The 54,747-nt window shown below is 72.1% G+C and carries 59 protein-coding genes, 2 tRNA genes and 1 pseudogene (1 of these 62 cut by a window edge); 26 read left to right on the top strand and 36 right to left on the bottom strand.

Features of this window, described 5'->3' with window-relative positions; genetic code table 11:
* A protein-coding gene (locus tag H293_RS0104410; RefSeq protein ID WP_020116666.1) for an NUDIX domain-containing protein crosses the window boundary here: on the bottom strand, nucleotides 1–602 show its 5' portion. 61 nt of this gene lie to the left of the window's left edge; 602 of the gene's 663 nt are visible here — the first part of the coding sequence; its start codon is at nucleotides 600–602; its stop codon lies beyond the left edge, outside the window.
* A gap of 453 nt (nucleotides 603–1,055) precedes the next feature.
* Nucleotides 1,056–1,129: transfer RNA gene (locus tag H293_RS0104405), tRNA-Pro, on the bottom strand.
* Nucleotides 1,130–1,229: 100 nt separating this feature from the next.
* On the opposite strand from H293_RS0104405, the gene H293_RS61320 reads away from it, so the two are divergent.
* Both H293_RS61320 and cobF read left to right on the top strand, forming a co-directional pair.
* Nucleotides 1,230–1,748 carry a DUF309 domain-containing protein gene (locus H293_RS61320; protein ID WP_028807543.1) on the top strand — a complete coding sequence of 173 codons (519 nt, stop codon included), beginning with the start codon at nucleotides 1,230–1,232 and terminating at the stop codon, nucleotides 1,746–1,748.
* A gap of 127 nt (nucleotides 1,749–1,875) precedes the next feature.
* The gene (gene cobF, locus H293_RS0104395; protein WP_028807542.1) at nucleotides 1,876–2,649 is read left to right on the top strand and encodes a precorrin-6A synthase (deacetylating); all 774 of its coding nucleotides are present in this window, start codon (nucleotides 1,876–1,878) and stop codon (nucleotides 2,647–2,649) included.
* Between the two features lie 383 nt (nucleotides 2,650–3,032).
* Here the strand turns inward: cobF and H293_RS0104390 are convergent, their stop codons facing one another.
* On the bottom strand, nucleotides 3,033–3,779 hold the full coding sequence (locus H293_RS0104390; protein WP_020116663.1) for a cobalt-precorrin-6A reductase: 747 nt from the start codon (nucleotides 3,777–3,779) through the stop codon (nucleotides 3,033–3,035).
* Between the two features lie 137 nt (nucleotides 3,780–3,916).
* On the opposite strand from H293_RS0104390, the gene H293_RS0104385 reads away from it, so the two are divergent.
* Nucleotides 3,917–4,711 (top strand): HAD-IIA family hydrolase, encoded by a 795-nt coding sequence (locus H293_RS0104385; protein ID WP_020116662.1) that lies wholly within the window; start codon nucleotides 3,917–3,919, stop codon nucleotides 4,709–4,711.
* On the opposite strand, the gene H293_RS0104380 is transcribed toward H293_RS0104385, so the two are convergent.
* Nucleotides 4,697–5,470 (bottom strand): sulfite exporter TauE/SafE family protein, encoded by a 774-nt coding sequence (locus H293_RS0104380; protein ID WP_020116661.1) that lies wholly within the window; start codon nucleotides 5,468–5,470, stop codon nucleotides 4,697–4,699. The two genes, H293_RS0104385 and H293_RS0104380, sit on opposite strands and share 15 nt — an antisense overlap.
* A gap of 77 nt (nucleotides 5,471–5,547) precedes the next feature.
* The gene (locus H293_RS0104375) at nucleotides 5,548–6,735 is read right to left on the bottom strand and encodes a thiolase family protein (protein ID WP_020116660.1); all 1,188 of its coding nucleotides are present in this window, start codon (nucleotides 6,733–6,735) and stop codon (nucleotides 5,548–5,550) included.
* An 83-nt stretch (nucleotides 6,736–6,818) separates the two neighbouring features.
* Between H293_RS0104375 and H293_RS0104370 the strand changes: the two genes are divergently transcribed.
* The 6 genes from H293_RS0104370 to H293_RS0104345 are packed head-to-tail and all read left to right on the top strand — an operon-like array spanning nucleotide 6,819 to nucleotide 10,246.
* Entirely contained in the window at nucleotides 6,819–7,619 is an 801-nt protein-coding gene (locus tag H293_RS0104370) for an alpha/beta hydrolase (RefSeq protein ID WP_020116659.1), read from the top strand.
* A 44-nt stretch (nucleotides 7,620–7,663) separates the two neighbouring features.
* The gene (locus H293_RS0104365) at nucleotides 7,664–7,921 is read left to right on the top strand and encodes a WhiB family transcriptional regulator (protein ID WP_028807541.1); all 258 of its coding nucleotides are present in this window, start codon (nucleotides 7,664–7,666) and stop codon (nucleotides 7,919–7,921) included.
* Nucleotides 7,918–8,397, top strand: coding sequence for a Dps family protein (locus H293_RS0104360; protein ID WP_020116657.1), 480 nt, complete (start codon nucleotides 7,918–7,920; stop codon nucleotides 8,395–8,397). Before H293_RS0104365 ends, H293_RS0104360 begins: the two co-directional genes overlap by 4 nt.
* Before the next feature lie 33 nt (nucleotides 8,398–8,430).
* Nucleotides 8,431–8,763, top strand: coding sequence for a DUF3140 domain-containing protein (locus H293_RS0104355; RefSeq protein ID WP_020116656.1), 333 nt, complete (start codon nucleotides 8,431–8,433; stop codon nucleotides 8,761–8,763).
* Nucleotides 8,760–9,407 carry an HhH-GDP family DNA glycosylase gene (locus tag H293_RS0104350; RefSeq protein WP_020116655.1) on the top strand — a complete coding sequence of 216 codons (648 nt, stop codon included), beginning with the start codon at nucleotides 8,760–8,762 and terminating at the stop codon, nucleotides 9,405–9,407. The genes H293_RS0104355 and H293_RS0104350 overlap by 4 nt, the downstream gene beginning before the upstream one ends.
* Before the next feature lie 44 nt (nucleotides 9,408–9,451).
* Nucleotides 9,452–10,246 carry an SAM-dependent methyltransferase gene (locus tag H293_RS0104345; protein WP_020116654.1) on the top strand — a complete coding sequence of 265 codons (795 nt, stop codon included), beginning with the start codon at nucleotides 9,452–9,454 and terminating at the stop codon, nucleotides 10,244–10,246.
* A 16-nt stretch (nucleotides 10,247–10,262) separates the two neighbouring features.
* On the opposite strand, the gene H293_RS0104340 is transcribed toward H293_RS0104345, so the two are convergent.
* From H293_RS0104340 to H293_RS0104305, 8 genes are all read right to left on the bottom strand, one after another.
* Nucleotides 10,263–10,952: an SDR family NAD(P)-dependent oxidoreductase gene (locus H293_RS0104340; RefSeq protein WP_020116653.1), complete on the bottom strand. Its 690-nt coding sequence runs from the start codon at nucleotides 10,950–10,952 to the stop codon at nucleotides 10,263–10,265.
* Entirely contained in the window at nucleotides 10,949–11,821 is an 873-nt protein-coding gene (locus tag H293_RS0104335; protein WP_020116652.1) for a cupin domain-containing protein, read from the bottom strand. Before H293_RS0104335 ends, H293_RS0104340 begins: the two co-directional genes overlap by 4 nt.
* The gene (locus H293_RS0104330) at nucleotides 11,818–13,170 is read right to left on the bottom strand and encodes an amidohydrolase family protein (RefSeq protein ID WP_020116651.1); all 1,353 of its coding nucleotides are present in this window, start codon (nucleotides 13,168–13,170) and stop codon (nucleotides 11,818–11,820) included. Before H293_RS0104330 ends, H293_RS0104335 begins: the two co-directional genes overlap by 4 nt.
* Before the next feature lie 22 nt (nucleotides 13,171–13,192).
* Entirely contained in the window at nucleotides 13,193–14,173 is a 981-nt protein-coding gene (locus H293_RS0104325) for an alpha-ketoacid dehydrogenase subunit beta (RefSeq protein ID WP_020116650.1), read from the bottom strand.
* On the bottom strand, nucleotides 14,161–15,138 hold the full coding sequence (locus tag H293_RS0104320) for a thiamine pyrophosphate-dependent dehydrogenase E1 component subunit alpha (protein WP_020116649.1): 978 nt from the start codon (nucleotides 15,136–15,138) through the stop codon (nucleotides 14,161–14,163). The genes H293_RS0104325 and H293_RS0104320 overlap by 13 nt, the downstream gene beginning before the upstream one ends.
* Nucleotides 15,138–16,463, bottom strand: coding sequence for a M24 family metallopeptidase (locus tag H293_RS0104315; RefSeq protein WP_033415255.1), 1,326 nt, complete (start codon nucleotides 16,461–16,463; stop codon nucleotides 15,138–15,140). The genes H293_RS0104320 and H293_RS0104315 overlap by 1 nt, the downstream gene beginning before the upstream one ends.
* A gap of 71 nt (nucleotides 16,464–16,534) precedes the next feature.
* Complete coding sequence (locus H293_RS0104310) at nucleotides 16,535–17,167, bottom strand: helix-turn-helix domain-containing protein (protein WP_028807540.1); 633 nt, start codon at nucleotides 17,165–17,167, stop codon at nucleotides 16,535–16,537.
* Nucleotides 17,168–17,599: 432 nt separating this feature from the next.
* Entirely contained in the window at nucleotides 17,600–18,043 is a 444-nt protein-coding gene (locus H293_RS0104305; protein ID WP_020116646.1) for a potassium channel family protein, read from the bottom strand.
* 183 nt (nucleotides 18,044–18,226) lie between these two features.
* On the opposite strand from H293_RS0104305, the gene H293_RS0104300 reads away from it, so the two are divergent.
* The 4 genes and pseudogenes from H293_RS0104300 to H293_RS0104285 all read left to right on the top strand — a co-directional run bounded on the left by H293_RS0104300 (nucleotide 18,227) and on the right by H293_RS0104285 (nucleotide 22,197).
* Nucleotides 18,227–19,039 (top strand): SAM-dependent methyltransferase, encoded by an 813-nt coding sequence (locus H293_RS0104300; protein ID WP_020116645.1) that lies wholly within the window; start codon nucleotides 18,227–18,229, stop codon nucleotides 19,037–19,039.
* A 38-nt stretch (nucleotides 19,040–19,077) separates the two neighbouring features.
* Complete coding sequence (locus H293_RS0104295; RefSeq protein ID WP_020116644.1) at nucleotides 19,078–20,481, top strand: type I glutamate--ammonia ligase; 1,404 nt, start codon at nucleotides 19,078–19,080, stop codon at nucleotides 20,479–20,481.
* 2 nt (nucleotides 20,482–20,483) lie between these two features.
* Nucleotides 20,484–21,658: pseudogene (locus H293_RS52535) on the top strand (amidohydrolase family protein).
* Nucleotides 21,659–21,660: 2 nt separating this feature from the next.
* The gene (locus H293_RS0104285; protein WP_020116643.1) at nucleotides 21,661–22,197 is read left to right on the top strand and encodes an NUDIX hydrolase family protein; all 537 of its coding nucleotides are present in this window, start codon (nucleotides 21,661–21,663) and stop codon (nucleotides 22,195–22,197) included.
* A gap of 9 nt (nucleotides 22,198–22,206) precedes the next feature.
* Here H293_RS0104285 and H293_RS0104280 read toward each other — a convergent pair whose 3' ends face one another.
* The 3 genes from H293_RS0104280 to H293_RS0104270 form a co-directional block, all read right to left on the bottom strand.
* The gene (locus tag H293_RS0104280) at nucleotides 22,207–22,536 is read right to left on the bottom strand and encodes a DUF2218 domain-containing protein (protein WP_020116642.1); all 330 of its coding nucleotides are present in this window, start codon (nucleotides 22,534–22,536) and stop codon (nucleotides 22,207–22,209) included.
* Between the two features lie 108 nt (nucleotides 22,537–22,644).
* Complete coding sequence (locus H293_RS0104275) at nucleotides 22,645–23,583, bottom strand: carbohydrate kinase family protein (protein WP_020116641.1); 939 nt, start codon at nucleotides 23,581–23,583, stop codon at nucleotides 22,645–22,647.
* Nucleotides 23,580–24,275, bottom strand: a complete 696-nt coding sequence (locus H293_RS0104270; protein WP_020116640.1) for a class II aldolase/adducin family protein — start codon at nucleotides 24,273–24,275, stop codon at nucleotides 23,580–23,582. Before H293_RS0104270 ends, H293_RS0104275 begins: the two co-directional genes overlap by 4 nt.
* 93 nt (nucleotides 24,276–24,368) lie before the next feature.
* On the opposite strand from H293_RS0104270, the gene H293_RS0104265 reads away from it, so the two are divergent.
* The 3 genes from H293_RS0104265 (at nucleotide 24,369) to H293_RS0104255 (ending at nucleotide 26,496) form a co-directional block, all read left to right on the top strand.
* Complete coding sequence (locus H293_RS0104265) at nucleotides 24,369–25,028, top strand: TetR/AcrR family transcriptional regulator (RefSeq protein ID WP_020116639.1); 660 nt, start codon at nucleotides 24,369–24,371, stop codon at nucleotides 25,026–25,028.
* A 24-nt stretch (nucleotides 25,029–25,052) separates the two neighbouring features.
* Entirely contained in the window at nucleotides 25,053–25,340 is a 288-nt protein-coding gene (locus H293_RS0104260) for a DUF1905 domain-containing protein (protein ID WP_020116638.1), read from the top strand.
* 115 nt (nucleotides 25,341–25,455) lie between these two features.
* On the top strand, nucleotides 25,456–26,496 hold the full coding sequence (locus H293_RS0104255) for a glycoside hydrolase family 43 protein (protein ID WP_020116637.1): 1,041 nt from the start codon (nucleotides 25,456–25,458) through the stop codon (nucleotides 26,494–26,496).
* 29 nt (nucleotides 26,497–26,525) lie between these two features.
* Here the strand turns inward: H293_RS0104255 and H293_RS0104250 are convergent, their stop codons facing one another.
* A complete protein-coding gene (locus tag H293_RS0104250; RefSeq protein ID WP_020116636.1) occupies nucleotides 26,526–27,185 on the bottom strand; it encodes a GntR family transcriptional regulator in 660 nt (219 codons plus the stop codon).
* 95 nt (nucleotides 27,186–27,280) lie between these two features.
* Between H293_RS0104250 and glyA the strand changes: the two genes are divergently transcribed.
* From glyA to H293_RS0104225, 5 genes are read left to right on the top strand one after another with little or no spacing between them, the layout of a single operon-like run.
* The gene (gene glyA, locus H293_RS0104245; RefSeq protein WP_020116635.1) at nucleotides 27,281–28,576 is read left to right on the top strand and encodes a serine hydroxymethyltransferase; all 1,296 of its coding nucleotides are present in this window, start codon (nucleotides 27,281–27,283) and stop codon (nucleotides 28,574–28,576) included.
* Nucleotides 28,573–29,793 (top strand): sarcosine oxidase subunit beta family protein, encoded by a 1,221-nt coding sequence (locus H293_RS0104240; protein ID WP_020116634.1) that lies wholly within the window; start codon nucleotides 28,573–28,575, stop codon nucleotides 29,791–29,793. The genes glyA and H293_RS0104240 overlap by 4 nt, the downstream gene beginning before the upstream one ends.
* A 26-nt stretch (nucleotides 29,794–29,819) precedes the next feature.
* Entirely contained in the window at nucleotides 29,820–30,101 is a 282-nt protein-coding gene (locus H293_RS0104235; protein WP_007386205.1) for a sarcosine oxidase subunit delta, read from the top strand.
* Nucleotides 30,098–32,923, top strand: coding sequence for a sarcosine oxidase subunit alpha family protein (locus tag H293_RS0104230; protein ID WP_020116633.1), 2,826 nt, complete (start codon nucleotides 30,098–30,100; stop codon nucleotides 32,921–32,923). The genes H293_RS0104235 and H293_RS0104230 overlap by 4 nt, the downstream gene beginning before the upstream one ends.
* Nucleotides 32,916–33,527, top strand: a complete 612-nt coding sequence (locus H293_RS0104225) for a sarcosine oxidase subunit gamma (protein WP_020116632.1) — start codon at nucleotides 32,916–32,918, stop codon at nucleotides 33,525–33,527. The genes H293_RS0104230 and H293_RS0104225 overlap by 8 nt, the downstream gene beginning before the upstream one ends.
* A 44-nt stretch (nucleotides 33,528–33,571) precedes the next feature.
* Here the strand turns inward: H293_RS0104225 and H293_RS0104220 are convergent.
* The 10 genes from H293_RS0104220 to H293_RS0104175 form a co-directional block, all read right to left on the bottom strand.
* Nucleotides 33,572–33,645 (bottom strand) — tRNA-Pro (locus H293_RS0104220).
* 170 nt (nucleotides 33,646–33,815) lie between these two features.
* On the bottom strand, nucleotides 33,816–34,172 hold the full coding sequence (locus H293_RS0104215) for an MmcQ/YjbR family DNA-binding protein (RefSeq protein ID WP_020116631.1): 357 nt from the start codon (nucleotides 34,170–34,172) through the stop codon (nucleotides 33,816–33,818).
* A gap of 30 nt (nucleotides 34,173–34,202) precedes the next feature.
* Entirely contained in the window at nucleotides 34,203–34,736 is a 534-nt protein-coding gene (locus tag H293_RS0104210; protein WP_020116630.1) for a GNAT family N-acetyltransferase, read from the bottom strand.
* Nucleotides 34,733–35,317: a helix-turn-helix domain-containing protein gene (locus tag H293_RS0104205; RefSeq protein ID WP_020116629.1), complete on the bottom strand. Its 585-nt coding sequence runs from the start codon at nucleotides 35,315–35,317 to the stop codon at nucleotides 34,733–34,735. The genes H293_RS0104210 and H293_RS0104205 overlap by 4 nt, the downstream gene beginning before the upstream one ends.
* A gap of 84 nt (nucleotides 35,318–35,401) precedes the next feature.
* Complete coding sequence (locus H293_RS0104200; RefSeq protein ID WP_020116628.1) at nucleotides 35,402–36,304, bottom strand: LysR family transcriptional regulator; 903 nt, start codon at nucleotides 36,302–36,304, stop codon at nucleotides 35,402–35,404.
* A 27-nt stretch (nucleotides 36,305–36,331) separates the two neighbouring features.
* A complete protein-coding gene (locus tag H293_RS0104195) occupies nucleotides 36,332–37,525 on the bottom strand; it encodes a glycine C-acetyltransferase (RefSeq protein WP_020116627.1) in 1,194 nt (397 codons plus the stop codon).
* A 14-nt stretch (nucleotides 37,526–37,539) separates the two neighbouring features.
* Nucleotides 37,540–38,568, bottom strand: a complete 1,029-nt coding sequence (gene tdh / locus H293_RS0104190; protein WP_020116626.1) for an L-threonine 3-dehydrogenase — start codon at nucleotides 38,566–38,568, stop codon at nucleotides 37,540–37,542.
* A gap of 160 nt (nucleotides 38,569–38,728) precedes the next feature.
* Entirely contained in the window at nucleotides 38,729–39,100 is a 372-nt protein-coding gene (locus H293_RS0104185) for a YybH family protein (protein ID WP_020116625.1), read from the bottom strand.
* Between the two features lie 32 nt (nucleotides 39,101–39,132).
* Nucleotides 39,133–39,846, bottom strand: a complete 714-nt coding sequence (locus tag H293_RS0104180; protein ID WP_028807538.1) for an SDR family NAD(P)-dependent oxidoreductase — start codon at nucleotides 39,844–39,846, stop codon at nucleotides 39,133–39,135.
* 127 nt (nucleotides 39,847–39,973) lie between these two features.
* On the bottom strand, nucleotides 39,974–40,912 hold the full coding sequence (locus H293_RS0104175; protein WP_020116623.1) for a LysR family transcriptional regulator: 939 nt from the start codon (nucleotides 40,910–40,912) through the stop codon (nucleotides 39,974–39,976).
* Between the two features lie 110 nt (nucleotides 40,913–41,022).
* Between H293_RS0104175 and H293_RS0104170 the strand changes: the two genes are divergently transcribed.
* Genes H293_RS0104170 through H293_RS0104160 form a run of 3 tightly spaced genes read left to right on the top strand, consistent with a single transcriptional unit; the run spans nucleotide 41,023 to nucleotide 43,159 of the window.
* Nucleotides 41,023–41,313 (top strand): muconolactone Delta-isomerase family protein, encoded by a 291-nt coding sequence (locus tag H293_RS0104170; protein ID WP_020116622.1) that lies wholly within the window; start codon nucleotides 41,023–41,025, stop codon nucleotides 41,311–41,313.
* A 56-nt stretch (nucleotides 41,314–41,369) separates the two neighbouring features.
* The gene (locus H293_RS0104165; RefSeq protein ID WP_078612539.1) at nucleotides 41,370–42,524 is read left to right on the top strand and encodes a YbfB/YjiJ family MFS transporter; all 1,155 of its coding nucleotides are present in this window, start codon (nucleotides 41,370–41,372) and stop codon (nucleotides 42,522–42,524) included.
* Nucleotides 42,525–42,565: 41 nt separating this feature from the next.
* Nucleotides 42,566–43,159 carry a GOLPH3/VPS74 family protein gene (locus H293_RS0104160; protein ID WP_020116620.1) on the top strand — a complete coding sequence of 198 codons (594 nt, stop codon included), beginning with the start codon at nucleotides 42,566–42,568 and terminating at the stop codon, nucleotides 43,157–43,159.
* On the opposite strand, the gene H293_RS0104155 is transcribed toward H293_RS0104160, so the two are convergent.
* The 7 genes from H293_RS0104155 to H293_RS0104125 all read right to left on the bottom strand — a co-directional run bounded on the left by H293_RS0104155 (nucleotide 43,156) and on the right by H293_RS0104125 (nucleotide 50,862).
* On the bottom strand, nucleotides 43,156–43,755 hold the full coding sequence (locus H293_RS0104155; RefSeq protein ID WP_020116619.1) for a TetR/AcrR family transcriptional regulator: 600 nt from the start codon (nucleotides 43,753–43,755) through the stop codon (nucleotides 43,156–43,158). The genes H293_RS0104160 and H293_RS0104155 overlap by 4 nt on opposite strands.
* Before the next feature lie 57 nt (nucleotides 43,756–43,812).
* A complete protein-coding gene (locus H293_RS0104150; RefSeq protein WP_020116618.1) occupies nucleotides 43,813–44,391 on the bottom strand; it encodes a GAF domain-containing protein in 579 nt (192 codons plus the stop codon).
* A gap of 58 nt (nucleotides 44,392–44,449) precedes the next feature.
* Nucleotides 44,450–45,049 (bottom strand): GTP-binding protein, encoded by a 600-nt coding sequence (locus H293_RS0104145; protein WP_007386183.1) that lies wholly within the window; start codon nucleotides 45,047–45,049, stop codon nucleotides 44,450–44,452.
* Complete coding sequence (locus H293_RS0104140; protein ID WP_007386182.1) at nucleotides 45,027–45,398, bottom strand: DUF742 domain-containing protein; 372 nt, start codon at nucleotides 45,396–45,398, stop codon at nucleotides 45,027–45,029. Before H293_RS0104140 ends, H293_RS0104145 begins: the two co-directional genes overlap by 23 nt.
* A 2-nt stretch (nucleotides 45,399–45,400) precedes the next feature.
* Nucleotides 45,401–45,835 carry a roadblock/LC7 domain-containing protein gene (locus H293_RS0104135; RefSeq protein WP_020116617.1) on the bottom strand — a complete coding sequence of 145 codons (435 nt, stop codon included), beginning with the start codon at nucleotides 45,833–45,835 and terminating at the stop codon, nucleotides 45,401–45,403.
* Between the two features lie 68 nt (nucleotides 45,836–45,903).
* Nucleotides 45,904–48,630: a sensor histidine kinase gene (locus H293_RS0104130; RefSeq protein WP_020116616.1), complete on the bottom strand. Its 2,727-nt coding sequence runs from the start codon at nucleotides 48,628–48,630 to the stop codon at nucleotides 45,904–45,906.
* Between the two features lie 1,053 nt (nucleotides 48,631–49,683).
* Nucleotides 49,684–50,862 (bottom strand): MBL fold metallo-hydrolase, encoded by a 1,179-nt coding sequence (locus H293_RS0104125; RefSeq protein WP_020116615.1) that lies wholly within the window; start codon nucleotides 50,860–50,862, stop codon nucleotides 49,684–49,686.
* Between the two features lie 174 nt (nucleotides 50,863–51,036).
* Between H293_RS0104125 and H293_RS0104120 the strand changes: the two genes are divergently transcribed.
* Both H293_RS0104120 and H293_RS0104115 read left to right on the top strand, forming a co-directional pair.
* Nucleotides 51,037–52,215: a Glu/Leu/Phe/Val dehydrogenase dimerization domain-containing protein gene (locus H293_RS0104120; RefSeq protein ID WP_020116614.1), complete on the top strand. Its 1,179-nt coding sequence runs from the start codon at nucleotides 51,037–51,039 to the stop codon at nucleotides 52,213–52,215.
* Nucleotides 52,216–52,264: 49 nt separating this feature from the next.
* Nucleotides 52,265–52,873, top strand: coding sequence for a TetR/AcrR family transcriptional regulator (locus H293_RS0104115; RefSeq protein WP_199790131.1), 609 nt, complete (start codon nucleotides 52,265–52,267; stop codon nucleotides 52,871–52,873).
* Between the two features lie 100 nt (nucleotides 52,874–52,973).
* Here the strand turns inward: H293_RS0104115 and H293_RS0104110 are convergent, their stop codons facing one another.
* Together H293_RS0104110 and H293_RS0104105 are read right to left on the bottom strand one after the other, a co-directional pair.
* Entirely contained in the window at nucleotides 52,974–53,759 is a 786-nt protein-coding gene (locus H293_RS0104110; protein WP_020116612.1) for an SGNH/GDSL hydrolase family protein, read from the bottom strand.
* Nucleotides 53,760–53,904: 145 nt separating this feature from the next.
* A complete protein-coding gene (locus tag H293_RS0104105) occupies nucleotides 53,905–54,621 on the bottom strand; it encodes a DUF6250 domain-containing protein (protein WP_020116611.1) in 717 nt (238 codons plus the stop codon).
* Nucleotides 54,622–54,747 lie beyond the last annotated feature (126 nt).

Here is a 54,747-nt window from a genome sequence, read left to right as displayed (position 1 = left end):
GCGATCTCCCCGGTACGGATCATCTCCAGGGCCCTGCGGAAGGGCAGTTCGAGGATCTCGATGTCCTCGCCCTCCTCGTCGAGACCGCCTCCCTCGTGGGTGCGGGTCGAGGACGCGTACTCGGCGGCGTAGAAACTGACGCGCTCGGTGACCGAACCAGGGCTCATGTAGACGTCGAAGACGTGGCGGACCTCGCCGATGGTGTGCCCGGTCTCCTCGACCACCTCGCGCCGTACCGCGATCTCGGGGTGCTCGTCATCGTCGTCGAGCAGACCGCCCGGGGTCTCGATCAGCAGCCCGTCGGGGTGCCCGTTGACGTACACCGGGTAGCGGAACTGGCGGGTGAGCAGGACGGTTTGGCGTTCCGTGTCGTACAGCAGCATGGTGGCGCCGTTGCCGCGGTCGTGGGTCTCGCGCTGCTGGGTGCTCCAAGTGCCGTCGGCGCGCCGGATGTCGAAGGTCGTGGCCCGCTCGACGTACCAGTGGCTGGACAGCAGTTTCACCTCCCGGACCCTGACACGCGGGTTGCCGGTCAGGTCCAGGCCGGTGCGGTCGAGTCCGGTGCGGCCCCGGCGGTCGGGGATGTCGACGCCCTCGGTCATCGGGCACCCGCCGGACGGGAGGAGAAGGGGGAGAAGCGGGAGGAACAGTGGTGGTGCGAGTTGGTCATGCCCGCTTCTACCATTCCACGCCAGGCCGCGTCGCGTACGGCATCCCTTCCCGGCGGGCCCCACGCTGCCTGGCATGCACCTATGGATCATCAGCCGGGGCCTCGGCTTCGGCCCTGGCGCCGCAGGACCGGGCGCCGAACCCGGGCTCCAGGGCACGGAGAGGTGGCCGGCCATCGTCCGGTACCTCGCCGATCTGCTGGGCCGCTCCGGCGAACTCGGCTACCGCCCCGCGGCATCCACCGCCCCGTACCTGCCCGACAGGGGATCGGGGGGCCGGCGTGAGCCGACAGGCGTGGCGAGGGACAAAGGCTCAGGCGTCGCCAGTCGCCGTACGACACGAAAAGGGCCCCCGCGGGCTCTCGCCCGCGAAGACCCTTCGCACCGTCGGGACGACAGGATTTGAACCTGCGACCCCTTGACCCCCAGTCAAGTGCGCTACCAAGCTGCGCCACGTCCCGGTGCGCTGCCCCGCGGTGCACCGCGGGAACGCGCGTACAGAACTTTACCCCACGTCGGGGGCCGGACCGAAGCCCGCACCGGGCGCGGGACAATCGACGTATGGCCAGTACATCCTCAGGACGGCAGACGGGCGCGCGGGACCGCGACAGCGAGGGGCGGGCGCGCAACGCCCGGCCTCGGGACGGGCTCGGGCGGCCGCTTCCGTACGGTGCCGACGGCGTCGCGCGGCAACCGGAGGGCGTGGTGCGCACTCCGCGGGAGACCGTGGCCGAGGCTCAAGAACTGCTGGACGCGGGGCGTCCGTTCCACGCGCACGAGGTCTTCGAGGACGCCTGGAAGGCGGGACCCGACGAGGAGCGGGCCCTGTGGCGGGGGCTCGCCCAGCTCGCGGTGGGGCTGACCCACGCGGCCCGGGGGAACGTCACGGGTGGCGCGAGGCTGCTGCGGCGCGGCGCCGGGGCCGTGGAGGAGTGGGCCGCGTCGGCTGCGGGGCGGGGGCGGCCGTACGGGATGGATCTGGCCGGGCTCGCCGGGTGGGCACGGCAGCTGGCGGAGGAGGTGGAGCGGGACGGCTCGGCGGTGGACGCACAGGTCCGCAGTCCTCGGCTGCGGGGGTGAGGCGGGGCGGGTGAGGCGGGGCGACGTGAGTGTCCGCACAGCGGTTCCGCGGCCGTGCACCACCGCCACCGGCGCGATCCCCGGACGCGGTGCCGTCGCTGTCGGTGGCGTGCGGCAGACTCGGGGTGTGCGAAAGATTCATGTCATCGGTATCGGCGCGGGCGACCCCGAGCAGCTCACCCTCCAGGCGGTCAGGGCGCTGCGGAGCACGGACGTGTTCTTCGTCCTGGACAAGGGCGAGGTGAAGAGCGACCTCACCCAGCTGCGCCGGGACCTGCTGGACGCGCACATACCGGAGGAGTCGTACCGGCTGGTGGAGGCCCGGGACCCGGAGCGGGACCGCGGTGCGGGCGGCTCCGCCTACTCCCCCGCCGTCGGCGACTGGCGCAGCGCCCGCGCCGACATCTACGAGCGGCTGATCACCGAGGAGCTGGGCGAGGAGGAGAGCGGCGCGTTCCTGGTGTGGGGGGATCCGGCGCTGTACGACAGCACGCTCGGCATCCTGGAGGAGATCCTGGAGCGCGGCTCGGTGTCCTTCGAGTACGACGTCGTGCCCGGCATCAGCAGTGTGTCGGCGCTGGTGGCACGGCATCGCACCGGGCTGAACCGGGTCGCGCGGCCCGTGCAGATCACCACCGGGCGGCGCCTCGCCGAGGGGTTCCCGGAGGGTGTGGACGACGTGGTGGTGATGCTCGACGCCCACCAGGCCTTCCGGGCGTACACCGACCAGGACATCGACATCTACTGGGGCGCCTACATCGGCACGCCGGACGAGATCCTCGCCTCCGGTCCGATCGCCGAGGCCGCGCCCCGGATCGAGCGGTTGCGGGCCGAGGCCAGGGAGCGCAAGGGCTGGATCATGGACACGTATCTGCTGCGCCGCCGTCCGAAGCAGCGGTAGGCACCTGGGGGCACGGCAGGCACCCGGGTGCACGGGGCGGCGCACCCGGTAACACGGCAGGCGCCCGGGCGGACCGCCCCGCACGCACGGATGGCCCGGCGGTGTGATCGGACCCGTGACAGTCGCCGAGGAATCCGCGGAAACCGCCCCGCCCGCCGCCGCCCCGCCACCCGTACTGGACGCGCGCCGCCTCAACGTCGTGGGCCTGCAACCTCGCCCACCTGGACCTGATCAGACGGTTCGTGGCCGCCTCCTTGCGGAAGAGGGCGCCGTGGCACGAGCACGGCCGGAAGATGACCTGCGTCGCGCGGCTGGCCGCCCGGGTCACTCGCGCCAAGAACCTTGACGAGGTGCTCCGCGCGATCGACCGCATGCGGGACCCGTCATCGCGGGTTGACGTCCAGCCACCTCAGCACTCCCGCCACGTCCGGCACCGCCGTCACCCCGTCCGGGAGGGCCGGTCGGCGTACGACCACCACGGGCAGGGACAGTTCGCGGGCTGCCGTGAGTTTGGCGGACGTGGCCGCTCCCCCGCTGTCCTTGGTGACCAGGACGTCGATGCAGTGGTCGTGGAGGAGGGCCGACTCGTCGGCCACCGTGAACGGGCCGCGGGCCAGGAGGACTTCGGTGCGCGGGGGCATGGGCGGCTCGGGCAGTTCCACCGACCGTACGACGAAGTGCAGTGCGGTGAGGTGGGCGAAGGCGGCGAGCTCCATCCGGCCGGTGGTCAGGAACACCCGTCGGCCGAGGCTCGGCAGCAACCGGGCGGCCTCGTCCAGGGAGTCGACCGGATGCCGGCGGTCCCCCGGTACGGGCCGCCAGCCCGGGCGGCGCAGCACCACGGAGGGCACGCCGGTCGCCGCGGCCGCCCGGGCCGCGTGGGCGGTGATGGCGCGTGCGAAGGGATGCGTGGCGTCGATCAGTGCGTCGACCTGCTCCTCCCGCAGCCAGCCGGCCAGCCCCTCCACCCCGCCGAACCCCCCGATCCGTACCTCCCCCGCGACCGTTCCCGGCCGGGTCACCCGCCCCGCGAGAGAGGTGGTGACGCGCCACCCCTGCCGCGACGCGAGCGCGGCGGCCAGTTCGCGGGCCTCGGTGGTGCCGCCGAGGATCAGGATGTGCGGGGACATGGCGGGAAGCGTACGAGGTCGAGGGCGTGCGGCGGCATGGCGGGTGCGCGACTGCGGCCGCCCCCCTCCTCCGGCCGGCAGGACATCCGGGCGCACGACAACGGGCGTTCCCGCCCGTCCGTGGTTATGGTCCCGGCATGGCATCCGTGCGTGCGGTCCTGATCGACATCGACGGAGTTCTCACCGTGTCGTGGGAGCCGCTGCCGGGGGCGGTGGCGGCCTTGCGCGAGGTCCGGGAGGCCGGTTTCGGGGTCGCGCTGGTGACGAACACGACCTCGCGGACCCGGGCGTCGATCGCCGCGGTGCTGGAGGGGGCGGGCTTTCCGGTGCGGGCGGAGGACATTCTCACCGCGCCCGCGGTCACCGCCTCGTATCTGGCCGAACACTTTCCCGGCGCCCGCTGCACACTGCTGAACAGCGGGGACATCGCCGAGGATCTCGCGGGCGTCACGCTGGTCGGCGGCGAGGCCGAGGATGTCGAGGTCGTCGTCCTCGGAGGTGCCGGGCCCGAGTTCGGTTACAGTGCGCTCAACCACGCCTTCGGGCACCTCCAGCGCGGGGCCCGGCTGGTGGCGATGCACCGCAATCTGTACTGGCGTACCGAAGACGGGCTCCAGCTCGACGCCGGGGCCTTCCTGGCCGGCCTGGAGCGGGCCGCCAGGACCGAGGCCGAGGTCACCGGCAAGCCGTCGCCCGCGTTCTTCGAGGCGGCGCTCGACCGGCTCGGGGCCGGGGCGGACGAGGCGCTGATGGTGGGGGACGACATCGAGTCGGACGTGCTGGCGGCCCAGCGCGCCGGGCTCACCGGGGTGCTGGTGAAGACCGGGAAGTACCTCCCGGAGACGCACCGCTCCGCCAGTGGCACGCCCGACCACGTGATCGAGTCCTTCGCGGACCTGCCGGCGCTGCTCGCCGCGTCAGCGGAGGAGTAGCTGTACGCCGCCCACGACCGTCGCCGCGATCACCAGCCGTTCGAAGAGCCGCTGGTTGATCCGGTGCACCGCCCATTTGCCGAGGAACGCGCCGGGGAGGACGAACGCCACGAGGGCCAGGTCGAGCAGCAGCGAGTGGCCGTCGATCAGGCCGAGGCCGACGCTGAAGGGCACCTTGGAGACGTTGACGATCAGGAAGAAGAAGGCCGAGGTGCCGAGGAAGCCGAGTTTGCGGAAGCCCGCCGACAGCAGGTACATCGACATCACCGGGCCGCCGGCGTTGGCGACCATGGTGGTGAAGCCGCCGAGGACGCCGTAGGAGCGGGCCTTGATCCTGCCGGTCCGGGTGGCGACGGAGTCGGGTTCCTCCTCCGTGTCGGCCGTGCGGCGGCGCCAGACCGTCACCGCGGCCATGAAGAGGAGGATCGCGCCGATCGACGTGCGGACGATCCCGTCGTCCGCCCACTGCAGGAACAGCGTGCCGGCGACCACGCCGACCGCGACCGCCGGGAACAGCCGCCAGAGAGTGGGCCAGTGGGCGTGCCGTCGGTAGGTGAGCACCGCGAGCACGTCCCCGGCGATCAGGATCGGCAGCAGCGCGCCGGTGGAGGCGCGGGCGGGCAGCACCGCGGCGAAGATCGCGAGGCTGACCGTGTTGGCCCCGCTCACGGCCGTCTTGGAGAAGCCGACGAGCAGGGCCGCGGCGGCGAGCGCGGCGAACTCCCAGACGGAAAGGTGCCAGAGCGTCATCGTGTCCATGCGGAGACCGATGCTAGGTGCAGGTAAGAGATCTTGTAAGTGCCGTCTCGCCGTGTGGTCCTGTTGGCATGCTCGGGCTAGTGCCGCTCCACCAGGACGGCGCTCCCCTGCCCGACGCCCACGCACATCGTGGCAAGACCGCGGGCCGCCCCCGTCCGGCGCATCCGGTGCAGCAGGGTCGTGAGGATGCGGGCGCCCGAGCAGCCGAGCGGGTGGCCCAGCGCGATCGCGCCGCCGGTCGGGTTGACGCGCTCGGGGTCGATGCCGAGCTCGTCGACGCAGGCGAGGGCCTGGGCGGCGAAGGCCTCGTTGAACTCGGCCTCCTCGATGTCTCCGATGCTCCAGTCCACGCGGGCGAGCGCCTTGCGGGTGGCGGGGACGGGGCCGATGCCCATCACGTCGGGGTGGACGCCGGCCGAGGCACCGGCGACGTAGCGGCCCAGGGACTCGAGCCCCAGGTCGTTCAGGGCCTCTTCGCTGACCAGAAGGAGTCCTGCCGCGCCGTCGTTCATGGGGGAGGCGTTGCCCGCCGTGACCGTGCCGCCGGCCCGGAAGACGGGCTTGAGGCGGGCCAGTTTGTCGTAGGAGGTGTCCTCGCGGATGCACTCGTCGCTGTCGACGAGCACGCCGTCGGGGCGCTCCACCGGGAGGATTTCGTCGTCGAAGTGGCCGTTCTTGCGGGCCTCGGCGGCGAGGCGGTGGCTGCGCAGGGCGAACTCGTCCTGGCGTTCGCGCGAGATGCCGTAGCGCGCGGCGACCTCCTCGGCGGTCTCGCCCATGGGCAGCAGTCCGTGGAGTTCCTTCATGGCCGGGTTGACCAGGCGCCAGCCGAGCCGGGTGTCGTGGGTCTCGATCCGGTGCGGGAGGGCCTCGTCGGGGCGGGGCAGCACGAAGGGGGCGCGGCTCATCGACTCGGAGCCGCCCGCGAGCACGATGTCGGCCTCGTCGGCGGCGATGGTGCGGGCCGCGGTCGTCACGGCCTCCAGGCCGGAGGCGCACAGCCGGTTGACGGTGGCGCCGGGTACGGTCTCGGGCAGTCCGGCGAGCAGCGCGGCCATGCGGGCCACGTTGCGGTTGTCCTCGCCGGCCTGGTTGGCGGCGCCCCAGTAGACGTCGTCGACCCGCGCCGGGTCGAGCGCGGGCACGTCGGCGACCAGGGCGCGGATCACGGTCGCGGCGAGGTCGTCGGGGCGTACGGCGGACAGGGCGCCGCGGAGTCTGCCGATGGGGGTGCGGCGGGCGGCCGCGAAGTGGACGGGGCGCACGACTTGACTCCTGACCGTCATGGTCCGGGGGACCTAGAGAATTTAATTAGCACCGCTAGTTTCGGACTATAGCTGGAGGAGACATGGCCGAGCACGTCCTCGCCGGAATTCACGGCACCCTCACCGTCCGCGAGTGGCCGCACCACCGGCCCCGATACGCGGCGCTGCTGGTGCACGGCTATGGCGAGCACATCGGCCGGTACGAGGAACTCGCCGAGGTCCTCGTGGCCCACGGGGCGGCCGTGTTCGGGCCGGATCATGTCGGGCACGGGAGGTCGGCGGGCGAGCGGGTGCTCATCGAGGACTTCGAGGGCGTGGTCACGGAAGTGCACGCGGTGGCGGACCTGGCCCGAGCCACCTGCCCCGGCGTCCCCCTCGTCATGGTCGGGCACTCCATGGGCGGTCTGATCTCCGCCCGCTTCGCCCAGCGGTACGGCACCGAGCTCGCCGCGCTCGTGCTGTCGGGGCCGGTGATCGGCGCCTGGGAGCTGCCCGGGGCGCTGCTCGCCCTGGACGAGATCCCGGACACGCCCATCAGCCCGGCCTCGCTCTCCCGGGACCCCGAGGTGGGCGCCGCGTACCGGGCGGACCCCGTTGTCTGGCACGGGCCGATGAAGCGGCCGACGGTGGAGGCGTTCGCCCGCACCCTGGAGACCGTGTCGCGGGGCGGTGACGTCGGGCCGCTCCCGCTGCTGTGGCTGCACGGCGAGGACGACCGGCTGGTCCCGCTCGCCGGGAGCCGCGTCGGTGTCGAGGGGATCAGGGGCGGGACGTTCACCGAGCGGACCTACGCCGGAGCCCGGCACGAGGTGTTCCACGAGACGAACAAGGCGGAGGTCTTCGCGGACGTGACGGACTTCCTCGACGGGGTGCTCACCGGCTGAGACACCACTGTTTGCACGAGTACGCCCGGGGCACCCGCGCCCCCATGGAGTGGTTGCGTCGAGCGGCCTGTGTGGGCGAGGACCCCGAGTTGTTCTTTCCCGTGGGCACGCAAGGACCCGCGCTGAGGGACACCGCGGCGGCGAAGCGCGTGTGCGCCCGCTGCCCGGTCGCCCCCGAGTGCCTCGATCTGGCGCTCAGCGGTGGGCAGACCTCGGGCGTGTGGGGCGGAACCTGCGAGCAGGAACGCGACGCACTGCTCCGTACCGGCATGGACCATGCCAGAAGGAGGAACACGGTATGACTGTGGTCAGGAGCACCCTGTCCGACTCGGCCCGCGAGACGGCCGGGGAGGCCCTGCAGAGCACCCTGGTGGATCTGATCGGCCTGTCGTTGATCGGAAAGCAGGCGCACTGGAACATCGTGGGCCCGCGTTTCCGGTCCATCCACCTCCAGTTGGACGAGGTGGTGTCGACGGCCCGCTCGTTCTCCGACACGGTGGCGGAGCGCGCCGCGGCCCTGGGAGTGGCGCCCGACGGCCGGCCCGAGACGATCGCGGCCGCCTACACGCTGCCCGGCTCGAAGAGCGGCTGGATCCGGGACGACGAGGTCGTCCGGCTGATCGTGGAGACGCTGGAGGCGGCCATCGGCCGGCTGCGCGAGCGCATCGAGGCCACCGAGAAGGCCGACCCGGTCACTCAGGACCTGCTGATCGGCGTCACCGCCGAGCTGGAGAAGCAGCGCTGGATGTTCGAGGCCGAGAACTGGCCCCGGGACTGACCGGCCGGAAACACCCACGGAAAGGCGCATGCGATGACCGACGCCCTCGAACTCGACGCGCTGTGGGAGGACTTCCACCGCGCGGTGAACATGACCTCACAGGAACTGGCCGCGTGGCTGCGGGTCAGCGACGCCGACGAGTCCTCGGAGCCGCTGCCGGAGCACGCGGGTGAGCCGACCGGGCAGCATGTCCTCGCCATCCTCCAGAAGCGGCGCACGGACCTGACCGACGAGGACATCGACGTCATGTACGAGGTCGTGGACACCGTCGCCGCGGAGGCCGACGTGGAGAAGGAACCCGAGGCCGAGGAGACTCTGCGCAGGCATCGCCTGATGTCCGTCGGACACGACCCGCTCAGGCGGTGACCAGGGCCGAGCGCGTCGTGCGGGAACTCGTCGGCGCGCATGGAAGGACGTACGCCGCGGAGGCGGGCATCACGCTGAAGGACACCCCGCAGCCCCTGTACCGGCTGCTGGTGCTGTCCCTTCTGCTCAGTGCCCGCATCCGCGGCTCCGTCGCGGTCGCCACCGCCCGCCAACTGCACAGGGCGGGACTGCGCGACCCCCGCCGCATGGCCCGGGCCACCTGGCAGGAGCGGGTGGACGCACTGGGCCGCGGCGGTTACCGGCGCTACGACGAACGTACGGCGACCCAACTGGGCGAAGGCGCCGCGCTGTTGACCGAGCGATGGGGCGGCGATCTGCGCCGGCTGCGCGCGGAGGCGGACGGCCGGGTCGCCGAACTGCGGCGCCTGCTCCAGGAGTTCCCCGGTATCGGGCCCGCCGGCGCCGACATCTTCCTGCGCGAGGTGCAGGGTGTCTGGCCGGAGGTCGCGCCCTACCTGGACGGCAGGACACTGGCGGGCGCGCAGCGGCTCGGTCTGCCGAAGGACCCCGACGGGCTGCTGTCCCTCGCCGGCGACGCCCATCCGGACGTCCTGGCCGCCGCGTTGGTGCGGGCGGCGATCGACAGCGAGGTGGCCGAGGACAGCCTCCGCCGTGCCGGGTGACATGGCACACTGCTCGCACATTCTGTCGAGCAGAGGAGCTTTGCGTGACCGGGACCGAGTCGGCCGGCCGGCGGATCGACACGAGCAGGCCGCATCCGGCCCGGGTGTACGACTGGTTCCTCGGCGGGAAGGACAACTACCCCGTCGACGAGGAGCTCGGACGCGCGATCACGGCACAGGGGGACGCTCCCCGGCAGGCACGCGCCAACCGCCGGTTCATGGAGCGGGCCACCCGGGTCGTGGTACGGGAAGCGGGAATCCGCCAGTTCCTCGACATCGGCTCCGGCATCCCCACCGAGCCCAACCTCCACCAGATCGCCCAGTCCGCCGTACCGGACGCCCGGATCGTGTACGTCGACAACGACCCGATCGTCCTGGCCCACGCGGCGGCCCTGCTGCACGGCACCCCGGAGGGGGCGACGCACTACCTCCAGGCGGATGCCCGGGAGCCGCGGCGGATCCTCCAAGGCGCCTCCGCCGTCCTCGACTTCGAGCAGCCCGTCGCGCTGTCCCTGGTCGCGCTGCTGCACTTCATCTCCGACGAGGACGGCGCCCGGGAACTGGTGGACACGCTGGTCGGCGCGCTGGCTCCGGGCAGTTGCCTGGTGCTGTCGGCGATGACGGCGGACTTCGATCCGGAGCGGGTGCACGCGGGCATCGCGGCCTACACGGCCGGCGGGGTCACCCTGGTGGCCCGCTCGCACGACGAGGTGAGCCGTCTCTTCAAGGGACTCGACGTACTGGAGCCGGGGATCGTGTCCCTGTCGCGGTGGCGTCCGGACGCCCGCGAGGAGGGTGACCCCGTGTCGCTGTACGGGGCGGTCGGCATCAAGCGCTGAGCCCGCGGGCCGGACCTCACCCCAGCAGCCATCCGCCGTCCACGCTCAACTCCACCGCGTTGACCGAGCCGTTGCGCAGCAGGAAGTCCACGGCGTCCACCACGTCCGCCACGGTCGCGAGCCGTCCCGTCGGGGTCCTGGCCCGCAGGTCCGCCAGGACCTCCGCCGGCTTGGCCCGCCAGTACGGGCTGTCCCCCACCACCCCGGGATGGATCGCGTTGACCCGGACGGGGGCGAGTTCGACGGCCAGGGAGTGCATCAGCCCCGTCACCCCGGCGTTGACGGTCGCCACCGTCGTCGCTCCCGGGTAGGGCCGCTCCTTGGCCTGTCCGCCGAACAGCACGATGGCGCTGTCGTCGTGCAGCCGGGACCGCAGCGCGTGGACGACGGCGGTGTAGCCGACGAGCTTGAGGGTGACAAGGTGGACGGCGGCGTCGATGTCGTACGCGGTCACCCGGTTCTCGTCGCGGGAGATGCCCGCGACCACCAGGTGGTCGACGGTTCCCACGTCGCCCAGGGCGTCGACGATCCCCTTCGGCCGCGCGAGGTCCAGGGCGAGTCCCCGGGCGCCGATCTCCTTGGCCGCGGTGTCGGTGCGGTGGGCGTCCCGCCCGGTGATCACCACCTCGTCGCCGCGCTCGGCACGCACCCGGGCGAACTCCCTGCCGATGCCCGAGGTTCCCCCGATCACCACCACGCCGCTCATCGGGAAGCCTCCCTCAGGTAGTCCCAGTCCCGGGTGAACCGGTAGGAGTGCCGCACCGGCGGCTGCGGCGCCTGTGTCTCCAGCCAACGCAGCGGCCCCTCACCGGCGTTGGCGAAGCCGTGCACACAACCGGCGCCCGCCCAGGCGCAGTCGCCCGGACCCAGCCGGTACGGCGAACCGTCGAAGACCGCGTCCGCCTCGCCTTCCAGGAACAGGTACGTCTCCTCGAAGGGGTGGTCGTGCGTGCCCGCGACGCCGTCGGGCGCGTACCGCACCATGAACATCGTCGAGGCCACCGCGCCCAGATCGCTGTCGACCATCATCTTCACGGTGATCCCGCTGTAGACGAGCAGCGCGGTCCGCATGCTCGCCGACATCGCGAGCAGGTCCTGGGACTGCTTCCCGGGGTCCATCTGGGCGGGTTCGAAGTGCCCGAAGGACCGGGTGCGCGGGTCGCGGACGTCGACCCGGACGGGCGGACGCACCGGCCACGCGGAGACCGCCTGGGTGTCGTACCCGTACCGGGCCCGCGGTACCGGAGCGAGCATGTCCGCCCAGCGGGCGACGCCGTCCCCGGCGCCGCGCCAGGCGTGCGGGACGCCGGTCGCGAGGAGCCCGTAGTCGCCCTCCTCCAGCAGGTACGCCCCCTCGGGCATATCGAGGACCACAGTCCCGTCGAGGACGTGGAAGCTCTCCTCGTACGAGTGGACATGGGCCGCCACGCTCCCGTCGGGGCGCAGCTCGCACACCCCGAAACCGGTGTGCGAGCTGCCGTCGGCCTCGCCGACCAACTCCCTTCGCCGGTAGCCGTGTTCGTCGTACGACGGCTCAGGGAGGTCGGTGGCCCGGCGCACCAGGTGCCTGGTCACGCCCGGGCCTCCTTCGCGGCCAGCAGCCGGTCGCGGGACTCCTCGACCAGGCGCCGGGCACGCGCCACGTCGGCCGTGAGCCTGCCGTCGCGCTTGCGGACGACGCCGTCGACGATGACCGTCTCCACGTTGGACACGTCCGCGCTCAACGCCACCGCGGCGGCAGCGTCGTGCACCGGGGCCACGTTCAGGGCGGTCGCGTCGATCGCGACGACGTCCGCGCGCTTGCCCGGGGTGAGCGATCCGGTGCGGTCCTCCAGGCCGGCCACGTGGGCGCCGTTGCGGGTGGCGATCTCCAGCATCTGACGTGCCGTCAACATGGTGTCGGGGACCGGGACATCCGCCTGCCAGCTGGCCGCGTTGACGCGGGCGCGCTCGGCGCCGAAGGCCGCGCGGATCTGGGTGAACATGTCGCCGGGCACGGTGGTGACGACGTCGATGCTCAGGGAGGGGCGCAGGCCGTGCTCGATCGCCTTCATCACCGGCGGCCAGCCGTGCCCCATCTGCGTCTCGACCTGCGGCGCGATGGAGACCGTACCGCCGCTGTCGGCGACCAGCCGCCACTCCTCCTCGCTGAAGTAGCAGCAGTGGACGTAGGTGGTGTCGGGGCCGAGCAGTCCGAGGTCGTGGAGCTGCTTGACCATGCCGAAGCGGCCCGCGAGACGCCCCATGGCCACGTGCACGGTGATCGGGATGCCGAGCTCACGGGCGAGGGCCCACTCGGCGGTGACGACGTCGTTGACGCAGAAGCCGGGGCCGCGGGTGGCGAGGGCCAGGGTGAGCAGTGCGTCGTCGGAGTCGGAGGAGAAGTACTCGGTGCGGATCCGGCGTACGTCGTCGCCCGGGATCGCGATCTTGCTCTCGAACCAGTAGTCGGCGAGCGAGGTGTTGGCGCTGCCGTACGCGTACTGGGCACGGATGCCGGTCTCCGCGAGGGCCCGGATCGCCGCGTCCGGGTGCTCGGGCGTGTTGTTGATGTGGGACCAGTCGACGAGCGTGGTGATGCCGGCGTTGAGGCACTCCAGGGCGCCCGCGAGGTTCGCGGCGTAGACGTCCTCGGGGGTGTAGAGGGGTGCGAAGGTGTCGAGGATGTCGACGAAGTAGTCGTCGAGGGTGGCGTCGGGCGCCACGTTCCGGATCGAGGCCTCCCAGGTGTGGCGGTGGGTGTCGACGAAGCCGGGGATCACGATGCGGCCGGTCATGTCGAGGACTTCGGCGTCCGCGCCGATCTCACGGTCCACGGCCGCGATCCTCCCGTCCTCGATGAGGACGTCCCCCCTCGGCAGGTCCCCGATGTCGGGGTCCATGGAGAGCACGTGTCCGGCTCGAAGGAGTGTCCGATGGGTCATCGCGCTTCCTCCTAGGGGGTGTTCAGTACGCGGCGAGACTCCTGACGGCCGCCACGACCTTGTCGACGGTGGGAATGACCTGTTCCTCCAGCGCGTCCGCGAACGGCAGCGGCACGCACTCCCCCGTCACCCGCCGCACCGGCGCGTCCAGCAGCCCGAAACCCTCGTCGGCCACGACGGAGACGAGCGTCGCCCCCCAGCCGCCCTGGTACGGGTTCTCCTCGACGGTCACCAGCCGGGAGGTCCGGCCGAGCGAGGCGAGCACGGTGGCCATGTCGAGCGGCACGAGGGAGCGCAGGTCGACGACCTCGACGCCGATGCCCTCCTGGGCGAGCCGTTCCGCGGCCGTGAGCGCGACCGGCACCATCGAGGCGAGCGCCACCAGCGTCACGTCGGCCCCCTCGCGCACGACGGCCGCGCGCCCCAGGTCGACCACGTGGTCGGGCGGCGGGGGCGGCCCCTTGGTGGCCAGCAGCCCCTTGTGCTCGAAGAACACGACCGGGTCGTCGCTGCGGATGGCCGCCGCCATCATGCCGATGACGTCGGCGGGCGTGGCAGGCGCCGCGATCTTCAGCCCGGGAACGGTCAGCGCCCAGTTCTCCGTGGCCTGCGAGTGCTGGGCGCCGAAACCGAGCCCGCCGCCGTTGGCGGTGCGCACGACGAGGGGCACGGTGACCTGACCACCCGTCATATACCGCACCTTGGGAATCTCGTTGGCGAGGTAGTCCCAGCAACAGGCCAGGAAGTCCGAGAACATGATCTCCGCGACCGGCCTCATGCCGGTCATCGCGGCACCCATCGCCGCGCCCACGATGGCCTGTTCGGAGATCGGCGTGTCCCACACCCGCTCGGACCCGAACTCCTTGTGCAGCCCCGCGGTCGTCTTGAACACCCCGCCGGCCGCGCCGATGTCCTCCCCCAGGCAGACCACGGAGGGATCGCGGCGCATCTCCCGCGCGATGCCCTCGGCGACCGCCTCCCGATAGGTGATCACGTCCGCCATGCCGCACCTCCGTCGGCCCATACGTCGGTGAAGGCCTCGCGGGGATCGGGCGGCGGCGCGTTCTTCGCGGCATCGACCGCCTCCTGTACGACGCTCCGCGCGCGCTCGTCGGCCTCGGTGACCCTCTCCTCGGGCACCCCGGCCTCGACGAGCCGCCCGCGCGCGATGTCCAACGGGTCGTGCTTGAGCCAGCGTTCGACCTCCTCGGCCGGGCGGTAGGTCGCCGGGTCGCTCCGGCTGTGCCCGAAGTGGCGGTAGGTCTCGGCCTCCAGCAGGGCGGGCCCGTCTCCGGCCCGGGCCCGCCGCGCCAGCCGTGCCACCGTCTCCTGGACGGAGACGGCGTCGTTGCCGTCGACGACCTCGCCGGGGATGCCGTAGGCGGGCGCCCGGTCGGCGGCCGGCCGGGGCACCGCGGTGACGTCGGCGATCGGCGTGTACTCCATGTACAGGTTGTTCTCGCAGACGAACAGCACGGGCAGCTTCCACACGGCGGCCAGGTTCAGCGCCTCGTGGAAGGCGCCGATGTTGGTGGCGCCGTCCCCGAAGAAGGCGACCGCGAGCTGTCCGGTGCCGCGCAGCTTCGCCGACCAGGCGGCGCCGACCGCCATGGGAAGGTGGGCGCCGACGATGGCGTAGGAGCCGAGCATGTTCGTGGCTGCCTTGGTGAGGTGCATGGAGCCGCCCTTGGCCCCGCACAACCCCGTTGCCCTGCTCATGAGTTCGGCGAGGCACTCCTCGGGGGTGGCGCCCCGGGCCATCGCGTGGTGGTGGCCGCGATAGGTGGCGAAGACGTAGTCGTCGTCGCGCAGGGCGGCGCTCGCGCCGACGGCGATCGCCTCGTGGCCGGCGGCGAGGTGGGTGGTGCCCTTGACGAGGCCCTGGAGGAACAGGTCGTGGGCGGCCTTCTCGGTACGGCGGATGAGGGCCATCCGCTCGTACAGGGCGAGGAGTGCGGCCGGTTCCATCAGTGCTTCCCGTTGTTGAGATGCGACTGCGACTCACGGCGGGTGTTCAGCTCGCCGCCCACCGTCCAGTACTTGCGGCCCGCGACCAGGAGTTCCTCGGCGGGGAACTTGGTGATGACCTCGCAGCCGTCGGCGGTGACGACCAGTTCCTCCTCGATCCGGGCGGCGGACCAGCCGTCGGCCGCGGGCCAGTAGGTCTCCAGGGCGAACACCATGCCCTCTTCGAGGACTTCGGGGTGGTCGAGGGAGACCAGCCGGCTGAAGACGGGCTTCTCCCAGATCGACAGGCCCACGCCGTGGCCGTACTGGAGGGCGAAGGCGGCGGTCTCGTCGGCGAAACCGAACTCCTCGGCACGCGGCCACACTTGGACGATGTCGGCGGTGGTGGCGCCCGGCCGGACCAGGGAGATCGCCTCGTCCATGTACTCCCGGCAGCGGACGTACGCGTCCCGTTGCGCTCGGGAGGCGCTGCCGACGGCGAAGGTGCGGTAGTAGCAGGTGCGGTAGCCGAGGTGGCTGTGGAGGATGTCGAAGAAGGCGGGGTCGCCGGGGCGGATCAGGCGGTCGCTGTAGACGTGCGGGTGGGGTGAACAGCGTTCCCCCGAGATGGCGTTGACGCCTTCGACGTACTCGCTGCCGAGGTCGTAGAGGACCTTGCTGACCAGGCCGACGCACTCGTTCTCGCGGATGCCGGGGCGGAGGTGGGCGTAGAGCTCCTCGTAGGCCGCGTCGACCATCGCGCAGGCCTGGGCGAGCAGGGAGATCTCGTCGCCGGTCTTGACGCGGCGGGCCTCCAGGAAGACCTGCTGCCCGTCGACCACGTCGATGCCCTCGGCGCGCAGGGCCGCGAGCACGGGCATCTCGGCGACGTCGATGCCGAGCGGTTCGCCGGCGAGGCCGTGGGCGCGCAGTTCGGCGGCGATCTTCGCTGCGACGTCCTCGGCGATCCCGGCGTCCGGGTGGAAGGCGCCGCGCAGGGTGGAGATGCCGGCGCGGGCTCCGGTGGGCGGGCCGTCCTTGCCGTCGTCGTGGTCGAGCCAAGGGTTGAAGAGCTGGTGGTGGCGGGCCGCGGAGCCGAAGTCCCAGACGATCGGTTCGCCGCCGCGGACCAGCAGGGCGAAGCGGATCAGTTTGTCCATCGCCCAGGTGCCGATGTGCGTGGCGGTCATGTAGCGGATGTTCGCGAAGTCGAAGCTGAGCACGGCGCCCAGTTCGGAGCGGTTCAGCGTGTCGTGGAGCCGGGCCAGGCGCTGTCGGCGCAGCCGGTCGAGGTCTACGCGCTCTTCCCAGTCGACGGCATTGGGGCCGTATGTGCGGATCGCCATCGCGACCACCCCCACCATCGAGTCAACGACCGTCCACGGGGAGTGTCAAGTGTCACTGAACGGTTTGGCCGTCACCGAACGGTCCGGCTCGACACGAACCAGACACCCACGGCCGGTTCGTCGCCGTCGTTGCGGTAGCGGTGCGGGGTCGTGGACTCGAAGCTGACGGCGTCGCCGGGGCGCAGGACCTGCTCGTCGAAGCCGAGGGTGAGGACGAGTTCGCCGGAGGTCAGATAGCCGTACTCGGTGCCGGCGTGCCGCATCAGACCGCCCGCACCGGAGGAGGAGCCGCCGGGCCGGTAGGTGACGAGCAGGAAGTCGACGTCCGTGCCGGGGACGTGCCCGAGCCGCTCCCACACGACGCCGGAGTCCAGTTCCAGCAGCTCCCGCTCACCGGGGGTGACCAGGGGGCCTATGCGGCGGCCGGGGTCGGCGGCGAATGCCGCCAGGGCGTGCACGACGGTGGCCGAACCCACCGCCGCGGCGGTCTCCCGGCCCTCGAAGAGCGACTCGACGGAGATCCCGAGAGCCGTGGTGATCGCGTACAGGGTGCTGACCGACGGCTGGCTCTTCCCGGTCTCTATCTGGGAGACCAGGCTCGCGGAGACACCGACCTCGCGGGCCAGAGCACGCAGCCCGAGGCCACGCTCCAGCCGCGCCTGCCGGATGCGGACGCCGACGGGGGGCACGGGGGCAGGGGACACGGGCGGGCTCCTCTCCTGTGCAGCCCCATTGAACAACCCGACCGGCCGCCCGGGAAAGACGCCCGCGTCAACCGGGGCGCGGGCGTGCTCCTCCCCGGAAAGCTCCGGCGCCGCACGAGGGGAGCGTCGCCCGTAGCCCCGGCCGGACGCCCCGCACCCCCGGAGGAGTGCCCCGCGCCCTCCGCAGAAGAGCACCCGCACTCCGGGCCCGGCCCACGCTCCTCGCCAAAGCGGTCCGTACCGCCGCGGCCGGTGACCCACCGGGCTCCCCCCTCGGCCGCCGCACGTCTGCTCCGGTACCTCACCCCGGGCCCGAGGCCGCAGCCGGTCGTCGCGCCCCGCCCCGCCCGGCCACCGAGCCCCTGACCGACCGCGAGCTCGACGTGGTCCGCCCCGTCGCCCTCGGCCGGCACGCGCGGCCGGGGAACCACGTCACCCCTTCTTCTTCGCTCCCAGCACCTCCTCCAGCCGGTCGAACCGCTCGTGCAGGGCATGCAGGGTCTCGGCACCCACCGGGTGCGCACGCTTCTGCTGCCGGGCCACGAACCAGGTGGCGAGTGCCGCCGTGACCATGCCGTACGTCGTGATGCCGACGACCATGACGACCGTGCCGACGACCCGGCCCCACCAGGTCACCGGGTAGAAGTCGCCGTATCCGACGGTCGTCGCCGTCTCGACCGCCCACCACAGGGCCTTCGGGTACGAGGTCAGACTGGCGCCCCGCGCCCCCTCCTCGGCGACGAGCACCGCCCAGGAACCGGTGAGCATCACCAGGAGCAGCACGGCGGTCGCACCGCCCGCCGCCTTCATATGGAGTGAGCGGCCCTCCCGGCCGCGCATCAACTCGACCATCCTGGCGAGGAAACCGGGCAGCATGCTCACTCCTCGAAGGCCGGGGGCGGGGCGGGCGCACGGGGCCAGTGTCGCCGCCGAGCGGGTGTCCGGCACTTCGGACAGGGCGTTCGAGTCGAGGGTTCGCGGGACAAGCTGATCATCGGACGGCACAATGGCGGCAACGGCCGCAGGCACGGAGAACAGGCACGGAGAAGGAGCACTGTCGTGAGCGAGAGCCACACCCCGTCGGGCGCATCGGCGAGGCTGAACACAGGTGTGGCGCACAACGCGCGCGTGTGGAACTACTGGATCGGCGGCAAGGACAACTACGAGGTCGACCAGCGGGTCGGCGACCATGTCGCCGGGATGTTCCCGATCATCCGGGAGATCGCCCGCGCGGACCGCTGGTTCCTGGGCCGCTCGGTGCGCTTCCTCGCCGAGGAGCGGGGCATCCGGCAGTTCCTCGACGTCGGCACGGGGCTGCCGACGGTGGACAACACCCATGAGATCGCCCAGCGCATCGCGCCCAACGCCCGGATCGTCTACGTCGACAACGACCCGATCGTCCTCGTCCACGCCCGCACCCTGCTGACCAGCACACCCGAGGGCGTCACCGACTACATCGACGCCGACGTCCACGACCCGGCCGCCATCCTCGAACGGGCCGCCCAGACCCTGGACTTCAGCAAGCCGGTCGCGGTGATGATGCTCGGCATCCTCAACTTCGTCCTCGACACCGACGAGGCGCGCAGGATCGCGCACGAGATCATGGCCTCGATGCCCGCCGGCAGCCATCTGGCCCTGACCCACCCCACGTTCGACGCCGACCTCGGCGGCGAGGGCCAGATCCCGGCCATGAAGTTCTGGAACGAGAACGCCACTCCGCCGATCACGGCCCGCAGCGGCACGGACATCGCCACCTTCTTCGACGGACTCGATCTCCTCGAACCGGGCCTGGTCTCCTGCTCGCGGTGGCGTGCCGACTCCGACTCCCCGGCCGTGGTACCGCAGTTCGGCGCGGTCGCCGTGAAACCCTGACGCGGGATCCGATCGGCCGAGCCCGTCGTGGAGGACGTATGACCACCCTTGCCGACCCCGTCCCCGGCGGCCGTCCCGGGGACGTGGACCGGGCCACCGCACTGAGCGAGGAGCTGTCCGCGAAGGGCGTGCACGGCGTGGTCCTGGCCTATGTCGACACCGCGGGCATCTGCCGGGTGAAGACCGTCCCGACGGCGAAGCTGCCCTCCGCCGCGGCCTGGGGCGTGGGCATGTCGCCGGTGTTCGACACCTTCCTGGCGAACGACTCCATCATCACCACGGAGACGCTGGGCTCCCCGGACGGTGATCTGCGTCTGTATCCCGATCTGGACCGGCTGGTGGCACTGGCCGGGCAGCCCGGCTGGGCCTGGGCGCCCGTCGACCGGATCACCCAGGAGGGCGAGCGCCATCCCGGCTGCTCCCGCACGGTGCTGCGGCGGATCGTCACCGAGGCGGCCGAACGGCACGGGATCACCTTCGAGGCGGGCATCGAGATCGAGTGGGCGGTGGGCCGGGGCCCGGCGGCGGACGGTGACTTCGTGCCCGCGGTGTCGGGACCGGCGTACGGCGCCACCCGGCAGGTGGAGCTGAGCGACTACGCGGCCGACCTGCTGGCGGCCTGCGCCGCCCAGGGCATCGAGGTCGCACAGCTCCACCCCGAGTACGCGGCCGGGCAGTTCGAGATCTCGACGGGTGCCCTGGACCCGGTGGCGGCGGCCGACGTCAGCGTCCTCGTACGGCAGACGATCCGCGCGGTGGCCCAGCGGCACGGGCTCGCCGTCTCCTTCTCCCCGGCCGTCTTCGCGGAGGGCGTAGGCAACGGCGGCCATCTCCATCTCTCCGCCTGGCGCGAGGGCGTGAACCTGCACTCGGGCGGCACGGGCCGATACGGCATGACGCGCGAGGCCGAGTCGTTCGTCGCGGGTGTCCTCACCCACCTGCACGCGCTGACGGCCCTGACCGCGCCGAGCCCGGCCAGTTATCTGCGCCTCAAGCCCTCCCAGTGGGCCGGGGTGTTCACCGCCTGGGGCCGGGAGACCCGGGAGGCGGCCGTGCGGATCGTGACCGGTACGGCGGGCCTGACCGACCGGGCCGCGAACCTGGAGCTGAAGCCGGCCGACCTGGCCGCCAACCCGTATCTCGCGCTCACCGGGCTGATCGCCGCCGGGCTCGACGGACTGACCTCGGCCATGCCGCTGCCCAGGGAGATCACCGGGGATCCGGCCCTGCTCGCCGCCGACCGGGCCGCCGCCCTGGGCGTCCGCCGGCTGCCGACCTCCCTGTCCCAGGCGGTCCGGGCCTTCCGCGCCGACGAACAGCTGCGGGCCGCGCTGGGTCCGGTCCTCGCCGACGCCGTGGTCGCCGTGCGCTTCGGGGAGAGCGATTCCGTGGCCGACCTGGACGACGAGCAGATCGCGGCCGCGTACCGCTGGAAGTACTGAGCATGAGCGGACGCGTCCACGAGGCCCTCGCCGCCGCCCGGCTGGTGGACCACCACTGCCACGGGGTCGTCACCGACGAACTCGACCGGCCCGCCTTCGAGTCGCTGCTCACCGAGGGCACGGCCTGGCCCGGGATCTCCCCCTTCGACAGCCCCGTCGGCGTGGCGGTCCGGCGCCACTGCGCGCCCCTGCTGGACCTCCCCCGCCACGCGCCGCCCGAGGCCTATCTGGCCCGCCGTGCCGAGCTCGGCCCGCAGGAGGTCAACCGCCGCTTCCTGAGCGCCGCGGGCACGGACGTGTTCTGCGTCGACACCGGGTACACGCCGGACCGCATCACCTCGCCCGGGGAACTGGCCGCCATCGCGGGCGGGTCGGCCTACGAGGTCGTACGGCTGGAAAGCGTCGCGGAGGCGGTGGCGGCGCGGGGCGTGGAGCCGCACGCGTACGCCGACGTGTTCCGGGCGGCCGCTCTGGATGCCGTGGGGCGGCCGGGTGTGGTGGCCGTGAAGTCGGTCGCCGCCTACCGCACCGGCTTCGACCTGGACCCGGCGCGCCCTTCGGAGGCGGAGGTCACCCGCGCCGCCGCCGACTGGCCGATCCCGTTCTCGTACGGCATCTGCTGTGGACCGCCGTGGACCTGGGGCTGCCGCTCCAGCTGCACACCGGGTTCGGCGACAGCGACATCCGGATGCACCGCGTGGATCCCACCCACCTCACGGACTGGCTGCACCTGACCGCGGGCACCGTCCCGGTCCTGCTGCTGCACTGCTGGCCGTACCAGCGGCAGGCCGCCTATCTGGCCGCGGTGTTCGAGCAGGTGTACCTGGACGTGGGCCTCACGCTGCACCATGTCGGCCCCGCGAGGTCCGGGGCGATCCTGGCGGAGGCGCTGGAGATCACGCCGTTCCGCAAGCTGCTGTACAGCTCCGACGCGTACGGTGTGGCCGAATTCCATCTGCTCGGCGCGGTGTCGTTCCGGCAGGGGCTGGCCGCTCTGCTCCAGGAGCGGGTGGACGCCGACGAGCTGAGCCTGCCGGACGCCTTGCGCATCGCGGCCTGGACGAGCGGGGACAACGCCCGCCGTCTCTACGGACTTCCCGCCCCCTCCCCGTCCCCGTCCCCGTCCCACCAGGCGAGCGCGACTGAGCACCCGCCGTCCCCGGAAAGTATGATCTAGCAATGTCTGACTTGACCGATACCACGCCCGGCTGGCTCAGCGCCGACGATCTCGAGCAGGCGCGCGCCCGGATGCCCATCCTGTACGTCGAGGCCGTGCCCGTGCGCGTAGACGACAGCGGCGAAGTCACCAGCGTCGGCCTGCTGCTGCGCATCGGACCCGACGGAACGGTCAGCCGGACTCTGGTCTCCGGCCGCGTTCTGCACCACGAGCGGGTCCGGGACGCCCTGCTGCGTCACCTGGAGAAGGACCTCGGACCCGTGGCCCTGCCCCGGATCCCGCCCTCCCTGCAGCCGTTCACGGTGGCGGAGTACTTCCCCACCCAGGGGGTCACCCCGTACCACGACCCGCGCCAGCACGCCGTCTCCCTTGTCTACGTCGTTCCGGTGAGCGGTGACTGCCAGCCTCGCCAGGACGCCCTGGACCTGGTGTGGTTCAGCCCGCAGGAGGCCCTGTCCCCGGCGGTGGCGAGCGAGATGCCCGGCGGTCACGGGGTGCTGCTCAAGCAGGCACTGGCCCACGTGGGCTGCTCGGTCTGAGGCCCCCGGTCAGTCGGACTCCTTGCGCTGCGTGGTGCCGGGCTCGCCGCCGTCCCGGGTCCACTCGACGACGAGTTCGTCCTTGCTGCCGAAGCGGACGAGGTGGCTGCCGACGACACCCTCCAGCAGATCGAGGTGCTCGGACTCCGTCTCCAGCGTCAGCAGCAGCGCGCCCTCGGTGGCGGTGAGGGAGCCCTTGCCTCCGTTCTGGAAGAGCAGGCTGCCCTCACCGCTGTCCTCGTCCCAGCTGGTCGTGGAGCGGCGGCCCAGGTGCGAGGCGAGCTGCTTGGCGTAGCGGTGCGGGCGGTCGGTGGCGACGTGGGCTTCGGAGTGGGGCACGGGAACTCCCAGGAGTGCGGTGGCGCGGAGCGGACTCGTTGGTGCCGCAACACCGGCCGCCCCGCGCCCATTCCGCGGGCCTCGCACACCGCACGGCAGGGACGGCACCTAGGCGCGGGTCCTGTTCGTCATGGAGAACTCGTCGGCCTCCGCCAGGTCGAAGTCGCCGTGGTCGCTGCCCAGGCCCTGGGCCACCAGTGCCGCCGCGGCGCTGCCCAGGATCGCCGCCTCCCGTGGTGTGCGGTTCAGGCTCATCCCGCGCAGGAAGCCCGCCGAGAAGGCGTCGCCGCAGCCGGTGGTGTCGACGACCTCGACGTCGAAGGCGGGGACCGTCTCCGTGCCCTCGGCGGTGACCAGGAGGGCGCCGTCGCCGCCGCGGGTGACCGCGACCAGGCCCACGCCGCCGGCCAGGAACTTCTTCGCGCCGGTGACGACGTCCTGTTCCTCGCTGAAACCGAGGACCTGGTCCTCGTTGGGGAGCAGGAAGTCGACGTAGGGGAGCAGCGGTTCGATCTGGTCGAAGGTGCCGAGCTCGCCCGGGGCGAGGAGGTCCACCGAGGTGACCACGCCGTGTTCCTTGGCGTGCGCCAGGATGCGGGCGGCGACCTCGGCTCCGATCAGCTCGGGGCCGCCGAGGTGCAGGTGGCTCGCCTCGGCGACCGCCTCCCAGGGCACGTCGTCGAGGCCGTAGGTGATGTTGGCGCCGAGCAGGTGGAGGGTGGGACGGTCGCCGTTGGGGCGGATGGGCAGGACGGTCGCGGAGGTGGAGGTGTCGATACGGCGGACGAGCAGCCCGGTGTCGATGCCCGCCTTGTCGAGGAGCCGCGTGAGCAGGTCGCCCGTCGGGTCGGTGCCGATCGCCCCGGCGGTGCGTACCGAGGCGCCCAGCTTGGCCAGGGTGAGGGCGGTGCCGGCGGCCGTGCCGGCGGCGGTCATGCGGATGTCCTCGACCAGGGTCGCGCCCTGGCCCTCCGGTATCTCCTCGACCGGCCGGACCAGGACGTCCAGCACGTGCACGCCCATGGTGACGACGTTCTGCGCCTTCATCGGGTTCCCTCCTGCGCGGATGGTGCGGATGGTGCGGACTGCGTGGTGCCGTAGTTGCGGGCGAGGGCGGCCTCGATCACCGCGATCTGCTGCTGTTCGTCGAGGACGCGGGGCTGCCCCAGGGCGGCCGCGCGCTGGTAGACACCGCAGGCCCACTCCAGGAGCAGCGCGTGCTCGACCGCCTTGTCGAGGGTCGGGGCGTGGGTGACGGCCCCGTGGTTGGCCATCAGGGCGGCACCCCGGCCCTCCAGCGCGACGAGGACCGACTCGGCGAGTTCCGGGGTGCCGAAGGTCGCGTACGGCGCGACCCGGACGGTGCCGCCGAGGGCCAGCAACTGGTAGTGGACGCAGGGCAGTTCGTCGAGGACAAGGGAGAGCGCCGTGGCCATCGGGGCGTGGGTGTGCACGACGGCGCCGGTGCCGTAACGGCCGTACACGCCGAGGTGGAGGTCCAGTTCCGAGGTCGGCAGCAGGCCGCCGGTCACGATCTCTCCGTCGAGGTCGACGACGGTGACCTGTTCCGGGGTGAGCTCGGCCAGGATCGCGCCGGTCGCGGTGATCGCCACGCGGTCCTCGACGCGGACGCTGACATTTCCCGCCGTACCGATGAGCAGCCCCTCGGCCCCCAGTCGGCGGCAGGCGGCCGCCACGGCGGCCCGCTCCTCGCTCAGCGCCGGGCTTGAGTCGGTCATGCGCGCGACGCTAACCTTAACGTGAAACAAAGTCACGTTCAGGTTCGGGGGTCGTCGCGTGAGGTGGTCACGTGAGTGAGCGGAGGTCGTCGCGTGGCTGAGTCCGCCCCGGACGCCGACCCGGCCGCATGGATCGCCTCCCTGCGCCGCACACCTCAACAGGCCCGTAGCCGGGCCCGGTTGGCCAGGGTGCTGGAAGCCGCGGAGCGCATTCTGGTCGAGGAGGGCGTCGAGTCGCTCACCACGACCCGCATCGCGTCCGAGGCGCGGGTGTCGGTCGGTTCGCTCTACCAGTACCTGCCCGACCGCGGGGCGATCATCGAGGCGCTCGCGGCCGGCTACTTCGCGAAGCTGGAAGCGGCGATGGACGCGCTCGTCGAGGCCGCGGCCGCCGAGCGCTGGGAGGACCCGGTCGGTGTCCTCGTCGACGCGTACGCCGCGATCTACCGCACCGAACACGGCTTCCGCGCCCTGTGGTTCGGCAGCGGGCTGACCGAGCGGACCCGGGCCGCGGACCGCGAGCACAAGCACCGGATGGCCGACGGGATCCGCCGCATCCTGCTCGCGCTGCGGCTCGCCGAGGACGACGAGACGCTCGCCCGCGTCTGCCACGCCGCGATCCTCGCCGCCGACGCCCTCGCGCAGGAGGCCTTCCGCCGGGACACGAAAGGGGACAGCGCGCTGCTGGAGGAGGCGAAGATCCTGTTGCGCGGATACCTCACGGACGTCGCCGCGCGGTACAGACTGTCCTGACGTCGTCGGGACAACGGGGGTCTCATGCAGCTCACCTTCACCGGCCGGGTGATCGAATGGCGCGGCCCGGCCCCGTACTACTTCGTCCCGGTGCCCGGCCAGGAGTCCGCCGACATCGGTGAGGTGGCCCGCGTGGCCACGTACGGGTGGGGCGTGATCCCGGTCGAGGCCCGGATCGGCGAGGTCACCTTCACGACCTCGTTGTTCCCGAAGGACGGCGGCTATCTGCTGCCCCTCAAGAACGCGGTGCGCACACCGGAAGGGCTCGACGCGGGCGACGACGTGCGGGTGGAGATGACGGTCCGCTTCTAGGCCCCGTCGGCTGCCCATCCGGACGCGCCCGCTCTCGCCGCCCGCTCGTGGACGCCCCCGACGCCCCGGTGGTCCTCGCGGCCGCCCGATCACGACGCCGACGTATCGTTCCGCGATGACCGACACCGAGCCCCTGCGGCTGCCCGAGATGCCGTTGCACGATCCGTTCGTCGTCGCGGACGAGGAGACGCGGACGTACTTCCTCTACACGTCCAACGAGCCGTCCGTGTCGGGTGTGCGGGGCGTCGGGACGATGGTCTACCGCAGCCGGGACCTGCGGGACTGGACACGGCCCGTCGTGGTGTTCCGGACGGACGAGCAGGAGGGCATCTGGGCGCGGGACGGCGGCTGGGCGCCGGAGGTGCACGCGTGGGACGGCAGGTACTACCTGTTCACCACCCTGCACGACGAGAACCGGCCGCTGCCGGTGCCGCCCGCCGGGCGCTGGGGCACACCCTTCCAGCTGCCGAACCACGCGCGCGGCACGATCACCGCCGTCTCCGACTCGCTGCTCGGCCCGTTCACCGTCGTCGACCCGTCCGGGCCCACTCCACCCGCCCACCTGATGACGCTCGACGGCACGCTCCACGTCGATCCGGACGGGCAGCCCTGGATGGTGTACGCGCACGAGTGGCTGCAGACCGTCGACGGCACGATGGAGGCGATCCGGCTGGCCCCCGACCTGACCGGGACGGTCGGTGAGCCCGTCTTCCTGTTCAAGGGCTCGGACGCGTACTGGCTCGGCGAGCAGATCCCCGCGGGCGTGCCGCACCAGCTCGCGCCGTACGTCACCGACGGCCCGCAGCTCCACCGCACACCCGACGGCGCGCTCCTCATGCTGTGGTCGACGTACGAGAAGAACAGGGCCGGTGCGGACGGCACCGCCAGCGGCGATTACGTGCAGACCTACGCCGTCTCCAGGTCCGGTGGGCTGACCGGCCCCTGGGAGCAGCGCCGGCCGCTGGTCCGGGAGGACAGCGGACACGGCATGCTGTTCCGGGCCTTCGACGGCAGGCTGCTGATGATCCTCCACCGTCCCTTCGAGAACGCGCGCGGGCATCTGTACGAGATGCGGATCGAGGGTGACGAACTGCGGGTGCTGCGGCGGTGCGAGGAGGGAGAGCTGCCGGGAGGTACGACCACCACCGGGCACTGACCCACCGGTGACCGGCCGGACCTGCCGCCTCAGATGGCCTCGCGGATCGCCTGTTCGAAGCCCTCGACATGGCTGCGGGCGAGCCGCGCCGCCGTGCCGGCGTCGCCGGAGACGATCGCCTCGATCAGCGGGCCGTGCTCCTCGACATGGCCGGCCATGTCGGACAGCCGGTCCACGAACAGGCACCAGATGCGGGTGGCCAGGTTGTCGTGGCGGACGAGGGTGTCCTCCAGGTACGGGTTGTGCGTGGCCGTGTAGATGGCGCGGTGCACCTGGAGGTCCAGGTGCATGAGTTCGGCGGCGTCCCGCCCGGGGGCCCCGGCGGTGTCGAGTTCCCGCCGTAGGGCCGTCAGGTTGGCCCGGTCGGTGGCCGTGGCGCGCCGCGCGGCCTGCGCCGCCGCCAGGGGTTCCAGTTCCTGGCGCACCTCGGAGATGTGTGCCAGGTCGGTGATGTTGACCTCGGTGGCGAAGGTGCCTCGGCGGGGATAGGTCGTGATCAGGCGCTCGTACTGGAGCCGCTTGAGTGCCTCGCGCACCGGTGTGCGGCCGACGCCGAGCGACTGCCCCAGCTGCTCCTCGTTGATCGGCGCGCCGGGCCGGATCTCCAGCATGACCAGCCGGTCCCGGATGGCACGGTACGCGCGCTCGGCGAGCGACAGCTCCTCGATCTCGGTCGCGACCTGCTCCATGGATGCCCCCTTGACCCGTGCGGCGAGCTCCCATACCTTAGCGCACAGGCTGATATATCAGTTGCTCATTAGCTGGCTCTCAGGATGGTGCACCGATGGCAACGAGCACGTCGCCCACCTCGCCGCTCTCCCTCCCCCTCAGCGAACTCGACCCGGACGTAGCCGACGCGCTCGCCGCCGAGCTGCACCGCCAGCAGTCCACACTCGAGATGATCGCCTCCGAGAACTTCGCCCCCGCCGCCGTGATGGAGGCCCAGGGCTCGGTCCTGACCAACAAGTACGCCGAGGGCTACCCGGGCCGCCGCTACTACGGCGGCTGCGAGCACGTCGACGTCGTCGAGCGGCTGGCCATCGCCCGCGTGAAGGAGCTCTTCGGCGCCGAGGCCGCGAACGTCCAGCCGCACTCGGGCGCCCAGGCCAACGCGGCCGCGATGTTCGCGCTGCTGAGCCCCGGCGACACGATCCTCGGCCTGGACCTGGCGCACGGCGGGCACCTGACCCACGGCATGCGCCTCAACTACTCCGGCAAGCTGTACGACGTCGTCCCGTACCACGTGCGCGAGTCGGACCTGCGCGTCGACATGGACGAGGTCGAGCGGCTGGCCCTGGAGCACCGGCCGAAGATGATCGTCGCGGGCTGGTCGGCCTACCCGCGGCAGCTGGACTTCGCCGGGTTCCGGCGGATCGCCGACGCGGTGGGCGCGTACCTGATGGTGGACATGGCGCACTTCGCGGGGCTGGTGGCCGCGGGCCTGCACCCGAACCCGGTGCCGTACGCCGACGTCGTCACGACGACCACCCACAAGACCCTCGGCGGCCCGCGCGGCGGTGTCATCCTCAGCCGCGCCGACCTGGCCAAGAAGATCAACTCGGCGGTCTTCCCCGGTCAGCAGGGCGGTCCGCTGGAGCATGTGATCGCGGCGAAGGCGGTGGCCTTCAAGGTGGCTTCCTCGGATGAGTTCAAGGAACGCCAGCGGCGCACGCTGCGGGGTGCGAAGATCCTCGCCGGCCGGCTGCTGGCCGACGACGTGGCCGAGGCCGGGATCACCGTGCTGACCGGCGGCACCGAGGTCCACCTGATCCTCGTCGACCTGCGCAACTCCGAGCTCGACGGGAAGCAGGCCGAGGACCGGCTGCACCGCATCGGCATCACCGTCAACCGCAACGCCGTGCCCTTCGACCCGCGCCCCCCGATGATCTCCTCGGGCCTGCGGATCGGTACCCCCGCCCTGGCCACCCGCGGCTTCGGCGAGACGGAGTTCCGCGAGGTCGCCGACATCATCGCCGAGGCCCTGAAGCGCGAACGCCCCGAGGACGAACTGCGCGCCCGGGTCGAGAAGCTCGCCGCCGCCTTCCCGCTCTACCACCACCTCGACGGAGGCCCGGCATGACCGCCGAACCGCTGCCGGAGCACCCGGACTTCCTCTGGCGCAACCCCGAGCCGCGCTCCTCGTACGACGTCGTCATCGTCGGCGCGGGAGGTCACGGTCTGGCCACCGCCTACTACCTCGCCAAGAACCACGGCATCACCAACGTGGCCGTCCTGGAGAAGGGCTGGCTCGCGGGCGGCAACATGGCCCGCAACACCACGATCATCCGCTCCAACTACCTGTGGGACGAGAGCGCGGCGATCTACGAGCACGCGCTGAAGCTGTGGGAGCGGCTCCCGGAGGAGCTGGACTACGACTTCCTGTTCAGCCAGCGCGGAGTCCTCAACCTCGCGCACACCCTCCAGGACGTCCGCGAGGGCGTGCGCCGGGTCAACGCCAACCGCCTCAACGGAGTCGACGCCGAGTGGCTGGAGCCGGACGAGGTCGCCAAGGTCTGCCCCATCCTCAACGTCTCGTCCCGCACCCGGTATCCGGTGCTCGGCGCCACCTTCCAGCCCCGGGCCGGCATCGCCAAGCACGACCACGTCGCCTGGGCGCTGGCCCGCCGCGCCGACGAACTGGGCGTGGACCTGATCCAGGGCTGTGAGGTCACCGGTTTCCTCAAGGACGGCGACCGGGTCGTGGGTGTCGACACCAACCGCGGCCGCATCCACGCCGGCCGGGTCGGTCTCGCCGCCGCCGGGCACAGCAGCGTGCTGGCCGAGCGGGCGGGCATCCGGCTGCCGGTGCAGTCCCACCCGCTCCAGGCCCTGGTCTCCGAACTGCACGAGCCGGTGCACCCGACCGTCGTCATGTCGAACCACGTGCACGTCTACGTCTCCCAGGCGCACAAGGGCGAGTTGGTGATGGGCGCCGGCGTCGACTCGTACAACGGTTACGGTCAGCGCGGCTCGTTCCATGTGATCGAGCAGCAGATGGCGGCCGCCGTCGAGCTGTTCCCGGTCTTCGCCAGGGCGCATGTGCTGCGCACCTGGGGCGGCATCGTCGACGTCACCCCGGACGCCTCGCCGATCATCGGCGGCACGCCCGTTGAGAACCTCTACGTCAACTGCGGCTGGGGAACCGGCGGTTTCAAGGCCACTCCGGCGGCCGGCTGGACCTTCGCGCACACCATCGCGACGGGCGAGCCGCACCCGCTGAACGCCCCCTTCGCCCTCGACCGGTTCACGACCGGCGCGTTGATCGACGAGCACGGCGCAGCAGCCGTGGCCCACTGAGGCACTGAGGCTTTGAGGAGAACGCCGTGCTGCTGATCACCTGCCCCTGGTGCGGGCCGCGGAACGAGACGGAGTACCGCTACGGCGGACAGGCCCACGTCCCCCACCCCGAGTCCCCCGCCGACCTCACCGACGAGCAGTGGGCCGAGTACGTCTTCTACCGCGACAACCCCAAGGGCCCCTTCGCGGAACGGTGGATGCACAGCGTCGGCTGCCGCCGCTGGTTCAACGTCCTGCGCGACACCGCCACCCACGAGGTGCTGACCTCGTACCGGCTCGACGAGCCACGCCCCGGAGGGAACCGATGACCGACCAGCGCTTCCGGCTGCCGCGAGGCGGCCGTGTCGACCGCGGCACGCTGCTCCGATTCACCGTCGACGGGCAGGAGCTGACCGGACACCCCGGCGACACGCTCGCCTCGGCGATGCTGGCGAACGGCCTCGTCGAGGCCGCCCCCTCGCTCTACCGCGGCCGCCCGCGCGGCATCGTCTCCGCGGGCGTCGAGGAGCCCAACGCACTGGTCCAGCTGGGCGGTTCGCACTCGGAGGGCATGCTCCCGGCCACGACCGTCGAGCTGTACGACGGTTTGTCCGCCACCACGCTCTCGGGGATGGGCCGGCTCGACCCGACCCCGGATCCCGCCGTCTACGACAAGAAGTACGTCCACACCGACGTCCTGGTCGTCGGCGCCGGTCCGGCGGGCCTCGCGGCGGCCGCGGCTGCCGCCTCCTCCGGTGCCCGCGTCCTCCTCGTCGACGAGCAGCCCGAGCCCGGTGACGGGGAGCGGTCCGAGGAGCTGCGCGCGGCCCTCGACGCCGCCCCCGAGGCCGTCGTCCTGCATCGGACCACGGCTTTCGGGTCGTACGACGACAACTACGTGCTGGCCCTTGAGCGGCGCACCGACCACCTCGGCGCCGACGCCCCCGAAGGCGTCTCGCGGCAGCGGCTGTGGCACATCCGCGCCCGTCAGGTGATCCTGGCGACCGGGGCGCACGAGCGTCCGCTGGTCTTCGCGGGCAACGACCGGCCCGGCGTGATGCTCGCCGGGGCCGTGCACACCTATCTCAACCGGTATGCCGTGACCCCGGGTTCGCGGGCCGTGGTGAGCACGACCAACGACAGCGCCTACGACACGGTCGCCGATCTGCGCAGGGCCGGCGTCGACGTCGCCGCCGTGGTGGACGCCCGCCCCGAACTCTCCGACCGGGCCGCCGAGCTGGTAGCGGCGACGGGGGTGCGGGTCCTGACGGGCAGCGCCGTGGCCGACACCTCGGGCGACCACAGGCTCACCGGCGTCACCGTGCGCGCCCTCGATGCCGAGGGTCGACTCGGCGGTGAAGCCGAGTCGTTCGTCTGCGATCTGCTCGCCGTGTCGGGCGGCTGGAGCCCCGTGGTACATCTGCACAGCCAGCGTCAGGGGCGGTTGCGCTGGGACTCCGACCTGGTCGCGTTCGTTCCGGACGGGGCCGTACGCGATCAGCAGGTCGTGGGGGCGGCCCGGGGGACGTACGACCTCGAAGACTGTCTGGCCGAAGGGGCGCGGGCCGGTGCGCTGGCGGCGACAGCGGCGGGGTTCCCGGTGCCCGTACCGGCCGAACCGGTGCGGCGCGCGCCCGGCCCGACGCGGGCCCTGTGGCTGGTGCCCTCCTCCGAGGGCGAACCGGGCACCTGGGACAGCCACTTCGTCGATCTCCAGCGTGATGTCACGGTCGCCGACGTCTGGCGCTCCACCGGCGCCGGCATGCGCGGCGTCGAGCACGTCAAGCGGTACACCTCGCTCGGCACGGCGAACGACCAGGGCAAGACCTCCGGCGTCAACGCGATCGGGGTGATCGCTGAGGCCCTCGGCGGTTCGCTGGGGGAGATCGGCACCACGGCCTACCGGGCGCCGTACACGCCGATCGCCTTCGCCGCCCTGGCCGGGCGCGAGCGCGGGGACCTGTTCGACCCGGAGCGGACCACGTCGATCCACAGCTGGCATGTGGCGCACGGTGCGAAGTTCGAGGACGTCGGGCAGTGGAAGCGCCCCTGGTACTACCCGCAGGCCGGTGAGGACATGGACGCGGCCGTGGCGCGCGAGTGCCGGGCGGCCCGGGAGGGCGTGGCGTTCATGGACGCCTCCACCCTCGGCAAGATCGAGATCTGGGGCGCGGACGCGGGCGAGTTCCTCAACCGGATCTACACCAACGCCTTCAAGAAGCTGAAGCCCGGCACCGGGCGGTACGGCGTGATGTGCAAGCCCGACGGCATGATCTTCGACGACGGGGTGACGCTGCGCCTCGACGACAACCGCTACTTTATGACCACCACGACCGGCGGCGCCGCGAACGTCCTGGACTGGCTGGAGGAGTGGTCGCAGACCGAGTGGCCCGAACTCGACGTGCACTGCACCTCGGTGACCGAGCAGTGGGCGACGATCGCCGTCGTCGGCCCGCAGTCGCGCGCTGTCCTCGGCCATCTCGCCCCGGACCTCGACCTGTCGAACGAGGCCTTCCCGTTCATGGCCTTCCGCGAGACGACCCTGGCCTCCGGCATCCCGGCCCGTGTCTGCCGGATCTCCTTCTCCGGCGAACTGGCCTACGAGATCAACGTCTCCGCCTGGTACGGGCTCGCGGTCTGGGAGGAGGTGGACGCGGTCGGCCGGCCGTACGGCATCACCCCGTACGGCACCGAGACCATGCACGTCCTGCGGGCCGAGAAGGGTTACATCATCGTCGGCCAGGACACCGACGGGACGGTCACCCCGCAGGACGCGGGCATGAGCTGGGTGGTCTCCAAGCAGAAGGACTTCATCGGCAAGCGGTCCTTCGCCCGCGCCGACACCGCCCGCACCGACCGCAAGCAACTGGTCGGGCTGCTCCCGGCCGACCGCACGACCCGGCTGCCCGAGGGCACCCAACTCGTCGCGCCGGAGGTCGACTTGGGGACGGTACCGGTGCCGATGCTCGGCCACGTCACCTCCAGCTACCACAGTCCGGCCCTCGGCCGCCCGTTCGCCCTCGCCCTCGTGGCCGACGGACAGGCGAGGAAGGGCCAGACCCTGCTCGCCCCGGTGGGCGAGGCCTTGGTGCCCGTCGAGGTGACCGACTTCGTCCTCTACGACCCCGAAGGGACCCGGCGAGATGGCTGAACCGATCATGGCGGGGCCGGTGGCCCTGCGCACCAGCCCCCTGGCCCACCTGGAGGAGCGGATGCGCGCCGGCTCCGTCACCGGCGCGCGGGGCGTCACCCTGACCGAGCTGCCGTTCCTCACGATGGTGAACGTCCGGGTCGACCCCGCGTCCGAGGCGGCCGACCGGATCGGGAGGACGCTGGGGGCACCGCTCCCCCGCCGATGCGGCGACACCGCCGCGAACAACCACCGTACGGCGGTCTGGCTGGGCCCCGACGAGTGGCTCGTGCTCTCCCGGGCCGACGCCGGCGTCGTGACGGCCGAGCTGAGGGAGGCCCTCCAGGGCGACTCCGGCTCGGTGGTGGACGTGTCGGCGAACCGCACCACCCTTGAGCTGAGCGGCCCGTCCGCCCGCGAGGTCCTGGAGAAGGGCTGCCCGCTGGACCTGCATCCCCGCGTCTTCGGCCCCGGCCACGCGGTGTCGACGACGGTCGGCCCCGTCGCGGCACTGCTCTGGCAGACCGACGACACCCCGACCTACCGTCTGCTCCCGCGGTCCTCGTTCGCCGACTACCTGGCGCGCTGGCTGATCGACGCGATGAGCGAGTACGGCCGACCGTAAAAAGGGCCCCCGCAGGCTCTCGCCTGCGAAGACCCTTCGCACCGTCGGGACGACAGGATTTGAACCTGCGACCCCTTGACCCCCAGTCAAGTGCGCTACCAAGCTGCGCCACGTCCCGGTGCCGTCTGACCTGGGGTTTCCCCTGGCCGAACGCGCAGAGAAACCATACCGCACTCGGGTCGGTGGTCGCGCACTCCTTTCTCCGCTTGACCTCAAGTTTGGTGGAGGTTGCACGATCGTCCGCATGACGATCACCGAGGAACGCGGACGGACGGGTCGGCGCCTTCCTCACTCCGCAGGCAGTCCCAGCTCCGGATACGCGTCGAGCAGCCGGGACGGGGCCGCCTGCCGCCAGGAGTCGGCGAGGATGTCGCGCAGTTCGCCCTCGTCCTCGATCGCGGCGAGACGGGCGCGCACCCACGCGAACTGAGCCTCGTGGTCCGCGATCCAGAACTTCCCCGGCTCGGCCAGCACCAGCTCGTCGCGCTCCTCCTTGGGACAGCGCACGGCGATGGAGGTCTCGTCCTCGGGCAGCGTGGCGAACATCTTGCCCGCGACCCGGAACGTGGGCATGCTCCAGGCGATCTTCTCCGTCGTGTCCGGCATGGACAGGGCGACACGGCGTACGTCTTCGGCGTCCGGCATGACAGGCACCGTAGCGGCTGCCTCTGACACTCACCTGGTCGCGGGGGTCGTCCCGAGCCGCTTGTAATAGTGGGTCGTCGGCCGCAGCACCCCGGCGGGATCGGCCGCGTAGTCGGGGATGACGCCGGCCCGGGTCCAGCCGGCGGAGCCGTAGAGCCGTTCGGCGGGGCTGCCGGTCTCGGTGTCCAGGTGGAGCAGGGTGATTCCGGCCGAGCGGGCGGCGTTCTCCGCGGTGCCGAGGAGCCGGCGCCCGAGGCCCTGTCCGCGCGCGTCCCGGTGCACCATCAGCTTGACCAGTTCCGCGCGGTGGCGGGAGTTGGGCTTGTCGGGGAAGGCCAGACTGACGGTGCCGACCGCGCGGCGGCCGTCGTACGCCGCCCACACCGCCAGGTGTCCCGCGGCCACCGCGCCGACGCGCTCCTTCCACCAGGCGACGGCCGCCGCCCGGTCCGTCGCGGCGAGGAACCCGATGGAGGCGCCGCCGTCCACGGTGTCGATCAGCAGGTCGGCCAACCCGTCGACGTCGTTCGCGAGTCGGGCCTCATCAAGTCGGTCGACGATCACGGCAGGACCACCGCCAGCACATACCGCACGGCGCCGGGGCCCGCGCACCGGAACCGCGTCGGCCCCCACACGCGCAGCCGCAGACAGTCCCCGGTGTCGAGGTGGTGCTCGACGTCCTGGGCGGTGACGTCGAGCGCACCCTCCAGGACCCAGACGTGCTGCTCCAGGCCGGGTACGGGCGGCCGGTCGTAGGCGAGGTCGGCTCCGGCGGCGAGCCGTCCCTCGACGAGTTCGCCGCGCAGCCCGGGGTGCGGCGGCGACACGGACCGCCGCACGAACCCCGAGGCCCGGTCCTCCCACACCGGCTGCTCGGCGTCCCGGACCAGCGGCGCGGGCTCGGCCTCGACCTCGACCTCGCTGAGCAGCTGGGACATGGTCCGCCCGTACACCCCGCACAGCCGGTTCAGCAGCGAGGCGGTGGGGCTGATCTCGGCCCGCTCGGCACGGGAGAGGGTGGACTTGCTGACACCGCTGCGCTCGGCCAACTCGCCCAGCGACCACCCGCGTTCGGCCCGCAGCTCGGCGAGCCGGACGCCCAGACGGGTGTCGACCGGGTCGGGCCCGGACTCGTCCTGTTTCACATGCGGGACGTTATCCCAGATGCGGGAAGTCTTGTACCCTCTGCCTCCGAACACCTTTGTTGGGCCCAGCCGGTGGCCGGTTCCCTACCCCTCGGCGACGGCTCGGAGTGCGTCGAGGACCGGGCGGATCAGGGGGTGCTCCTCGGCTCCCCGTCGTACCGCCGCGAAGACCCGGCGCGTCGGGGCCACCCCGTCGACCGGCCGTACGACCACTCCGGCGAGGTCCATCCCGATCAGAGCCGAGCGCGGCACCAGGGCCACTCCCGCGTCCGCGGACGCCAGGGCGACCACCGCGCGGAAGTCGTCCGAGGAGTGCTCCAGGCGTGGCTGGAAACCGGCGTGCTCGCAGGCGAGGACCACCACGTCATGGCAGGGGTTGCCCGGGTAGGGGCCGATCCACGGGTCCTTGGCGAGCTCCGCCAGCGGCACCTCGCCCGCGTCGGCCAGCCGGTGGCTGACCGGGACGACCGCGTCGAAGGGCTCGGCGTACAGCGGCACGTGCGCCAGCCGGGGGTCGTCGGCGGGCGGGGCCCCGCGGTACTCCACCGCGACCGCCACGTCGACCTGCCGGTCAAGGACCATCGGCAGGCTCGCGTCGCCCTCGGCGTCCTGGACGCGGAGGTGGATGCCGGGGGCCGTCGTGGCGAGGCGGGCCACCGCGGGCGCCACGACCAGGGCGATCCCGGTCGCGAAGGAGGCGACGGTGACCGTGCCGGCCGCACCCGAGCTGTAGGCGGCCAGCTCGGCCTCCGCCCGCTCCAGCTGGGCGAGGACCGCGTTGGTGTGGCTGAGCAGGATCTCGCCCGCGGGGGTCAGCCGTACGCCCTTCGCGCCGCGCTCCACCAGACGGTGGCCGGTCTCCTGCTCCAGGGCCGTGAGCTGCTGCGAGACGGCGGAGGGCGTGAGATACAGCGCGGCGGCAGCCGCCGTGACCGTGCGGTGGTCGGCCACCGCACGGAGGATGTGGAGCCGCCGCGCTTCGATCATGGGATCTATTGTCGCAAGAGGTCCGGACTAGGCCGCCAGCTCGGCCCTGGCCGCGACGAAGGCGTCGACCGCGCGGTTCACGTCCTCGGTCGAGTGGGCCGCCGAGAGCTGCACCCTGATGCGCGCCTGCCCCTGGGGGACCACCGGGTACGAGAAGCCGATCACGTACACCCCCCGCTCCAGGAGCAGCTCCGCGAGGCGTCCCGCCTTCGCCGCGTCCCCGATCATCACCGGCGCGATGGCGTGGTCGCCGGGCAGGACGTCGAAGCCCTCCTCGGTCATCCGGCGCCGGAACAGCGCGGTGTTCTCCCGCAGCCGCACCCGCAGGTCGTCCGCCGACTCCAGCAGGTCGAGGACCTTCAGGGAGGCCGCGGCGATCACCGGGGCGAGCGTGTTGGAGAAGAGGTACGGCCGGGAGCGCTGGCGCAGGAGCGCGACGATCTCGGCGCGGGCGGCGACGTAGCCGCCGGAGGCGCCGCCGAGTGCCTTGCCGAGAGTGCCGGTGATGATGTCGACGCGGTCCATGACGCCGTGCAGCTCGGGGGTGCCGCGGCCGCCGGGGCCGACGAAGCCGACCGCGTGGGAGTCGTCGACCATGACCATGGCGTCGTAGCGGTCGGCGAGGTCGCAGATGTCCTTCAGCGGGGCGAGGTAGCCGTCCATGGAGAACACGCCGTCGGTGACGACCAGCTTGCGACGCGCCCCCGCGGCCTCCTTCAACTGCCTTTCCAGATCGGCCAGATCACGGTTGGCGTAGCGGAAGCGGCGGGCCTTGGACAGCCGGATGCCGTCGATGATCGACGCGTGGTTCAGAGCGTCGGAGATCACCGCGTCCTCGGAGCCCAGCAGGGTCTCGAAGACGCCGCCGTTGGCGTCGAAGCAGGAGGAGTACAGGATCGTGTCCTCCTGGCCGAGGAAGGCGGACAGCCGTGCCTCCAGCTCCTTGTGGACCTCCTGCGTGCCGCAGATGAAGCGGACGGAGGCCATGCCGTAGCCCCAGCGGTCCAGGGCCTCGTGGGCGGCGGCGATCACCTCGGGGTGGTCGGCGAGTCCGAGGTAGTTGTTGGCGCAGAAGTTGAGGACCTCGCCGGGGCGGCCGCCCGCGGAGACGTTCACGGTCGCCGACTGCGGGGTGTCGATCACGCGCTCGGGCTTGTGCAGTCCGGCGGCGCGGATCTCGTCGAGGGTGGCGCGCAGGTCGTCGCGCACGGAGTCGAACATCGTCAGTCCCTAGGTCAGTTGGTCCAGTCGAGGATGACCTTGCCGCCGCGGCCGCTCGCCGCGTCGGCGAACGCCGCCTCGAAGTCGCGGTAGCCGTACCGGCCGGTGATCACGGGGGCGAGGTCGAGGCCGCCCTCCAGGAGGACCGACATCGCGTACCAGGTCTCGAACATCTCACGGCCGTAGATGCCCTTGATGGTGATCATGGAGGTGACGATCCGGGCCCAGTCGACCGGGAACTCCGCGGCCGGCAGTCCCAGCATCGCGATCCGGCCGCCGTGTGTCATGTTGGCGATCATGTCGCGCAGGGCCTCCGGCCGCCCGGACATCTCCAGGCCGATGTCGAAGCCCTCGCGCAGCCCCAGCTCCCGCTGCCCGTCGGCGATCCCGGCCTCCGACACGTTCAGCGCGAGACTCACCCCGATCTTGCGGGCCAGCTCCAGGCGCTCCTCGCTGACGTCGGTGACCACGACGTTGCGGGCACCCGCGTGCCGGACGACCGCCGCCGCCATCAGCCCGATCGGCCCGGCGCCGGTGATCAGCACGTCCTCGCCGACCAGTGGGAAGGACAGCGCGGTGTGCACGGCGTTGCCGAACGGGTCGAAGATCGCGGCCACGTCGAGTTCCACGGGAACCCGGTGCACCCACACATTGGCGGCGGGAAGGGCGACGTACTCGGCGAAGGCCCCGTCCCGGCCCACGCCGAGTCCGACCGTGGCCCGGCACAGGTGCCGCCGCCCGGCGAGACAGTTGCGGCACTTGCCGCAGACGAGGTGCCCCTCGCCGCTCACCCGGTCCCCGACCTGGATGTCCGGGACGTCGCGCCCGGTCTCCACGACCTCGCCGACGAACTCGTGTCCGAGCACGAGCGGGGTCCGGATCGCCTGCTGGGCCCAGCCGTCCCAGGACCGGATGTGCAGATCGGTGCCGCAGATACCGGTGCGCAGCACCTTGATCAGTACGTCGCCGGGGCCGACGGCGGGCTCCGGGACGTCCGCGAGCCACAGCCCGGGCTCGGCCTTCTCCTTGACCAGCGCCTTCAAGGTACGGCTCCTGTGATTGCGAGGGGTGGAAACGCCCAGCAATCTGCCGTACGACACCGCCCTGGTCCATCGAGGATTTCTTAAGCGGTGCCACAGCTCCGCTTCACACCCGCGTGGTGCACGGCGGCACCGCCCGTCCACCGCCGCCCCACGGGGGGCACTACTCGATGCGGGAGACCTGATAGTGGCTGATGCGCCAGTCCTCCCCCTCCCGGGTCACGAGAACCGCCAGCTTGACCGCGAGCGCGGGCCGGTCCGTGAACGTGAACTCCACGTCCAGGTAGCCCAGGACGAGGCCGTCCGCGGGTCGCCGTGTCTCAAGGACGCGGTAGGACGCCTTCATGCCGGGCGGCTGGGAGTCGTAGTACTCGGCCACGCCCTGCCGGCCGACGCTGTAGGGGTGCAGCCCCTGGAAGACGGCGTCCTCGGTGAAGAGGGCGGCCACGCGCTCCGGCCGGTGGGCGTCGACACCGGACTTCCATCGGTCGAGGACCTCGCTCAGGATCGCCTTGCCGTCGGTCGAGACGGTCATGTCCACTCCTTGGACGGTGAATTGACGGGTCGTCAGTGTCCGGCGCTCATTCCGCCGTCGACGTGCAGGATCTCGCCGGTGACGAACGGCGCCGTCTCCAGGAAGAGCACCGCGTCGACGATGTCGCTCACTTCCCCCATCCGTCCGACCGGGTGCAGGGCGGCGAGGAACTCATGGGTCTCCTCGGCGTGCATGGGCGTCTTGACGGTGCCGGGCGACACGGCGTTGACGCGGATGCCACGGGTGGCGTACTCGACGGCGAGGGACTTGGTGGCGGACTGCAGGCCGCCCTTGGTCAGCGAGGCCAGCACGGACGGGACCCTGGAGTCCGCGCTGTCGACCAGGCTGGTGGTGACGTTGACGATGTGGCCGCCGCCCTGGGCGAGCAGGTGCGGGACGGCCCGCTGGGTGAGATGGAAGACGCCGGCGACGTTGATGCCCGTCACGGTGGCGTAGTCCTCGGCCGTGTACTCGGTGAACGGCTTGGCGACGAAGACGCCCGCGTTGTTGACCACGGTGTCGATGCGGCCGAACCGCTTCACGGCGGCCGCGACCACGCGCTCCGCGGTCTCCGGGTCGGCGATGTCGCCCTGAACGGTGAGGACGTCGGCGTCGTCGGCGGGTGCGATGGTGCGCGAGGTGGCGACGACGGCGTGTCCGAGCTTGCGGTAGCCCTCGACGAGGGCGGCGCCGATGCCCTGCGAGGCACCGGTGATGATCGCGACCTTCTGGTTCTGTGTGCTCATGGTGGCCTTCTCCGAGTCGGTGACCGGCACTAGACGACCGGTCGACTATGGAGAAGCTAGGCCGGTCCACCGGGAGAGGGAAGGACCGGGTTCCTCCCGTCTGGAAGGCGCTGGCTCCCAGCGCAGGTCAGCCCGGGATCGCGTACGGATCGCCGGCCGGCAGCCAGGCGTCCGGGGCATGGATGCCGAGGTCGCCGACCCCTTCGCACAGCGCGTCCACGACGGCCAGGACACCCGCGCGGTCCTCCGTCTCCCGCCGGACCAGGGACCACGTCCAGTACACCTTCGGCTCGACGATCTCCCGCCGGACCAGGTCCGGCGGGAGCGGACTGGTCTGCCCCTTGGGCGAGTTGACGACCGGGCGGGTGCAGCGGCGCACGTGGTCGAAGAACGCGGGCCCGGTGATCGCGCCGTCGGAGATGCGGACCGTACGGGCGCCGGAGGCCTGTGCGAGTTCCTCGCCGTACACGTTCCAGGACGCCCAGGCGGTGACGTCGTCGTCGATGAGCACATCGGTGTCCCGGGCCCGTACGGCGGGTGCGTCGCCGCTGTCGCCGCCTCTGGACACGGCGTAGAGCCGGTCCGCGCCGATCAGCCGGGCCCGCAGCCCGAGCTTCCTGAGGTCCTCGGTGCGCAGCCAGCAGACGGCGAGGTCCAGGCTGCCGTCGGCGACGCGCGCGGCCTGGGTGTGGGAGGGCGCGACCCAGGCGTCGAGGTGCACCTGGGCCGCCGCTGCCGTACGCGCCGTCAGGTCCGGGGGAAGCCAGTTGACGTATCCGAGCCGCACGGACTGCGAGCCGGACAGCCGGCCGGCCCGGTGTTTGAGGTCGTCGGCGCGGTCCAGCAGGGCGCGGGTGTGCGGGAGAAGGGCGGCACCGGCCGGGGTGAGAGAGACGTTGCGGCGGTCGCGGTCGAACAGCCGGACGCCCAGGTCCCGTTCGAGCGCCTTGATCTGCTGGGAGAGCGAGGGGCCGGCGATGAGCAGCCGCTCGGCGGCCCGGCCGAAGTTCAGCTCCTCGGCGACGGCGACGAAGTACCGCAGCTGGCGCAGTTCCACGGCCGCCATCGTACGCGCGCGCTGGGAGGCTGCGCCTCTCAGCAGCGAGGAAGCCGGTCGTGGCGTCGGCGCAGGTGACGAGCGCAGGATGGGTTCACCGACGACGACAGGAGGGCGCCGTGCGAGAGTTCCTGGTCGAGATCACCACCACCGTTCCCGAGGGCACCGAGCAGGAGGAGGTGGACCGGCGCCGGGCCGCCGAGGCCGTCCGTGCGAAGGAACTGGCGGCGACCGGTCATCTGGCCCGACTGTGGCGCCCGGTGGGCGAGTTGCGCAGCATCGGTGTGTGGCGGGCCGCCGACGAGGAGGAGCTCCATGCGAAGGTGCTCGGCACCCTGCCGCTGCGCCCGTGGATGACCCTCACCGTCACCCCGCTCGAAGCGCATCCCAACGACCCCGGCACGACGTGAGCGCTCCGTCCCCCTGGGGTCATGTCACCCGGGCCGCGGCCGCCCTCGCGGCGGCCATGGGAGTGGGCCGCTTCGTCTACACCCCGATCCTGCCCCTGATGCACACCCAGGCGGGCCTGTCCGCCGGGGCCGGGGCGAACCTGGCCACCGCGAACTACGCCGGCTACCTCGTCGGCGCCCTCGCGGGCATCCTGGCCCCCGTGCTGGTCCGGTCGCGTGCCGTGCTGCGCGCCTGTCTGCTCCTGCTGACCGGCACGCTCGCCGCGATGCCCCTCACCCACAGCACCATTGTCTGGAGCCTGCTGCGACTGGCCGCCGGTGTGGCGAGCGCCCTGGTGTTCGTCGTCGCGGCCGGATCCCTCCTGGACCACCTGAGGGAGCACCCGCCGCACCTGTCCGGCTGGGCGTTCGGCGGGGTGGGCGGCGGCATCGCGCTGTCCGGCCTGCTGGTCCTTGCGGTGCGGCCCGTCGCCGACTGGCGCACCGCCTGGTGGGCCGCCGCCGTCCTCGCCGCGCTGCTCGCCGCCGCCTCGTGGAATCTACGGCCGGAGGAGGCGCCCGTCGCCGTCCCGGGCGGGCGCGGCGCGGGGCCCGGTACGCACCGCTGGTTCGGTGCGCTGTTCGTCAGCTACACGCTGGAGGGCGTGGGCTACATCATCGCCGGGACCTTCCTGGTCGCCGCCGTCGGACAGGGCTCCCCCGGCTGGGTCGGCAGCGGCGCCTGGGTGCTCGTGGGCCTGGCCGCCGTACCGTCCGCGGCGCTGTGGGCCCGGCTGGGCCACCGCTGGTCACGCCCCGGACTGCTGTTCACGGCGCTCGTGGTCCAGGCGGTGGGCATCGCACTGCCCGCCCTGGTCGGCGGTACGGCCGCGGCCCTCGGCTCGGCGGTGCTGTTCGGCGCGACGTTCATCGGCGTCAGCACCCTCGCCCTGGCCGTGGGAGCGCATCTGCGGTTCCCGCGCTCGGTCGCCCTGCTGACCGCCGGGTACTCGGTCGGACAGATCCTGGGCCCGCTGATCGTCGCCCCGCTGCTGCACCACGGCTACCACCGGGCGCTGCTGTCCGCCGCCCTCGTGGTGCTGGCGGCGGCCGCGGCCGCCGGCGTACTGCGGATCGGTTTCCCGCACCACATGGTCGTATCGGGTCACACGGACGTCGATCAGCAGCGAGAATCGACCAGGGACGCCCGGCTCGCCGGGGCCGGCCCCTGAAAACGCACCGCCGCACCCGGCCAACTGACGTGGAGCCTCTGATGACCACCGCACGGGACCTCGCGATCGTCGCCCTCGATGTGACCGCCGGCAAACCGGTGGGGCAGGGCGATCTCTCGCTCGCGCTCGCGGGAGCCGAGGTGTTCGACCTCCTCGACGCCCACGCCCTCGTCCTGGACGGCGACCGCATCCTGCCCAGCGCCCCGTCCCCCACGGGCGACCGCCTGCTGGACGAGGCCGCCGAGACGCTCGTACGGCAGGAGCCGTACGAGTCGGTCGAGGACTGGCTGTGGCGCCGGGGCCGCGGACTGTCCTCGGCCTACGTCGACGACCTGGAGCGGATCGGGCTCACGACCCGGCAGCGCAGCCGCCGGATCACGCTGCGGACCGGGCGCCCGGAGCTGGTCGACTCGGCGGCCCGGCGGGAGGCCGAGGAGCGCTGGGCGGCGGGCGAACCCGTCCTCGTCGCGCTGGCGGCAGCCGCCGGCATCGGCGACGAACCGGCCGGTGAACTCGCCGACGAGACGGCCACCGTGCTGGCCGCGGTCGGGGACGCGGTGATGGAACTGGAGGCCGTACGCCAGCGCAAGGCCATCGAGGACGCCGCGTTCGACAACGTCTGGCGCGGTTACTAGGAGCCGGTGACCCCGAGCAGCGCGCGGCAGTTGTCCCACAGGGGGCTCAGGCGCTCGGGGCTGTTGTAGAGCTTGGCGAACATCACCTGGCCCTCCAGCTGGGCCACCACCGCCCGCGCCGCCTGCCGGGGGTCGGACACGGTGACGTCACCGCGCTCCCGGGCCTCGGCGACGACGGCCTCGACCAGGTCGACCTGCGCCTCGAAGATCTCCTGCAACCGTCCGCGCACGGGCTCGGCGTGGTTGCTCAGCTCCAGGGCGAGGTTCCCGAACAGACAGCCCGCCACCGTGCCGCGGCCCTCCTGGACGGCGCGCTGGCCGGCCTCGGTCTGCTCGAAGAGCGCGCGCAGCCGCCCCAGAGGGTCCGCGTCCGTCCTCAACGCGCTTTCCCAGTCCCGCCGTTGGGCCGCCCAGTGCTCGTCGACGACGGCGAGCGCGAGGGCCTCCTTGGACTCGAAGAAGTAGTAGAAACTGCCTTTCGGCACCCCGGCCGCCTTGCAGATCTCGGCCACGCCCAGCGCCGAGTAGCCGCGCCCCTCGATGAGCGAGCGCGCGGCACCGAGAATCTTCTGCCTGGCGTCACTGGTGCGTCCCACACAGCGAGTGTACGTAGGTACTAGACCGGTCGGCTAGGAAGGAGGCCGTCTCGCCCGTCACAGCACAGGGAGCCCGTCGGCCTCCCGTCGCTCCAGACGCGCGACGAGTTCCGCCGCCGCCGACTTGATGGTCTCCAGGCCGGACTTCCCCCAGGTCCGCGGCTCCACGTCGGCCGCGCACACCGTGCCCAGCACCATCCCCGCGGAGTCGATGAGCGGGGCGCCCAGATAGGAACGGATGCCGAACTCGTCGACGACCGGGTTGCCCGCGAACCGCGGGTAGTCACGGACGTCCTCCAGGACCAGCGCCTTGCGGCGGACGACCACATGGGGGCAGAACCCATGGTCGCGCGCCAGATGACGGCCCAGTTCCGGCTTGGCCTCCTCGCCGTCCGACAGGGGCCGGGCCGCGGGAATCCTGAGACCGGCGAAGAACTGCCGCTCCTCGCCGAGGAAGTTGACCATCGCGTACGGCGCCCCCGTGCGCTCGGCGAGCCGCTCGGCGAAGGCGTCGAGCGCGGGCTCCGGATACTCCCCGAGCCCGAGCAGGCGCAGCCGTCGCGCCCGGTGCGGGGCCTCCTTGTCCTCCGGGGTGAGCAGCAGTCGACCGGCCGGGCGTGGTGGGTCGTAGCTCATGGGCGGCCGTCGCTGTGGACGTCGGTCATATGCGGCTCCGTAACGGTGTGTGCGGGGATCACATGTGGGCGCCGTGGCTCGGCGCGGGCGCCGGGCTGTGGGCGATGAGATGCCGTACGAGGGTGAGCAGGGTCTGCACACCCGAGCTGGAGATCCGCGCGTCGCAGCGCACGATCGGGATCTCCGGCGGGAGGTCGATGGCGGCGCGGACCTCCTCGGGGTCGTAGCGGTACCCCCCGTCGAACTCGTTGATGGCCACGATGAATCCGAGGCCGCGCTGCTCGAAGAAGTCCACGGCCGCGAAGCAGTCCTCCAGTCTGCGGGTGTCGGCGAGGATCACCGCGCCGAGCGCGCCCTCGGAGAGTTCGTCCCACATGAACCAGAAGCGCTCCTGTCCGGGCGTGCCGAACAGGTACAGAACGTGTTCCGGATCGAGGGTGATCCTGCCGAAGTCCATGGCCACCGTCGTCTCGACCTTGTTCTCGATGCCGTCGAGACTGTCGGTCGCGGCGCTGACCGTGGTGAGCAGTTCCTCCGTGCTGAGGGGAGCGATCTCGCTGACCGCGCCCACGAAGGTCGTCTTGCCTACCCCGAACCCTCCCGCCACCAGGATCTTCAGTGCGGTGGGGAAGGGATCAGAGCTGTCGTCGTAGTCCATCGAGCACTGCCTCCAGAAGAGCCCGGTCAGTCGGGTTGTGGGTGAACTCGGGTGGCTTGGTGGTCAGCGCCCCGCAGTCGACGAGGTCGGACAGCAGCACCTTGGTGACCACCGCCGGCAGCCTGAGATGGGCGGCGACCTCGGCGACCGAGACGGGCGCGCGGCACAGGTCGAGCGCCTGCGCGTGCTCGGGGCCGAGGTAGCCGATGGGAGTGGCACCGGTGGCCATCACGTGCGACAGAAGGTCGAACGCGATGGACGGCCGAGTGCGGCCGTTGCTGACCGTGAAGGGCCGCACCAGCCGCCCGGCCGCGTCGTCGAGCCAGGGCCCGTCGCCGACCGCTGCCACGCTCAAGGCCTCATCGCCGGGGATTCGACGGCGTGCTGCCGGGGCGCGGTCACCAGGTAGGGGCGCACGCTCTTGACGAGCATCGCCATCTCGTAGCCGAGCACGGCGGCGTCGGCCTCGCGTCCCGCCAGGACAGCGAGGCAGGTGCCGGAGCCGGCGGTGGTCACGAACAGCAGCGTCGAGTCGAGTTCGACGACGACCTGTCGGACGTCCCCGCCGTCGCCGAAGCGGACGCCCGCGCTGCGGCCGAGGGAGTACAGGCCGGCGGCCAGGGCCGCCATGTGGTCGGCGCTGTCCCCGTCGAGCCCGTGGACCGACTTCACGAGCCCGTCGCAGGACAGCAGGACCGCGCTGCTGGTGTGCGGCACGCGCTGCACGAGGCCGCTCATCAGCCAGTCGAGGTCGGATACATGGCCGGTCGGCGCTTCGCTCGCCATGGTGGATCGACTCCTTGAGGTACGAAGGTCTGCGGGAGCGCTGGGGGGTGGGGTGAACGCGGGGGTGGTCATCCGGCGGGTGCGCTCCCGTCGTGCCGGGGGGTGGTGCGGTCGTGATCGAGGCCGTGCGCCTCGGCTATGTGGGGCCGCTCCATGGGGGGTGCGTCAAGGGTGGTGGCGTCGGTCGTGGGTGCGGCCTCCGTGTGGCTCGCGTCCAGGTCGAAATCGAAGTCGAAGGAGGCGGACGGATGGGGGGACGGGGCAGGGCGGGGCTCCGGAGGGGCGGATGCCGGGGAGCCGATGTCGGTGGGTGCACCTGTGTAGGCGGCGTCCCGCTGCGTACGGCCCCTTGGCGCCGTTTCCGGGTGGGCCGGCGGGGCCTGCTGGGCCGAACCCATGTGGCCGATCTCCCTACGCGGCGACGGCAACGGCAACGGCGGTGACGTGGTCGGTTCACCGCCCTCCGGCTCCAGGTGCTGCTGGGCCTCGGCGAGGCTGATCCCGCGCTGGAAGGCCGCCATCAGTCCCGGGTCGTGGCCGGTGAGGTACTCGGCTTCCTGCCGGGGCGCCGGTCCGCCGCGCAGCTGGGGTGCGATGTGCTCCTGGGCGCGGCGCCGGGGCAGTTGGGGCTTGCCCATGGTGCCGCGCACTGTCCCGGTACGCGGGGTGGGCGGCGCGGTCACATGCTCGGCGACCAGCCGCCGGTCGTCGGGCCTGATCCCGGGCACGGCATCGGCGGGAGTGGGCCGAGCCCCACGGGCCCCGCGCACGGGCAGCGGCGCGGGACGCCCGGAGCGCGCTCCCCCGCCGTTCGGCACGCTCCCACTACCGGGCTGCCGGTCGGTCGCCGTGCCCTTCCCACCGGCCGGGGGCCCGCTTCCGTTCGGCACGCTCCCGCCGTCTCCCGGTACGGCCGAGCCACCGTTCAGGTAGACCCCGCTGCCGCTCCCCAGTGAGTCACCGCCGAGCGCCTGGCTGTCACCACCCGGCGTCCCCAAAGCGCCCTTGGAAAAGGCTCCGCCGCCGACCGGCACGCCTCCGCCGCCGACCGGCGAAGACCCGTCGGACCCGTCGGGCCCGCCCTCACCCGGCAGGTTCTCGCCTTCGTTCGGAACGCTCCCGCCGGTGTTCGGTGTCGCCGAGGCGCTGTTCAGGAAGCGCCAGCCGCCACTGGGCAGAGGCTCGCCGCCGGGCTCATGCCCGCCACCGCTCGACGGGGCCCCGCCGCCGTTCGGCCCGGCCCCGCCGCCGTTCGGCGCGGCCCCGCCGCCGTTCGGCGCGGCCCCGTCGCCGGCCGGTTCACCTCCGCCGGGCGCGCGGCCACTCCCGTTCAGTACCGGCCCATGGCCACCGCGTCCGTGCCGGGCGCCCTGCGGCTCCGCTGCGCCGCCCTGTGCCGTCGGCGCCGCGCTGCCGTTGAGGCCGGGCTCCGTGCCCCGGGGCTCCCGCCGCCGCGGGTCGGCCCCGGGACGCGGCTCCGCGGACGCTCCCCGGTGCCGTGCCTCGTGCCCCGGCCTCGGGTGACCGGGGCCCTGCGGGGACACGGCCGCCCCCGTGGCCTCCGGCGGCCGCGCGCCGACCGCTCCCGGCGCCGAACCCAGCAGCGCCTGCGGCACGACGAGGACCGCCTGGACACCGCCGTAGATGTTGGTCTGGAGCCGGACATGGATCCCGTGCCGCTTCGCGAGCTGCGAGACCACGAACAGCCCGATGCGCCCGTCCGCCAGCAGACTCGCGACGTTGACCTGGTCCGGGTCCGCCAACAGGGCGTTCATCCGGTGCTGTTCGGCGACCGGCATGCCGAGCCCGCGGTCCTCCACCTCGACGGCGAGCCCGGAGGTCACGAGGTTGGCGCGCAGCAGCACCTGGGTGTGCGGCGCCGAGAACACCGTGGCGTTCTCGACCAGTTCGGCGAGCAGATGGATGACGTCGGCGACGGCGTGCCCGCGCAGTGTGCCGTCGATCGGCGGCACGAGCTTGACCCGCGAGTACTGCTCGACCTCGGCGATGGCGGAGCGCAGCACCTCGGTCATCGAGACGGGGTTGCTCCACTGCCGGCGCGAGACGGCACCGCCGAGGACGGCGAGGTTCTCGGCGTGCCGGCGGATACGGGTGGCGAGGTGGTCGACGTGGAAGAGCCCCTTGAGCAGGTCGGGGTCCTCGATCTCGTTCTCCAGCTCGTCGAGGATCGAGATCTCCCGGTGCACGAGCGACTGAAGGCGCCGCGCCAGGTTGACGAAGACCTCCAGTTTCTGTTCGCTGCCTGCCTGGCTGGAGAGCTGGGCGGCCTGGACGACGGCGGTGACGGCCCCGTCGTGGGCGCGGGCCAGGTCGGCGGCGAGCAGGTCGAAGTCGTCGGCGTTCTCGGGCGGACCCGTGCCCGGGCCACGCCCCGGCGGAAGCTCGCCGCGGCGCAGCCCGTCGACCAGGGCCCGCAGGTCGGCCTCGCGGCGCGCGCTGCTGCGGCGCAGCGCGCCCACGCGGTCGCTCACCGATTTCGCGGCGCGGTCGGCCGCGACGGCGGCGATGGCGATGCCCGCGAAGGTGACCGAGACCGCGCCGGCCAGAACACTCCACAGGATGAGGCCGGGTTGTGCCCCGGTGGAGCGCACGGTGAACAGGACGGCCGCGCAGCCGCTGAGGGCGACCGCGATCGGCGGCAGCACGGCCAGCCGCAGCAGTTGCGGCCGTATGTGCGTCTCGGGCAGCGAGGGGGCGGGGCGGGCGACCGGCCGCCCGTGCCGCCCGCCCTCACGGCGGTCTGCGCGTGCGGCCGGTGCGCGGAGGTGAGACATCGGTGTCCTTGTACTGGTCCGTCGGTCCTGTGGGCCGGAGGGCTCCGGGCCGCCCGGCCCGGGTCGGCGGGCTCCGGCGGGTGCCCCCACGGGCTTCGGGGCGGGTTGCCGGGCGGCTCGCGCGGCGGCATGGTCATCGGTCACCGGCGCGTCGCCTCCCTCCTCCCCGCGCCTCGGCTGTTCGCCGTGGGCATGCGTCATGGCGTACCGGTCGAGAGAACCGAAGACTTCAACCCCTCGTCGCCCGGCGGACACTCACAGTAGTCGCCAACGCATCATGTGCGAGCGGCAGTTGACAAACTCCTCCGCGGAGCGTCCCGCTCTGGTATGAGGACTCGCACGACAGACCGACAAGCCGACCGGCCCGCCTTACCCGAACGAGTGAATACCGATCAGCCCTGGTCAGAACCGGTCACGCACGACAGACGAGGGCCCAGGCCGTACGCACACCTCGATCGCCGCGCGGACCCGTACCCGGGGTACGACAGGCTCTCCGGCACCCCTCCGGAGCCTTGGCCCAAGCCTTCCGCATCGTCACTGACTGTGTCGGTCCGCCGCGGTGCGGGACCGCCGCGGCCACCGGGCCACGCCTCACCGACATCCGCGCGCATGAGCGCGCCGGAGGCTGTCGCCGATGCGCCCGTACCCGTATCCCGCAGCGCGGGCGAACCGGGCGCAGGGGCGTTCCGGGCGCGGGGGTGCTCCGGGCGCAGTGCTGCCTACGGGACGTGGCCGCTCGCCACGGCAGGCGGCAGTGACACCGGCGGCTCGCTACGCGAGCCGGCGCTCTTCGAACAACCTCGTGGGGCTACGGCCGCCTTCTGGCCGCAGCCCGTCCTCGCCGGACACGGCGTCACGAGGTCGGGTGTTGTCGGTGCAGGGCCCCAAGGCCAGGACGGCCACGGACGTCACCGTGCTCCTGCCAGTGGCCGCCGACCCGACGCGCGCAGTGCGCAAGCCCGGGCAGCGCCCGCTCGACAGTCCTCAGCGGCTCAGAAACACACCGGGCGCCTCGCTGACCCAACCCCGGCCGGCACCGGCACCAACCTCACGTCACACCTCAGCCACCGGCTGCTCCCGATCCTCCACCGCCGTGGGCAACTCGGCCCATCCCCCGGCCGGCGCCCTCGCCACTCCCCGCCACCAGGGATCGACCACCGGCGCCGCCCCCGGCTCGAACGGCTCCCCCGGCCGCGGCGTGGCCATGGCGACCCCGGCCTTGTGGGACAGCAGCATCGTCCGCTCCGCCGGCTCCGCCCAGGGATGCGTCGCGAGGTTGAACGTGCCCCAGTGGATCGGCAGCAGCACCCCTTCCGCCGCGTCCCCGCCCTGGAGGTCCAGATGGGACCGCACCGCCTCATCGGGGGTCATGTGGATGTCGGGCCAGAACTCCGAGTAGGCGCCGAGCTGGATCATCGTGGCGTCGAAGGGCCCGAAGGCCGCGCCGATGTCCTTGAACCCGTCGAAGTACCCGGTGTCACCGCTGTGGTAGATCCGGTGCTCCCCGCCGGCGACGACCCAGGACGCCCACAGCGTGTGCTGGGTGTTCCGCAGTCCCCGTCCGCAGAAGTGCCGGGCCGGGGTGGCCGTCAATGTCAGCCCGGCGACCTGGGTCGACTCGTGCCAGTCCAGCTCGCGCAGCCGGTCCGCGGACACGCCCCAGTGTTCGAGGTGGGACCCCACCCCGAGCGGGACGGCGAAGACGGTGTCCGTCCCGGCCAGTTCCTTGATCGTGGGCATGTCCAGGTGGTCGTAGTGATCGTGGGAGATGACGACCACGTCGACCGGGCCGAGCGCGGCGAGCGGCAGTGGCACGGGGTGCAGCCGCTTGGGCCCGGCGAAGGGGAAGGGGGAGCACCGCTCACCCCAGACGGGGTCGAACAGCACCCGCCGTCCGTCGATCTCGGCGAGCACGCTGGAGTGCCCCATCCAGGTCAGCCGCAGACCGGTGGCAGGGGGCTTGGAGAGGTCGGCGAGGGTCGTGGCGTGCACCGGGATCCGGCCCTCCGGGGCCCGCTGCTGTCGGCCGTCGCTGTCGAAGAAGACCTTGGCGAAGTCGATCGCCGATCCGTCGGGCCGGGTCCTGGCGGTTCCGCCGGGGTTCTGGAAGACACCGTCTTTGTAGTGGGGGGATCTGCGGATGCGCGCCATGCGCTCACCGCTCGGATCCGCTCCGAAGGCCGCGGGCTGCAGCGCGCGGAGCCCGGAGCTCAAGGGACGGAAGCCGGTCACGGTACCTCCAGGTGGAGTTGCTGAGGCATCCATTATGGTCCGCCCCTCTGACAGTGCCGGGGTCTGTCCGGTCACACGGATAAGGACGCCACCGCGGCGGATCACGTTGACAGCGCGCATCCGGCTGCAAATACTGACCCCTCGTTCAGTAGCCGCCCCACCACCGGAGCCCGCGTGACCACCCCTTTGCTGTCGCTCACCTGGACCGACCACGTCACCGGCCGCCAGGGCTTCCTGGTCGTCGACCGGCTGGTACGGGGTGTCGCCAGCGGCGGCCTGCGGATGCGCCCTGGCTGCACGCTGGACGAGGTCGCCGGGCTGGCCCGCGGCATGACCATGAAGGAGGCCCTGCACTACGACCCCGCGGCGCGGTACGTCCCGCTGGGCGGGGCCAAGGGAGGCATCGACTGCGACCCCCGGGACCCGGAGGCGTACGGCCTGCTCGTGCGCTACCTGCGCGCCGTGCGGCCGTATGTCGAGAGCTGCTGGACGACCGGCGAGGACCTCGGTCTCAGTCAGGACCTGGTGGACCGGGCGGCCGCGGAGGCCGGCCTGGTCTCCTCGATCCAGGCGGTCTATCCGCTGCTCGACGACGAGTCCGCGGCCCGGCGGCGGCTCGCGGACGCGTTCGCCGTGGAGGTGGACGGCATCGGACTCGACGAGCTGGCGGGCGGCTGCGGGGTGGCCGAGTCGGCGCTCACGGCCCTGGACGCGGCCGGGGTGCCGTACGCGGGCACGCGCGTGGCCGTGCAGGGCCTCGGCACCATGGGCGGGGCCACGGCCCGCTTCCTCGCGCGCGCGGGGCTCACGGTCGTGGCCGTCGCCGACATCAAGGGCACGATCTTCAACCCGGCGGGGCTCGACGTCGAGGCGCTGCTGGCCGCCAGGGACGCCCACGGCACCGTGGACCGCTCGGCCCTGCGCCGCGCCGACCGTGAACTGCCCGGCGAGGCCTGGCTGTCGCTCGACGTGGACGTACTCGTGCCCGCGGCGGTCTCGTACGCGATCGACACCGGCAACCAGGAGCGGATCCGGGCCCGTTGGATCGTCGAGGCGGCCAACATGCCGGTCCTGCCCGCCGCGGAGGCGCTGCTGGCCGCGCGCGGGGTGACCGTACTGCCCGACGTGGTGGTCAACTCCGGGACGAACGCTTGGTGGTGGTGGACCCTCTTCGGAGACATCGGCCCGGACGCGGACGGGGCCTTCACGCACATACGACGTTCCATGCGCGCCCTGGTCGAGCAGTTGCTGGCGCGCGCGGAGGCGGACGGCACCTCTCCGCGCGCCGCCGCGCACGCGCTGGTCGCCGACCGGTTGCCGGTGATCGCGGAGCGGTTCGGCCGATACCGCTGACCTGGCCCGTCGCGCGGTGCCCCACAGGGGGACGGATTAGGGTGAGCCCGTGGCGAGAGTGCGGTTGACAGTGGCCGAGCGGCGCGAGGAGCTGCTGCGGGCCGCCATCGAGCAGATCGAGGCGCGGGGCGTGGCGGCCGTCAGGATCGCCGACGTGGCCTCGGCGCTCGGGGTGAGCAACGCTCTGGTGCTCTATCACTTCTCCACGAAGGAGAAGCTGGTCGCCGCCGCCTTCACCTACGCCGCCGAGGAGGACCTGGCCCGTCTGCGCAAGCTCCTCGGCCGTCGCACCAGCGCCCTGCGCCGGCTCCGGTCGGCCGTGCGCTGGTACGCCCCGACGGGCCAGGCCAAAGGTTGGCGGCTGTGGATCGAGGGCTGGGCGGTGGCCCTGCGTGAACCGGCCCTCCAGGAGGTCACGCGCGACCTCGACAGACGCTGGAAGGCGGCGCTCACCGAGGTGATCGCCGAGGGCGTGGCCGCGGGCGAGTTCCGCTGCCCGGACCCGGAGGCCACCGCGCTGCGCCTCACCGCCCTTTTGGACGGCCTGGCGGTCCAACTGACGTCCTATGCGGGCGCGGTGGCCAGGTCGCGGGCCCAGGAGTGGGTGGACGAGGCCCTGGCGCGGGAACTCGGGCTGGACGGCACGAGTCCCGCCTAGCGGCGGCTCACGAGCCGGGCCGCCCAGGTGCACTGGTGGACGACCCGACCGCGGACGCCGGGCGACCCCCGCCCCGACCGGCCCCAGGACCGCCTCGGGCTCAAGCCACCTTGGCGATCCGCGTCTTGATGTCGTCCGGCGACAGCACACCCTTGGCGGTGACATGGTCCCCGGAGGACTCCCCCCGCAGCCGGCGTCCGATCCACGGCACCAGGAACTCACGCGCCCAGTGCACGTCATCCCGCCGCACGTCCAGCGGCCCGCGAGGGGGAAGCGGCGGCCAGGGCTGGTCCGGGTCCGCCGGCACCTCAAGGCCCAGCACCTGTCCCGCACGGAGCGCCACACGCGTGTGCCCCTCCGGCGAGAGGTGCAGCCGGTCGCTGTCCCAGGCCCGCCGGTCCTGGATGGTCTTCAGGGACCACAGATCGAGCACCGGGCATCCGTACCGGTCGGCGACGGCCCGCACATGTCCGTTGTACGTGGCGATCTTGCCGCGCAGATGCTTGAGCACGGGCACACCACGGGTGTCGAAGCCGGTCGTCACCATGACCGTGCCGCACGCCTGGGTGAGCCGGGCGATGGCCCGCTCGAAGCGTTCGGCGACCTCGTCGGGGTCGGTGCCGGGCCGGATGATGTCGTTGCCGCCGGCGCAGAACGACACCAGGTCCGGTGCCAGTTCGACGGCCTGCGGAAGCTGGTCCTCGACGATCTGGTCGAGCAGCTTCCCGCGTACGGCGAGATTGCTGTACCTGAAGTCGCCTTCGGGTCGCCGGTCCGCGAGAAGTACCGCGAACCGGTCGGCCCAGCCGACGAACGCCCCGTCAGGGCCGGGGTCGCCGACGCCCTCGGTGAAGCTGTCCCCCACCGCCACGTACGACCCGATCACTGAGCTGCTGTCATTCTTCGAATCGTCTGCCACAGCCGTTCATGATTCACCTTCGAATGTGACCTACGCGACCGTAGGAAGGACTTGACGGGCGGTGAGATAAGCCACTCCTAAAGTGTTGGCCAAACCAGGAATAGCCCTTTCATCAGGAGTGTTGACGCTGCGACCGCCACACCCCGAAGTCACTGATCCGGAAGTGGCTCCAGGTGGTCCGGAACGCGAAGTGCCCGCCCGTATAAGGCTCCGGGTCGGTGTAGTCGAAGACGAGCCGCCCGTTGTTCCACCACTGCACCCTGGAGCCGTCCGAGACAATCCGTACCCGGTTCGGCTGGTTCGCGACCAGCAGCGGCTCGGTGTAGTCGTAGATCAGGGGCCGCACACCGGATTGTCCGACATAGCGGCGCAGCCGTGTCGTGGTGTTGTAGTTGGCGCCGTAGCCGGAGTAGTACGTCCTCAGGTAGTCGTACTCCGCGAGCGCCCCGCCCCGGGGGACGGCGAAGAGGTCGTCGGGAGACCGGACGTCGACCGCGTTCCAGAAGTTGTTCAGGTCGGACACCCGGTCGTTGACCCCGCCCGCGGACACGGGCGTGGCGGTGTACTCCAGGACGTACGGCCCTGCGAGCGGCTGCCTGAACCAGATCGTCGCACCGGCCGGAACGTCGACCTCCAGGATCCCGTGGCGCGCGGTGACCGTGCCGCCCTGCTCCAGTTCGACGGTCCAGCGACCGAGGCCGTGACGGAAGTCGTCGTGAGCGATGAGGCGCCGGTGGTGGGGCGAGGCGCTCGCGGTGGCCGCGGGGGCGAGGGCCCCCAGGGCGGCGCCGGCCGCGAGGGCTCCGAAGGCTCTGCGCGTGGTCGTCATGGGGGACGGTTCCTTCCGGGAAGGGGGTGAACTCCGAAGCCGTTAGAAAGCGCTTGCGCAGCAACGGAGTTCACTGTGCCCTCCCCTCCCCCACCTGTCGACGCCCCGAGTGCGCCTGCCACAAGA

This window comes from Streptomyces canus 299MFChir4.1 (assembly GCF_000383615.1).
In the GTDB taxonomy this organism is placed as follows: Bacteria; Actinomycetota; Actinomycetes; order Streptomycetales; family Streptomycetaceae; genus Streptomyces; species Streptomyces canus_C.
The sequence above is the reverse complement of the archived record's forward strand: the minus strand, read 5'-3'. Positions and strand labels throughout refer to the sequence as shown.

Coding starts and splice junctions, on each gene's coding strand:
- H293_RS0104305 (WP_020116646.1), bottom strand. CDS start 18,043: ATGCTGCCCGGTTTCCTCGCCAGGATGGTCGAGTTGATGCGCGGCCGG.
- H293_RS0104330 (WP_020116651.1), bottom strand. CDS start 13,170: ATGACCCATCGGACACTCCTTCGAGCCGGACACGTGCTCTCCATGGAC.
- H293_RS0104145 (WP_007386183.1), bottom strand. CDS start 45,049: ATGGACTACGACGACAGCTCTGATCCCTTCCCCACCGCACTGAAGATC.
- H293_RS0104380 (WP_020116661.1), bottom strand. CDS start 5,470: ATGGACACGATGACGCTCTGGCACCTTTCCGTCTGGGAGTTCGCCGCG.
- H293_RS0104105 (WP_020116611.1), bottom strand. CDS start 54,621: ATGACGACCACGCGCAGAGCCTTCGGAGCCCTCGCGGCCGGCGCCGCC.
- H293_RS0104255 (WP_020116637.1), top strand. CDS start 25,456: ATGACCGACACCGAGCCCCTGCGGCTGCCCGAGATGCCGTTGCACGAT.
- H293_RS0104260 (WP_020116638.1), top strand. CDS start 25,053: ATGCAGCTCACCTTCACCGGCCGGGTGATCGAATGGCGCGGCCCGGCC.
- H293_RS0104165 (WP_078612539.1), top strand. CDS start 41,370: ATGGGAGTGGGCCGCTTCGTCTACACCCCGATCCTGCCCCTGATGCAC.
- H293_RS0104385 (WP_020116662.1), top strand. CDS start 3,917: ATGGCATCCGTGCGTGCGGTCCTGATCGACATCGACGGAGTTCTCACC.
- H293_RS0104135 (WP_020116617.1), bottom strand. CDS start 45,835: ATGGCGAGCGAAGCGCCGACCGGCCATGTATCCGACCTCGACTGGCTG.
- H293_RS0104355 (WP_020116656.1), top strand. CDS start 8,431: ATGACCGACGCCCTCGAACTCGACGCGCTGTGGGAGGACTTCCACCGC.
- H293_RS0104160 (WP_020116620.1), top strand. CDS start 42,566: ATGACCACCGCACGGGACCTCGCGATCGTCGCCCTCGATGTGACCGCC.
- H293_RS0104340 (WP_020116653.1), bottom strand. CDS start 10,952: ATGAGCGGCGTGGTGGTGATCGGGGGAACCTCGGGCATCGGCAGGGAG.
- H293_RS0104180 (WP_028807538.1), bottom strand. CDS start 39,846: ATGAGCACACAGAACCAGAAGGTCGCGATCATCACCGGTGCCTCGCAG.
- H293_RS0104250 (WP_020116636.1), bottom strand. CDS start 27,185: ATGGAGCAGGTCGCGACCGAGATCGAGGAGCTGTCGCTCGCCGAGCGC.
- H293_RS0104195 (WP_020116627.1), bottom strand. CDS start 37,525: ATGTTCGACTCCGTGCGCGACGACCTGCGCGCCACCCTCGACGAGATC.
- H293_RS0104200 (WP_020116628.1), bottom strand. CDS start 36,304: ATGATCGAAGCGCGGCGGCTCCACATCCTCCGTGCGGTGGCCGACCAC.
- H293_RS0104390 (WP_020116663.1), bottom strand. CDS start 3,779: ATGTCCCCGCACATCCTGATCCTCGGCGGCACCACCGAGGCCCGCGAA.
- H293_RS0104225 (WP_020116632.1), top strand. CDS start 32,916: ATGGCTGAACCGATCATGGCGGGGCCGGTGGCCCTGCGCACCAGCCCC.
- H293_RS0104320 (WP_020116649.1), bottom strand. CDS start 15,138: ATGGAACCGGCCGCACTCCTCGCCCTGTACGAGCGGATGGCCCTCATC.
- H293_RS61320 (WP_028807543.1), top strand. CDS start 1,230: ATGGCCAGTACATCCTCAGGACGGCAGACGGGCGCGCGGGACCGCGAC.
- H293_RS0104150 (WP_020116618.1), bottom strand. CDS start 44,391: ATGAGCTACGACCCACCACGCCCGGCCGGTCGACTGCTGCTCACCCCG.
- H293_RS0104295 (WP_020116644.1), top strand. CDS start 19,078: ATGACCACCCTTGCCGACCCCGTCCCCGGCGGCCGTCCCGGGGACGTG.
- H293_RS0104175 (WP_020116623.1), bottom strand. CDS start 40,912: ATGGCGGCCGTGGAACTGCGCCAGCTGCGGTACTTCGTCGCCGTCGCC.
- H293_RS0104285 (WP_020116643.1), top strand. CDS start 21,661: ATGTCTGACTTGACCGATACCACGCCCGGCTGGCTCAGCGCCGACGAT.
- H293_RS0104230 (WP_020116633.1), top strand. CDS start 30,098: ATGACCGACCAGCGCTTCCGGCTGCCGCGAGGCGGCCGTGTCGACCGC.
- H293_RS0104360 (WP_020116657.1), top strand. CDS start 7,918: ATGACTGTGGTCAGGAGCACCCTGTCCGACTCGGCCCGCGAGACGGCC.
- glyA (WP_020116635.1), top strand. CDS start 27,281: ATGGCAACGAGCACGTCGCCCACCTCGCCGCTCTCCCTCCCCCTCAGC.
- H293_RS0104370 (WP_020116659.1), top strand. CDS start 6,819: ATGGCCGAGCACGTCCTCGCCGGAATTCACGGCACCCTCACCGTCCGC.
- H293_RS0104315 (WP_033415255.1), bottom strand. CDS start 16,463: ATGGCGATCCGCACATACGGCCCCAATGCCGTCGACTGGGAAGAGCGC.
- H293_RS0104240 (WP_020116634.1), top strand. CDS start 28,573: ATGACCGCCGAACCGCTGCCGGAGCACCCGGACTTCCTCTGGCGCAAC.
- H293_RS0104270 (WP_020116640.1), bottom strand. CDS start 24,275: ATGACCGACTCAAGCCCGGCGCTGAGCGAGGAGCGGGCCGCCGTGGCG.
- H293_RS0104215 (WP_020116631.1), bottom strand. CDS start 34,172: ATGCCGGACGCCGAAGACGTACGCCGTGTCGCCCTGTCCATGCCGGAC.
- H293_RS0104325 (WP_020116650.1), bottom strand. CDS start 14,173: ATGGCGGACGTGATCACCTATCGGGAGGCGGTCGCCGAGGGCATCGCG.
- H293_RS0104130 (WP_020116616.1), bottom strand. CDS start 48,630: ATGTCTCACCTCCGCGCACCGGCCGCACGCGCAGACCGCCGTGAGGGC.
- H293_RS0104185 (WP_020116625.1), bottom strand. CDS start 39,100: ATGACCGTCTCGACCGACGGCAAGGCGATCCTGAGCGAGGTCCTCGAC.
- H293_RS0104275 (WP_020116641.1), bottom strand. CDS start 23,583: ATGAAGGCGCAGAACGTCGTCACCATGGGCGTGCACGTGCTGGACGTC.
- H293_RS0104365 (WP_028807541.1), top strand. CDS start 7,664: ATGGAGTGGTTGCGTCGAGCGGCCTGTGTGGGCGAGGACCCCGAGTTG.